General features: G+C 64.8%; 60 protein-coding genes and 2 pseudogenes (1 of these 62 only partly in view). 17 read left to right on the forward strand and 45 right to left on the reverse strand.

Going from position 1 to position 54639, the window contains the following annotated elements; translation table 11 throughout:
• Positions 1 to 946 (forward strand): annotated as a pseudogene (locus A0U87_RS10395) (DNA polymerase Y family protein); the annotation flags it as partial.
• A pseudogene (locus tag A0U87_RS10400) lies at positions 943 to 4532 on the forward strand (error-prone DNA polymerase). The pseudogenes A0U87_RS10395 and A0U87_RS10400, both read left to right, overlap by 4 nt.
• A gap of 196 nt (positions 4533 to 4728) precedes the next feature.
• On the opposite strand, the gene A0U87_RS10405 reads toward A0U87_RS10400, so the two are convergent.
• Positions 4729 to 5688, reverse strand: a complete 960-nt coding sequence (locus A0U87_RS10405) for a 2-hydroxyacid dehydrogenase (protein WP_010337326.1) — start codon at positions 5686 to 5688, stop codon at positions 4729 to 4731.
• A 75-nt stretch (positions 5689 to 5763) separates the two neighbouring features.
• Between A0U87_RS10405 and A0U87_RS10410 the strand changes: the two genes are divergently transcribed.
• Positions 5764 to 6894 (forward strand): homoserine O-acetyltransferase, encoded by a 1131-nt coding sequence (locus A0U87_RS10410; protein WP_137405514.1) that lies wholly within the window; start codon positions 5764 to 5766, stop codon positions 6892 to 6894.
• A complete protein-coding gene (gene metW, locus A0U87_RS10415) occupies positions 6891 to 7484 on the forward strand; it encodes a methionine biosynthesis protein MetW (protein WP_010337324.1) in 594 nt (197 codons plus the stop codon). Before A0U87_RS10410 ends, metW begins: the two co-directional genes overlap by 4 nt.
• A gap of 7 nt (positions 7485 to 7491) precedes the next feature.
• On the opposite strand, the gene A0U87_RS10420 is transcribed toward metW, so the two are convergent.
• Positions 7492 to 8103, reverse strand: coding sequence for a DJ-1/PfpI family protein (locus tag A0U87_RS10420; protein ID WP_010337323.1), 612 nt, complete (start codon positions 8101 to 8103; stop codon positions 7492 to 7494).
• 165 nt (positions 8104 to 8268) lie between these two features.
• Here A0U87_RS10420 and A0U87_RS10425 point away from each other — a divergent pair, with 165 nt between their 5' ends.
• On the forward strand, positions 8269 to 9879 hold the full coding sequence (locus A0U87_RS10425) for a GMC family oxidoreductase N-terminal domain-containing protein (RefSeq protein WP_048938078.1): 1611 nt from the start codon (positions 8269 to 8271) through the stop codon (positions 9877 to 9879).
• A 43-nt stretch (positions 9880 to 9922) separates the two neighbouring features.
• Here A0U87_RS10425 and A0U87_RS10430 read toward each other — a convergent pair whose 3' ends face one another.
• Both A0U87_RS10430 and bla read right to left on the reverse strand, forming a co-directional pair.
• Complete coding sequence (locus A0U87_RS10430) at positions 9923 to 10744, reverse strand: SDR family oxidoreductase (RefSeq protein ID WP_048938079.1); 822 nt, start codon at positions 10742 to 10744, stop codon at positions 9923 to 9925.
• Positions 10745 to 10804: 60 nt separating this feature from the next.
• The gene (bla, locus tag A0U87_RS10435) at positions 10805 to 11731 is read right to left on the reverse strand and encodes a subclass B3 metallo-beta-lactamase (RefSeq protein WP_010337320.1); all 927 of its coding nucleotides are present in this window, start codon (positions 11729 to 11731) and stop codon (positions 10805 to 10807) included.
• A gap of 107 nt (positions 11732 to 11838) precedes the next feature.
• On the opposite strand from bla, the gene A0U87_RS10440 reads away from it, so the two are divergent.
• Positions 11839 to 12711 carry a LysR family transcriptional regulator gene (locus tag A0U87_RS10440; protein ID WP_010337319.1) on the forward strand — a complete coding sequence of 291 codons (873 nt, stop codon included), beginning with the start codon at positions 11839 to 11841 and terminating at the stop codon, positions 12709 to 12711.
• A 100-nt stretch (positions 12712 to 12811) separates the two neighbouring features.
• On the opposite strand, the gene greB is transcribed toward A0U87_RS10440, so the two are convergent.
• A complete protein-coding gene (gene greB / locus A0U87_RS10445) occupies positions 12812 to 13297 on the reverse strand; it encodes a transcription elongation factor GreB (RefSeq protein WP_010337318.1) in 486 nt (161 codons plus the stop codon).
• 45 nt (positions 13298 to 13342) lie between these two features.
• Positions 13343 to 15415 carry a lytic transglycosylase domain-containing protein gene (locus A0U87_RS10450; protein WP_010337317.1) on the reverse strand — a complete coding sequence of 691 codons (2073 nt, stop codon included), beginning with the start codon at positions 15413 to 15415 and terminating at the stop codon, positions 13343 to 13345.
• Positions 15416 to 15514: 99 nt separating this feature from the next.
• Here A0U87_RS10450 and dapA point away from each other — a divergent pair, with 99 nt between their 5' ends.
• The 6 genes from dapA (at position 15515) to recA (ending at position 21609) form a co-directional block, all read left to right on the forward strand.
• Positions 15515 to 16393: a 4-hydroxy-tetrahydrodipicolinate synthase gene (gene dapA, locus A0U87_RS10455; RefSeq protein ID WP_010337316.1), complete on the forward strand. Its 879-nt coding sequence runs from the start codon at positions 15515 to 15517 to the stop codon at positions 16391 to 16393.
• A gap of 44 nt (positions 16394 to 16437) precedes the next feature.
• Entirely contained in the window at positions 16438 to 16920 is a 483-nt protein-coding gene (smpB, locus tag A0U87_RS10460) for an SsrA-binding protein SmpB (protein WP_010337314.1), read from the forward strand.
• A gap of 3 nt (positions 16921 to 16923) precedes the next feature.
• A complete protein-coding gene (locus A0U87_RS10465; protein ID WP_010337313.1) occupies positions 16924 to 17517 on the forward strand; it encodes a DUF2062 domain-containing protein in 594 nt (197 codons plus the stop codon).
• An 83-nt stretch (positions 17518 to 17600) separates the two neighbouring features.
• Positions 17601 to 19985 (forward strand): ATP-binding protein, encoded by a 2385-nt coding sequence (locus tag A0U87_RS10470; RefSeq protein ID WP_048938081.1) that lies wholly within the window; start codon positions 17601 to 17603, stop codon positions 19983 to 19985.
• Positions 19986 to 20069: 84 nt separating this feature from the next.
• Positions 20070 to 20426, forward strand: a complete 357-nt coding sequence (locus tag A0U87_RS10475) for a response regulator (RefSeq protein WP_137405515.1) — start codon at positions 20070 to 20072, stop codon at positions 20424 to 20426.
• Between the two features lie 112 nt (positions 20427 to 20538).
• The gene (gene recA / locus A0U87_RS10480; protein WP_004208679.1) at positions 20539 to 21609 is read left to right on the forward strand and encodes a recombinase RecA; all 1071 of its coding nucleotides are present in this window, start codon (positions 20539 to 20541) and stop codon (positions 21607 to 21609) included.
• 177 nt (positions 21610 to 21786) lie between these two features.
• Here the strand turns inward: recA and A0U87_RS10485 are convergent, their stop codons facing one another.
• The 5 genes from A0U87_RS10485 to aspS all read right to left on the reverse strand — a co-directional run bounded on the left by A0U87_RS10485 (position 21787) and on the right by aspS (position 27301).
• Positions 21787 to 21972: a hypothetical protein gene (locus A0U87_RS10485; protein ID WP_004208680.1), complete on the reverse strand. Its 186-nt coding sequence runs from the start codon at positions 21970 to 21972 to the stop codon at positions 21787 to 21789.
• Between the two features lie 88 nt (positions 21973 to 22060).
• Positions 22061 to 23389, reverse strand: coding sequence for a methyl-accepting chemotaxis protein (locus tag A0U87_RS10490; protein WP_010337309.1), 1329 nt, complete (start codon positions 23387 to 23389; stop codon positions 22061 to 22063).
• 81 nt (positions 23390 to 23470) lie between these two features.
• Entirely contained in the window at positions 23471 to 24256 is a 786-nt protein-coding gene (locus A0U87_RS10495; protein ID WP_010337308.1) for a polyphosphate kinase 2, read from the reverse strand.
• 65 nt (positions 24257 to 24321) lie between these two features.
• On the reverse strand, positions 24322 to 25398 hold the full coding sequence (locus A0U87_RS10500) for a DUF5694 domain-containing protein (protein ID WP_010337307.1): 1077 nt from the start codon (positions 25396 to 25398) through the stop codon (positions 24322 to 24324).
• 118 nt (positions 25399 to 25516) lie between these two features.
• Positions 25517 to 27301: an aspartate--tRNA ligase gene (gene aspS, locus A0U87_RS10505; RefSeq protein WP_010337306.1), complete on the reverse strand. Its 1785-nt coding sequence runs from the start codon at positions 27299 to 27301 to the stop codon at positions 25517 to 25519.
• 128 nt (positions 27302 to 27429) lie between these two features.
• Here aspS and rnd point away from each other — a divergent pair, with 128 nt between their 5' ends.
• Together rnd and A0U87_RS10515 are read left to right on the forward strand one after the other, a co-directional pair.
• A complete protein-coding gene (gene rnd, locus A0U87_RS10510; RefSeq protein WP_010337305.1) occupies positions 27430 to 28596 on the forward strand; it encodes a ribonuclease D in 1167 nt (388 codons plus the stop codon).
• A 17-nt stretch (positions 28597 to 28613) separates the two neighbouring features.
• The gene (locus A0U87_RS10515; RefSeq protein WP_029547677.1) at positions 28614 to 28913 is read left to right on the forward strand and encodes an I78 family peptidase inhibitor; all 300 of its coding nucleotides are present in this window, start codon (positions 28614 to 28616) and stop codon (positions 28911 to 28913) included.
• A gap of 13 nt (positions 28914 to 28926) precedes the next feature.
• Here the strand turns inward: A0U87_RS10515 and A0U87_RS10520 are convergent, their stop codons facing one another.
• The 6 genes from A0U87_RS10520 to A0U87_RS10545 all read right to left on the reverse strand — a co-directional run bounded on the left by A0U87_RS10520 (position 28927) and on the right by A0U87_RS10545 (position 32973).
• Positions 28927 to 29862 (reverse strand): PAS domain-containing protein, encoded by a 936-nt coding sequence (locus tag A0U87_RS10520; protein WP_010337303.1) that lies wholly within the window; start codon positions 29860 to 29862, stop codon positions 28927 to 28929.
• A 172-nt stretch (positions 29863 to 30034) separates the two neighbouring features.
• A complete protein-coding gene (locus A0U87_RS10525) occupies positions 30035 to 30448 on the reverse strand; it encodes a hypothetical protein (RefSeq protein WP_004208689.1) in 414 nt (137 codons plus the stop codon).
• A gap of 25 nt (positions 30449 to 30473) precedes the next feature.
• The gene (locus tag A0U87_RS10530; protein ID WP_004208690.1) at positions 30474 to 30857 is read right to left on the reverse strand and encodes a hypothetical protein; all 384 of its coding nucleotides are present in this window, start codon (positions 30855 to 30857) and stop codon (positions 30474 to 30476) included.
• Positions 30858 to 30921: 64 nt separating this feature from the next.
• The gene (locus tag A0U87_RS10535) at positions 30922 to 31431 is read right to left on the reverse strand and encodes a helix-turn-helix transcriptional regulator (protein WP_010337302.1); all 510 of its coding nucleotides are present in this window, start codon (positions 31429 to 31431) and stop codon (positions 30922 to 30924) included.
• A 246-nt stretch (positions 31432 to 31677) separates the two neighbouring features.
• A complete protein-coding gene (locus A0U87_RS10540; RefSeq protein WP_010337301.1) occupies positions 31678 to 32361 on the reverse strand; it encodes a hypothetical protein in 684 nt (227 codons plus the stop codon).
• Positions 32362 to 32586: 225 nt separating this feature from the next.
• On the reverse strand, positions 32587 to 32973 hold the full coding sequence (locus A0U87_RS10545) for a PH domain-containing protein (protein ID WP_029547676.1): 387 nt from the start codon (positions 32971 to 32973) through the stop codon (positions 32587 to 32589).
• Positions 32974 to 33120: 147 nt separating this feature from the next.
• Here A0U87_RS10545 and A0U87_RS10550 point away from each other — a divergent pair, with 147 nt between their 5' ends.
• Both A0U87_RS10550 and A0U87_RS10555 read left to right on the forward strand, forming a co-directional pair.
• Positions 33121 to 33678 carry a hypothetical protein gene (locus tag A0U87_RS10550; RefSeq protein WP_010337299.1) on the forward strand — a complete coding sequence of 186 codons (558 nt, stop codon included), beginning with the start codon at positions 33121 to 33123 and terminating at the stop codon, positions 33676 to 33678.
• A 134-nt stretch (positions 33679 to 33812) separates the two neighbouring features.
• Entirely contained in the window at positions 33813 to 34856 is a 1044-nt protein-coding gene (locus tag A0U87_RS10555) for an acyltransferase (RefSeq protein WP_010337298.1), read from the forward strand.
• Between the two features lie 33 nt (positions 34857 to 34889).
• Here the strand turns inward: A0U87_RS10555 and A0U87_RS10560 are convergent, their stop codons facing one another.
• Positions 34890 to 35663, reverse strand: a complete 774-nt coding sequence (locus A0U87_RS10560; RefSeq protein ID WP_137405518.1) for a CsgG/HfaB family protein — start codon at positions 35661 to 35663, stop codon at positions 34890 to 34892.
• Between the two features lie 195 nt (positions 35664 to 35858).
• On the opposite strand from A0U87_RS10560, the gene lepA reads away from it, so the two are divergent.
• Entirely contained in the window at positions 35859 to 37664 is a 1806-nt protein-coding gene (lepA, locus tag A0U87_RS10565; protein ID WP_010337296.1) for a translation elongation factor 4, read from the forward strand.
• Between the two features lie 72 nt (positions 37665 to 37736).
• Here the strand turns inward: lepA and A0U87_RS10570 are convergent, their stop codons facing one another.
• The 27 genes from A0U87_RS10570 to rpsG form a co-directional block, all read right to left on the reverse strand.
• Positions 37737 to 38288: an ATPase gene (locus tag A0U87_RS10570; RefSeq protein WP_048938083.1), complete on the reverse strand. Its 552-nt coding sequence runs from the start codon at positions 38286 to 38288 to the stop codon at positions 37737 to 37739.
• 38 nt (positions 38289 to 38326) lie between these two features.
• Complete coding sequence (locus A0U87_RS10575; RefSeq protein WP_004208699.1) at positions 38327 to 38983, reverse strand: adenylate kinase; 657 nt, start codon at positions 38981 to 38983, stop codon at positions 38327 to 38329.
• A 46-nt stretch (positions 38984 to 39029) separates the two neighbouring features.
• On the reverse strand, positions 39030 to 40376 hold the full coding sequence (secY, locus tag A0U87_RS10580) for a preprotein translocase subunit SecY (RefSeq protein WP_137405516.1): 1347 nt from the start codon (positions 40374 to 40376) through the stop codon (positions 39030 to 39032).
• Positions 40377 to 40571: 195 nt separating this feature from the next.
• Positions 40572 to 41102: a 50S ribosomal protein L15 gene (gene rplO / locus A0U87_RS10585; protein WP_004208702.1), complete on the reverse strand. Its 531-nt coding sequence runs from the start codon at positions 41100 to 41102 to the stop codon at positions 40572 to 40574.
• Between the two features lie 136 nt (positions 41103 to 41238).
• Entirely contained in the window at positions 41239 to 41418 is a 180-nt protein-coding gene (rpmD, locus tag A0U87_RS10590; RefSeq protein ID WP_010337294.1) for a 50S ribosomal protein L30, read from the reverse strand.
• 5 nt (positions 41419 to 41423) lie between these two features.
• Positions 41424 to 42134, reverse strand: a complete 711-nt coding sequence (gene rpsE / locus A0U87_RS10595; protein WP_004208704.1) for a 30S ribosomal protein S5 — start codon at positions 42132 to 42134, stop codon at positions 41424 to 41426.
• Positions 42135 to 42136: 2 nt separating this feature from the next.
• Positions 42137 to 42502 (reverse strand): 50S ribosomal protein L18, encoded by a 366-nt coding sequence (gene rplR, locus A0U87_RS10600; RefSeq protein WP_004208705.1) that lies wholly within the window; start codon positions 42500 to 42502, stop codon positions 42137 to 42139.
• Position 42503: 1 nt separating this feature from the next.
• Positions 42504 to 43037, reverse strand: coding sequence for a 50S ribosomal protein L6 (rplF, locus tag A0U87_RS10605; RefSeq protein WP_004208706.1), 534 nt, complete (start codon positions 43035 to 43037; stop codon positions 42504 to 42506).
• The gene (gene rpsH / locus A0U87_RS10610; protein ID WP_004208707.1) at positions 43037 to 43432 is read right to left on the reverse strand and encodes a 30S ribosomal protein S8; all 396 of its coding nucleotides are present in this window, start codon (positions 43430 to 43432) and stop codon (positions 43037 to 43039) included. The genes rplF and rpsH overlap by 1 nt, the downstream gene beginning before the upstream one ends.
• 12 nt (positions 43433 to 43444) lie before the next feature.
• Positions 43445 to 43750, reverse strand: coding sequence for a 30S ribosomal protein S14 (rpsN, locus tag A0U87_RS10615; protein ID WP_004208708.1), 306 nt, complete (start codon positions 43748 to 43750; stop codon positions 43445 to 43447).
• A 50-nt stretch (positions 43751 to 43800) separates the two neighbouring features.
• Positions 43801 to 44373 carry a 50S ribosomal protein L5 gene (rplE, locus tag A0U87_RS10620; protein ID WP_010337292.1) on the reverse strand — a complete coding sequence of 191 codons (573 nt, stop codon included), beginning with the start codon at positions 44371 to 44373 and terminating at the stop codon, positions 43801 to 43803.
• Positions 44373 to 44684: a 50S ribosomal protein L24 gene (gene rplX / locus A0U87_RS10625; protein ID WP_004208710.1), complete on the reverse strand. Its 312-nt coding sequence runs from the start codon at positions 44682 to 44684 to the stop codon at positions 44373 to 44375. Before rplX ends, rplE begins: the two co-directional genes overlap by 1 nt.
• Positions 44684 to 45052 carry a 50S ribosomal protein L14 gene (gene rplN, locus A0U87_RS10630; RefSeq protein WP_004208712.1) on the reverse strand — a complete coding sequence of 123 codons (369 nt, stop codon included), beginning with the start codon at positions 45050 to 45052 and terminating at the stop codon, positions 44684 to 44686. Before rplN ends, rplX begins: the two co-directional genes overlap by 1 nt.
• A 168-nt stretch (positions 45053 to 45220) precedes the next feature.
• Positions 45221 to 45484: a 30S ribosomal protein S17 gene (rpsQ, locus tag A0U87_RS10635; RefSeq protein ID WP_004208713.1), complete on the reverse strand. Its 264-nt coding sequence runs from the start codon at positions 45482 to 45484 to the stop codon at positions 45221 to 45223.
• A 12-nt stretch (positions 45485 to 45496) separates the two neighbouring features.
• Positions 45497 to 45700, reverse strand: a complete 204-nt coding sequence (rpmC, locus tag A0U87_RS10640) for a 50S ribosomal protein L29 (protein WP_004208714.1) — start codon at positions 45698 to 45700, stop codon at positions 45497 to 45499.
• A gap of 3 nt (positions 45701 to 45703) precedes the next feature.
• The gene (gene rplP, locus A0U87_RS10645) at positions 45704 to 46135 is read right to left on the reverse strand and encodes a 50S ribosomal protein L16 (RefSeq protein WP_004208715.1); all 432 of its coding nucleotides are present in this window, start codon (positions 46133 to 46135) and stop codon (positions 45704 to 45706) included.
• A gap of 21 nt (positions 46136 to 46156) precedes the next feature.
• On the reverse strand, positions 46157 to 46852 hold the full coding sequence (gene rpsC / locus A0U87_RS10650; protein ID WP_004208716.1) for a 30S ribosomal protein S3: 696 nt from the start codon (positions 46850 to 46852) through the stop codon (positions 46157 to 46159).
• A 4-nt stretch (positions 46853 to 46856) separates the two neighbouring features.
• Complete coding sequence (gene rplV, locus A0U87_RS10655; RefSeq protein ID WP_004208717.1) at positions 46857 to 47243, reverse strand: 50S ribosomal protein L22; 387 nt, start codon at positions 47241 to 47243, stop codon at positions 46857 to 46859.
• Entirely contained in the window at positions 47243 to 47521 is a 279-nt protein-coding gene (rpsS, locus tag A0U87_RS10660) for a 30S ribosomal protein S19 (RefSeq protein WP_004208718.1), read from the reverse strand. Before rpsS ends, rplV begins: the two co-directional genes overlap by 1 nt.
• A 5-nt stretch (positions 47522 to 47526) precedes the next feature.
• Complete coding sequence (rplB, locus tag A0U87_RS10665) at positions 47527 to 48363, reverse strand: 50S ribosomal protein L2 (RefSeq protein ID WP_004208720.1); 837 nt, start codon at positions 48361 to 48363, stop codon at positions 47527 to 47529.
• A 10-nt stretch (positions 48364 to 48373) separates the two neighbouring features.
• Positions 48374 to 48688, reverse strand: a complete 315-nt coding sequence (locus A0U87_RS10670) for a 50S ribosomal protein L23 (RefSeq protein WP_004208721.1) — start codon at positions 48686 to 48688, stop codon at positions 48374 to 48376.
• Positions 48681 to 49304, reverse strand: a complete 624-nt coding sequence (rplD, locus tag A0U87_RS10675; protein ID WP_004208722.1) for a 50S ribosomal protein L4 — start codon at positions 49302 to 49304, stop codon at positions 48681 to 48683. Before rplD ends, A0U87_RS10670 begins: the two co-directional genes overlap by 8 nt.
• Positions 49305 to 49307: 3 nt before the next feature.
• Positions 49308 to 50060 carry a 50S ribosomal protein L3 gene (rplC, locus tag A0U87_RS10680; RefSeq protein ID WP_004208723.1) on the reverse strand — a complete coding sequence of 251 codons (753 nt, stop codon included), beginning with the start codon at positions 50058 to 50060 and terminating at the stop codon, positions 49308 to 49310.
• A gap of 287 nt (positions 50061 to 50347) precedes the next feature.
• The gene (gene rpsJ / locus A0U87_RS10685; RefSeq protein ID WP_004208724.1) at positions 50348 to 50656 is read right to left on the reverse strand and encodes a 30S ribosomal protein S10; all 309 of its coding nucleotides are present in this window, start codon (positions 50654 to 50656) and stop codon (positions 50348 to 50350) included.
• A gap of 207 nt (positions 50657 to 50863) precedes the next feature.
• Entirely contained in the window at positions 50864 to 52054 is a 1191-nt protein-coding gene (tuf, locus tag A0U87_RS10690) for an elongation factor Tu (protein ID WP_004208725.1), read from the reverse strand.
• A gap of 137 nt (positions 52055 to 52191) precedes the next feature.
• Positions 52192 to 54264: an elongation factor G gene (gene fusA, locus A0U87_RS10695; RefSeq protein ID WP_004208726.1), complete on the reverse strand. Its 2073-nt coding sequence runs from the start codon at positions 54262 to 54264 to the stop codon at positions 52192 to 52194.
• Between the two features lie 157 nt (positions 54265 to 54421).
• Positions 54422 to 54639: the end of a 30S ribosomal protein S7 gene (gene rpsG / locus A0U87_RS10700; protein WP_004208727.1), read on the reverse strand. It continues 253 nt past the right edge of the window; 218 of the gene's 471 nt are visible here — the last part of the coding sequence; its start codon lies beyond the right edge, outside the window; its stop codon occupies positions 54422 to 54424.

The following is a 54639-nucleotide window of genomic DNA, read 5'->3' on the forward strand; positions in this document are numbered from 1 at the left end:
CGCCGCGCTCGCCGCCCGATTCGGCGAGGAGGCTGTGGACGCGCTCCACGCGCTGCTGGGCCTGGGCCACCGCCCGCTTGCCCCGCGCCGCCCGCGCCCCGCGATCCGGGTCGAACGGCGCTTTGCCGAACCGATGGGCAGCAGCGCCCATGCGATCAAGATCGTGGCGGAGATGGCGGCGGAAGCCGGCGAACAACTGGCCGAGCGCGGCCAGGGCGGCCGCCGGTTCGAGGCGGTCTTCTTCCGCAGCGACGGCCTCGCCTTCCCGATCCGGGTCGAAACCAGCCTGCCGATCCGCGATGCGCCGGCGATCATGCGCCTGTTCCAGGAACGGATCGACAGCCTGTCCGACCCGCTCGATCCCGGCTTCGGCTTCGACATGCTGCGCCTCACCGTGCCGCGCGCCGACCCGATGGCGCCGACCCAGCTGGCGCTCGAAGGGGGCGAGGCGCGCAAGAGCGAGGGCGTGGAGGCGCTGGTCGATCGCCTGTCGATCCGCGCCGGGCGTGCGCGTATCCAGCGGCTGGAACCACGCGACAGCCATATTCCCGAACAGGCACAGCTGGCGCTGCCGGCGGTCGAGCATCGCGCACCCGAAGGCTGGGCGCCGGTCGGCGAGCCCGGCGACCCGCCGATGCGCCCGCTCCATCTGTTCGATCCGCCGCAACCGATCGATGTGATCGCGGAAGTCCCCGACGGCCCGCCTCACCGCTTCCGCTGGCGCCGCACCCTGCATGAAGTCACCCGGTTCGAGGGGCCGGAACGGATCGCGCCGCAATGGTGGCAGGCCAAAGACGGCGCGATCGAGGGCGAAAGCACCGGCCGCACCCGCGACTATTATCGGGTCGAGGATGCGCGCGGCCGCCGCTACTGGATCTTCCGTCACGGCCTTTATGGCGCGGAGACGGTCCATCCCGGCTGGTATATTCACGGCCTGTTCGCATGAGCGGCCGGCGCCCGCCGCCCGATCCCGCCAAACCCCGATCGATCGACCGGCGCGAATTGAACGCGATCGAGGCAGCCCGAGAAAAAACGAAACCCGCCCCGCCGCGCCCGGCACCGGCCGAGCCCCCCTTCGCCGAACTGGTCGCCGCCACCAATTTCTCCTTCCTGCGCGGCGCCTCCCACGCCAGCGACATGGTGGAACGCGCCATGGCATTGGGCCTCACCGGCATCGGCATTGCCGACCGCAACAGCGTCGCCGGCGTGGTCCGCGCCCATGTCGCCCTCAAAAAGGCCCCGGAAAAGGCGCGCGCCGCCCTGATGACGGCCAGGGAAGAGGCCGGTCTGCCGCTCATGCTTAGCCCGGAAGAGGAACAGGGCTGCGAGAGCGACCTGCGCCTGGTGGTCGGCGCCCGGCTGGTGTTCGTCGACGGCACGCCCGACATCATCGCCTATCCGCGTACCCGGCGCGGCTGGGGCGAACTCACCAAATTGCTGACGGTCGGCAATCTCCGCTCGATCAAGGGCGACTGCATCCTGCGCTATGAGGATCTGACCGGTCATCTCGACGAATTGCAACTGATCGTCCTGCCCTATGCCAGCGCGACCGAGCAGCAGGCGCACCGCCACCCGGTCGATTATGATTTTGCCGATCGTCCGCCCGGCGAAGCGATCCGCCAGAAGCATCTGAGCCTGGTGCCGCCGCCGCGCCCGACCGAACTGGAAGCCCTGTTGCTGCGCCTCCATCGCCTAGCCCCTGGTCGCATCTGGCTGGGCGCCGCGCTGCGCCGCGACGGGCGCGATGCGCGACGGCTGGCCGGCTTCACCGATCTGGCGGCGCGGACCGGCGTGCCGCTGCTGGCGACGATGGACGCCCTTTATGCCAGCCCCGAACAGCGGCCGCTGCAGGATGTGCTGAGCTGCATTCGCGAGGGCACGACCATCGCCAGGGCGGGCAGGAAACTGGAGGCCAATGCCGAGCGCCATATCCATGCCCCGGCCGAGATCGCCCATCTGTTCCGCACCTGTCCGCAGGCGGTAGCCGAAACGATCCGCTTCCTCTCCACCATCCGCTTCACCCTGGACCAGCTGCGCTACGAATATCCGCACGAGCCGGTGCCGGAGGGCTGGAGCGCGCAGCAATGGCTGGAGGAACTGACCGTCAGCGCCGCCCATGCCCGCTATGGCCCGGTCATCCCCCACAAGGTGCGCACGCTGATGGACGAGGAGTTCAAGCTGATCGGCGAGCGCAACTATGCCTATTATTTCCTGACCGTACACGACATCGTCGCCTTCGCGCGCAGCAAGGGCATATTGTGCCAGGGGCGCGGATCGGCGGCCAATTCGATGGTCTGCTTCCTGCTGGGCGTGACCTCGGTCGACCCGCAACAGCATGACCTGCTCTTTTCCCGCTTCGTGTCGGAGGAGCGGGACGAGCCACCCGACATCGACGTCGATTTCGAACATGAGCGGCGCGAGGAGGTGATGCAATATATCTATGAGCGCTATATATCTATGAGCGCTATGGCCGCCATCGCGCGGGCATCGCCGCGACCGTGATCCATTATCGTTCGCGCAGCGCCGTGCGCGAGGTCGCCAAGGTGCTGGGCCTCAGCGAAGATGTCGCGACCCGCCTCTCCAGCACCGTCTGGGGCAGCTATTCGGGCGATGTCGGCGACCAGCGCATCGTCGAGGCCGGCTTCGCGCTCGACAATCCCCAGATCATGCAGTTGCGTGCGCTGATCGGCCAGTTGCTGGACGCCCCCTTTCCCCGTCACCTGTCGCAGCATGTCGGCGGCTTCGTGCTGACCCAGAACCGGCTCGACGAGACGGTGCCGCTCCATCATGCGGCGATGGCCGACCGCAGCTTCATCGAATGGGACAAGGATGACATCGACGCGCTCGGCCTGATGAAGGTCGACATATTGGCGCTCGGCATGCTGACCTGCATCCGCAAGGCGTTCGACCTGATGCGCGACCAGGGGTTGGGCGACCATCGCCTGACGGTCGACCTCCATTCCAGCGATCCGGCCGTCTATGACATGCTCTGCAAGGGCGAGAGCATCGGCGTGTTCCAGGTCGAAAGCCGGGCGCAGATCAACATGCTGCCGCGCCTCAGGCCGCGCACCCTCTATGACCTGACCGTCCAGGTGGCGATCGTGCGGCCCGGCCCGATCGAGGGCGACATGGTCCATCCCTATCTGCGACGCCGCTGCGGCGAGGAAAAGGTGACCTATCCTTCACCCAGCCCGCAACATGGCCCGGCGGATGAACTCAAGATCCTGCTCGGCAAGACCTATGGCGTCCCCCTGTTCCAGGAACAGGCGATGAAGCTCGCCATTACGGCCGCCAAATTTAAACCTTCCGAAGCCAATCAGCTCCGCCGCGCGATGGCGACCTTCCGCAATGTCGGCACCATCCATCATTTCCGCGAGAAGATGATCAACGGCATGACCGCGCGCGGTTATGAGGCGGAGTTTGCTGCGCGCTGCTTCAAGCAGATCGAAGGGTTCGGCAGCTATGGCTTTCCCGAAAGCCATGCGCTGTCCTTCGCCCGGCTGGTCTATGTCTCGGCCTGGATCAAATGCCACCAGCCCGCCATCTTCGCCTGCGCCCTGCTCAATTCCCAGCCGATGGGCTTCTATGCCCCGGCCCAGCTGGTCCGCGACGCGCGCGAGCATGGCGTCGCCATCCATGATGTCGACGTCAATATGAGCGGCTGGGACAATGGCCTGGAACCGCTGTTGCGCAGCCGCCGCGCGGACAAGGGCGAAGGCACCGGTCGGGCGCTGGCGCTGCGCCTTGGCCTGCGCCAGGTCGACGGCTTTCGCGAACAATGGGCGGCGCAGATGATGGACGCGCGGGCACAGGGCGGCCTCTTCACCAGCATCGAGGATATGGCCCGGCGCGCCGGCCTGCCCGCGCGGGCGCTGCGGCTGCTGGCCGATGCCGATGCCTGCCGCTCGCTGGGACAGGACCGGCGCACCGCTTTATGGGAGGCGCGGCGCACCCCGTCGGACGAACTGCCGCTGTTCGCCGCCGCCCGCCGGCACGACCGCGCCGCGCGCGAACTGGGGGAGGAGGCCGATGCGATGCTGCCCGCCATGCCGCTCGCCGAACAGGTGATGGACGATTATGCGGTGACCCGCCTCTCGCTCAAGGGCCATCCGATGCAGTTCCTGCGTCCGGTGTTCGCCGCCGAAGGCGTGCTGAGCTGCGCCCAGACCAGCGCGGCGAAGAATGGCGCGCGCGTCCGCACCGCCGGCGTGGTGCTGGTGCGCCAGCGGCCGGGCAAGGGCAATGCCGTCTTCATCACCATCGAGGATGAGACCGGCATCACCAATATCCTGCTCTGGGCGCGCCTGTTCGAGCTGCAGCGCCGCCCGGTCATGGCCAGCCGTCTGATGCTGGTCGAGGGCGAGGTGCAGCGCAGCAAGGAGGGCGTCGTCCATCTGATGGCCAGCCGCATCCATGACCGCACCGCTGACCTCAACCGATTGTCGCAATCCGAACCGCCGATACAGGCCGCCCCCGCCGCCCGTCACCCCCGCGACGTGCGCATTCTACCCAAATCGCGCGACTTCCATTGAGATTGCAAGGACGGCTAGCGGCCAGAAGCTAACGTTTCTCATTCCTCCCCAAGCTTGCTTGGGGAGGTGGCAGCGCGAAGCGCTGACGGAGGGGAAATGGCGCAACCTCATCTACTTGCCCCTCCACCGCCTTCGGCGGTCCCCCTCCCCAAGCAAGCTTGGAGAGGATTTTCGGACAGTCCGCGACCCACCCATACTACACCACCGGCGTCAGCAGCGCTTCCCCGGCGAACCAGGCGTCCAGATTGGCGACCACCAGGTCGGCCATCGCCTTGCGGGTGTGGACGGTGGCGCTGCCCTGATGGGGTTGCAGCACGACATGGTCCATCGCGAACAGCGCTTCGGGCACATGCGGTTCGTGCGCGAACACGTCCAGCCCTGCGCCGGCGATGCGCCGGTCGGCCAGCCGCTCGACCATCGCAACCTCGTCGATCACGCCGCCCCGGCTGATATTGACGATCACGCCATCCGGCCCGAGCGCGTCCAGCATCGTGCCGTCGACCAGCTTGGCCGCTTCCGGCCCGCCCGACGTAGCGACGATGATCACGTCGCTCTGGCGCGCAAAGTCGATCGCGTCGGCGACATAGCGATAGGCGGTGTCGGCCGCCGGCTTGCGGTTGTGATAGAGGATCTCGCCCGCCACCGGCTCCAGCCGTCTGGCAATGGCCCGGCCGATCCGGCCCAGCCCCAATATACCGATGGTCGCGCCGGTCACCCGGCCCGCCAGCGCCGGCTTCTCGCCCCGCGCCCAGCCGCCCGACCGCACCAGCCGGTCATTGGCGGCGATGTTGCGCACCGTCGCATAGAGAAGGCCGACGGCCAGGTCCGCGACATCGTCGGTCAGCACATCGGGCGTGTTGGTGACGCGGATGCCCTTTGCGCGAGCATGGTCGACATCGACCTTGTCATAGCCGACCGAGAATAGCCCGATCATCTCCAGCTTCGGCAGCGCGTCCATGATGGCGGCGGGCGCCCCGACCGATCCGAAGCTGACCAGCGCGCGCGCCTCCAGCACCTCGGCCGGCAGCGCGGACATATCCGCGTCCGCCGCCACATTATGGACGGTGAAGCGCTGCTCCAGCTGGTCGGTCAAATAGGGATAGAGCGGGCCATAGGCGACGATGGTCGGGCGGGTCTGATCGGTCATGCCCTCCATCTAGGCACGGCGCAGGCCGATCGCCACCCCGCCCCGCCAATTGACAGCCTCTTTCCCTCGTCTTAGCCCGATGTCATGGCCAGCGTTTCCCCTGACACACGTTTCGGCCTGCGCCGCCAGGCCCGCCTTCCCGGCCCGCTGCCGCTGTCGAGCGGCGCCAGCCTGTCCCCGGTCGACATCGCCTATGAGACCTATGGGCAGATGAACGCGGACAAATCCAACGTCATCCTGATCTGCCACGCGCTGACCGGCGACCAATATGTCGCATCGGACCATCCCGTCACCGGCAAGCCCGGCTGGTGGTGGCGCATGGTGGGCGAAGGCCGGCCGGTCGACCCGGCGCGCCATTTCATCATCTGCTCCAACGTCATCGGCAGCTGCATGGGATCGTCCGGCCCCGCCAGCATCGATCCGGCGCTGGGCGATCCTTACGCCATGCGCTTCCCGGTGCTGACCATCGCCGACATGGTGCGGGCGCAGGCGATGCTGCTCGACCATCTGGGCGTCGACCGGCTGGCGGCGGTCATCGGCGGATCGATGGGCGGCATGCAGGCGCTGACCTGGCCCACCCTCTTCCCCGACCGGGTCGAACGCTGCGTCGTCATCGCCTCGACCGCGCGGCACAGCGCCCAGAATATCGCCTTTCACGAGGTCGGGCGCCAGGCGATCATGGCCGATCCGCTCTGGCGCGGCGGCGACTATTATGCCGATGGCAAGGTGCCGAGCGCGGGCCTCGCCGTGGCGCGCATGGCGGCGCATATCACCTATCTTTCCGAAGCAGGCCTGACCGAGAAATTCGGCCGCCGGTTGCAGGGGCGTGACGCCAAGACCTTCGGCTTCGACGCGGACTTCCAGGTGGAGAGCTATCTGCGCCATCAGGGCTTGAGCTTCGTCGAACGGTTCGACGCCAATAGCTATCTCTACATCACCCGCGCCATGGACTATCATGACATTGCCGAGGATCATGGCGGGTCGCTGGCGCGGGCGTTCACGGCGACGCGGGCGCGCTTCTGCCTCGTCAGCTTCGACACCGACTGGCTCTATCCCACCGCCGAATCCCGCGCGATCGTCCATGCGCTCAACGCCTCGGGCGCGCAGGCCAGCTTCGTCGAACTGTCCAGCCCCTTCGGCCATGACGCCTTCCTGCTCGAAAGCCCGGAACTGAACCGCGTGGTCGACGGCTTCCTGCGCGGTGGCCGGGCATGAGCGATCTCCTCCGCCCCGATCTCGCGCTGATCGCCCGCACCGTGCGGCCGGGCACGCGGGTGCTGGATGTCGGCTGCGGCGACGGCGCGCTGATGGCGGCGCTGCGCGACACCAGCCAGGTCGATGCCCGCGGGCTGGAGATTGACGGCTCCAATGTCGCCGCCGCGGTCGGCCGCGGCCTGTCGGTGGTGCAGGGCGACGCCGACACCGACCTTGCCTATTATCCCGACGCCAGCTTCGACTATGCGATCCTCAGCCAGACGTTGCAGACGACCCGGCGCCCCGACCTGGTGGTGGAGGAATTGCTGCGCATCGGCCGGCAGGCCTTCGTCTCCTTCCCCAATTTCGCCCATTGGCGCGGCCGCCTGTCGCTGCTGTGGGGCGGTCGCATGCCGGTGACGCGGCTATTGCCCGACACTTGGTATGACACGCTCAACATCCATCATGTGACGGTGGATGATTTCCGCGCGCTGGTAAAGGATCGCGGCTGGACCATCGATGGCCAGTGGTTCCTGAAAGGGGACAAGGAAACCACCCATGCGAACGCCAATCTGTTCGCCGAACATGCGGTGTTCCTGCTGCGCAGATAGCCGATCGTCAGGCCGGCACCGCTTCCACGAAAGGCGCGATCACCGCCCGTGCCCGCGCGACATAGTCGGCCTTCTCGCCCACCGGCGCGACATAATGGAGCGCCGCTTCCGCATCCACCATCGATCCGCCCCGCGCGATCATCCACGCGGCGAGATAGGGCGCCGACAGGCATCCGCCGGCCGTCGCGACATTGCCATGGGCAATGAAGGGCGCATCGATCACCCGCACCCCCGCCTCCACCACCCAGGGCTTGGTGGTCAGGTCGGTGCAGGCCGGCAGATCGCCGACCAGGCCTAGCTTCGCCAGCAGCAGCGTGCCCGAACATTGCGCCCCGATCAGCTGGCGCGCCGGGTCGAGCGTGATCCGCCCCAGCATCGCCGCATCGGTCGCAATCTCGCGCGTGCGGATGCCGCTGCCGATCAGCACCGCGTCCGCTTGCGCCGCAAAGTCCAGCGGCCGCTGTCGCTGCACCCTCACCCCGTTCATCGACGTCACCGTCTCGTCGGGCGCGGTGATATAGGCGGCCCAGCCCTGCGGCTTCATCCGGTTGAGGATGGCGGCGGCGATGAAACTGTCCAGTTCGTTGAAACCCTCGAACGTCAGTATCGCAATCTGCATTGGTCATCCTCCTGCGCCGTCACCCGCCTGCCATAGCCCCTTGCCCGGCCACGCCCATGGCCAGTTTGCAGGCCATGGCCCGGCCAGATATCGCCACCGCGCCCGCCCTTCCCCTTTACGCCGCCGCCCCCGCCGGGCCATGCTTCGCGCACAAGAGGAGAGGCAATGGACCGGGATAATGGCCGCTGGGATTATATCATCCTGGGCGCGGGCAGCGCGGGATGCGTGCTGGCCAACCGGCTGAGCGCCGATCCGCGCAATAGCGTGCTGCTGCTGGAGGCCGGCGGCAAGGACGACTGGCTGTGGATAAAAATCCCGGTCGGCTATCTCTATTGCATGGGCAATCCGCGCACCGACTGGTGCCTGAAGACCGAGGCGGAGGCCGGCCTTGGCGCCCGCGCCATCGCCTATCCGCGCGGCCGGGTGATCGGCGGCAGCAGTTCGATCAACGGCATGATCTACATGCGTGGTCAGGCCGCCGATTATGATGGCTGGCGCCAGGCCGGCAATATCGGCTGGGGCTGGGACGATATCCTGCCCTATTTCGTGCGGGCGGAGGATCATCAGGACGGAGCCAGCGCCACCCATGGCGCGGGCGGCGAGATACGGGTCGAGCGGCAAAGGCTGCGCTGGGATCTGCTCGACCGCTTCCGCCAGGCCGCCAGCCAATATGGCGTGCCCGAAACCGCCGACTTCAACGGCGGCGACAATCTGGGCTCGGGCTATTTTCAGGTGACGCAGCGGCGCGGCCGGCGCTGGAGCGCGGCCGACGCCTTCCTGCGTCCGGCCATGAACCGCCCCAATCTGCGCATCGTCACCGGCGCGACGATCGACCGGGTGACGATTGCGCAGGGCCGCGCCACCGGCGTCCGCTTCCTGCTGGATGGCGACGCCTGCACCGCGCAGGCCGATGGCGAAGTCATCCTGTCGGCCGGCTCGATCGGCAGCCCCGCCATCCTCCAGCGATCGGGCATCGGTGACGGCGCCCGGCTGGCGGCACTCGGCATCGACGTGCTGGCCGACCGGCCGGGCGTCGGCGAAAATCTGCAGGATCATCTCCAGATACGCTGCGCCTATCGGGTGACCGGCATCGCCACCCTCAACGGCCGCGCCGGATCATGGCTGGGCAAGGCGTGGATGGGCCTGCACTATCTGGCCAGCCGCTCCGGGCCACTGTCGATGGCGCCCAGCCAGCTTGGCATGTTCGTCAAATCCGACCCGCGCCATGCCACCGCCAATCTCGAATATCATGTCCAGCCCTTGAGCCTGGCCGCGTTCGGTGGCGCGCTCGACGCCTTTCCCGCCTTCACCGCCAGCGTCTGCAACCTGCGCCCGCACAGCCGCGGCAATGTGTGGATCCATTCCGCCGATCCGCTCGCCCCGCCTGCCATCCGCCCCAATTATCTGTCGGCGGCCGAAGACCGCCAGGTCGCGGTCGAGGCGGTGCGCGTCACCCGCGCGATCGTCGGCCAGCCGGCCCTCGCCCCCTATGCGCCGCAGGAGTTCCGGCCCGGCCCGGAGCGGCAGGATGACGCCGCCCTGCTCGAAGGAATCGGCGCGATCGCCAGCAGCATCTTCCATCCGGTCGGCACCGCCGCCATGGGCAGCGGACCGCGCGCGGTGGTCGACCCGCAATTGCGCGTCCATGGCATTGCCGGGCTGCGCGTCATCGACGCATCGGTGATGCCGACGATCACGTCGGGCAACACCAATGCGCCGACCATGATGATCGCGGAAAAGGGGGCGGAGATGATCCTCGCCGCCGCCCGTTCCTGAACTATCGGGCCTGAGCTTTCGGGCCTGAGCTTTCGCGCCTCAGTCAGCGCCCGGTCGCCGACGCCCCCGTGCGATAGCCCGGCTGGGCCGGTTCGCCGAACGCCGCCAGGATCGTATCGAACCGGCGGGCCAAGTCGTCGCGATATTCGGGATGGGTGATGATATAGGGCTGGTCCTGCTCGACCGCACGCACCACCGCCCGGCCCAGCCAGATCGGCTCCATCATGTTGGCGCGAATCTGCGCCAGCCGCGCCGGGTCCATCGCGCCCGGCCCGACCGTATCGGATTCCGACATGCGGCTGCGGGTCAGGCCGGGAAACAGGGTGGAGACGCCGACGCCATGGGGCGCCAGTTCCTGCCGCAGCGAATCCGACAGGCCCAGCACGCCGAACTTGCTCGCCCAATAGGCGGCGAACAGGCCGAAGGGGTTGAGCCCGTTCATCGACGATGTGTTGACGATATGCCCCGCGCCCCGATCGACCATCGCTCGCGCGAAACAGGCGATGCCATTATAGACGCCGGTCAGGTTGACCGCGACCAGCCGGTCGAAATCGGCCGGGTCCATGTCGATCAGCGGCGCAAAGCCCGACGCGATCCCGGCATTGTTGCAGAGGATATCCACAGGCCCGAAGCGCGCTTCCGCCGCTGCCCTGGCCTGCGCCCAGCTGTCGCGACTCGTGACGTCGATCGGCAGCGCCATCGCGTCCGTCCCCGCCGGCAGCTTCGCCGCCTCCGCCTCGGCAAAATCCGCATCGATATCGGCCAGGATGATGCGCCCGCCCTGCTCGGCAAAGGCCTGCGCCATCCCCCCGCCGATACCGCCGCCGCCCCCGGTGATGAATATCGTCCTGCCCGCGATCTGCATCCTGCTCTCCTTTATATTTACAACAATAGTGTCGCAAATTAAGGCCGGCAGGGAAAGGGGCTATTGGCCCCGGCTGTAACTGCGCGTTTCCCCTTCCGCCGCCAGCTTCTTGTCCAGCATCCCGGCGGCGCGGTCGGCATAGCGGTGGCAGGCGGTCGGATCGATGAAGGCATTGGGCACGCGCTTCGCCCGCAGGCGCGCCAGCTTGGCCGGGTCGGCCGGATCGGGATGGGCGGTGATCAACAGGTCGCAATCCATTGCCCCCACCTTGGCAAAGGTCGCGCGGAAGGCGTCGACCACCGGCCGGTGCGCCGGATCGGAAAATGCATAGCCATCGGCCGCGATCGGATTGAGGCTGGAGCCGAAGACCATGGTCGCGCATTGCCGCCCCTCGCAGCTTTTCCAGCGCCAGCTCATGCTGCCCATCGTATGGCCCGGCGTCGCGACGGCGGTGATGACCGTGTCGCCCAGCCGGATCTCCTCGCCATCCTTGACCGTGCGCAGCCGGCGGACGGCGGGGAAACGCTCCAGCCAGGCCGCCTGCGGATCGGCAGGATCGATGCCGCCGGTGCGCAGCACGGCCGCTGCCGGCGCGCTCGCCACCACCGTCGCGCCGCTGTCGCGGGCCAGCGCGGCCAGCCCGCCGGCATGGTCGAAATGCGGTTCGGTGCTCAGGATCAGCTTCACGTCGCGGATCGAAAAGCCCAGCGCCCTGATGTTCGCCTCCACGTCGCGCACCGCCTGCGGCACCGCGCCGTCGATCAGGATCAGCCCGGCACTCGTCCTGATGAGCGCGACATTGAGGCCGCCGAACCCGACCAGATAGGTCTGGCCATGCAGCCGGATCGGCGCCTGCGGCGCCAGCCAGCGCTTGGACGAGGCAAGCGCGATCGGCCGCAGCAACGGATCATCCGCCGCCTTCGTCCAGGCCGGGCCACCCAGAAACATCGCAGCCATGCTGATACCTACGCCCATCCAGTTGCGCATCGTCCTACCCCTATATGCTTGGTGATGGGCAGAGATTGCGGGAGATACCGGCTAGCGACAAAGCATCAATTCTCGACACAGTCATTAGCTGATCTTATGCCTGGACCATGGATCGCGCCCAATTGCCGCTCAATGCCCTGCGCGCCTTCGAGGCGGCCGCCCGGCATCTCAGCTTCACCCGCGCCGGCCTCGAACTCTGCGTCAGCCAGGGCGCGGTCAGCCAGCAGGTCGCGCAGCTTGAGGCGCGGATCGGCGCGCCGCTGTTCCGCCGCCTGCCGCGCGGCCTCGCTCTGACCGATGAGGGGCTGGCGCTGCTCCCGGTGCTGGCCGATGCGTTCGACCGGGTCGGCGGCACGCTGGAGCGGATCGAGGGCGGGCGGCTGCATGAAGTGCTGACGCTGGGCGTGGTTGGCACCTTTGCCGGCGGCTGGCTGCTGCCGCGCCTTGCCGATTTCGCCCGCGCCTGCCCCCATGTCGATCTGCGGCTGATGACCAACAATAACCGGGTCGACCTGGCCGGCGAAGGGCTGGACCTGGCGATCCGCTTTGGCGAGGGTGCCTGGCACGGCACCCATGCCCAGCCGATCCTGCGCGCGCCGCTCGCCCCGCTCTGCACGCCCGCCCTCGCCGCTCGCTTGATCGATTCCACCGCGCTCGCGCGCGAGCCGCTACTGCGCTCCTATCGTGCCGACGAATGGCCGCGCTGGTTCGCCGCCGCCGGTGCGCCCTGCCCGCCGCTGCGCGGGCCGATGTTCGACACCTCGCTGCTGATGGTGGAGGCGGCGCGCGCCGGCCTTGGCGTCGCCCTCGCCCCGGTCGCGATGTTCGCCGCCGATCTGCAGGCCGGGCGGCTGGTCCAGCCTTTTCCTGAGAGCGTCGATGTCGGCGGCTATTGGCTCACCCGCCTGCTGTCCCGCCCCGACAGCCCCGCCATGGCCGCCTTCCGCGCCTGGCTGGCGGATGCTGTCCTACAGGGCTGATCGCCCCTATAATGGGGGTGGCCCGCGCAAGGATATTATAGGGGTTGGAAATTCTATATCGAAATGTGCGGGAAATATGGGAAGTTAAGCGATCGAAATCCTATTGCGGATAGCTGATCGCCATCACCTCATATTCCTTTTCCCCGGCGGGCAGATGCACCCGGCGCAGGTCGCCGATGGCCGCCCCGCGCAGCGCACGGGCGATCGGTGATCCCCAGCCGATCCGGCCGGCATCCACATCGGTCTCGTCATTGCCGACGATCGTCACGGTGCGATGATTGTCATCCTCGTCGGCGATGGTGACGGTCGCGCCGAAATAGACCCGCCCCTTATCGGGCTGCTGGCGCGGGTCGACGACCTTGGCGTCCTTCATCTTCTTCGACAGGCGCTTCAATTGCCCGTCGATCTCGCGCATCCGCTTGCGGCCATAAAGATAGTCGCCATTTTCGCTGCGGTCGCCATTGCCCGCGGCCCAGCTCACCACCTCGACGATGCGCGGCCGCTCGACACCCAGCAGATGGTCATATTCGGCGCGCAGCTTCGCAAAGCCCTCGGGGCTGATATAATTGGGATAGGGACCGCTCATGCCGCCCCTTATCCACAGCCTTGGCCGACGCGCAAACCGGAAAGATCAGCCCGGCGTCTGCTTGCCCAGATAGCGGCTCAGCACCGCATTGCTGCCCTTGAACTTGGCCCGCTCCGGATTCATCGCTTCATAGACGACGGCATTTTCCAGCACCCGCTGCACATAGTTGCGCGTCTCGAAGATCGGAATCTGCTCGATCCAGCGCAGCATGTCGGCGCCCGGCAGGCGCGGGTCGCCATTGGCCTTGACCCAGCGATTCACATTGCCCGGCCCGGCATTATAGGCAGCGACCGCCAGCGGATAGCTGCCGCCATAATAGTCCAGCATGCGCTGGAAATAGCCCGACCCCAGCATGATGTTGTAGCTGGGATCATTGAGCGAACCGGCATCATAGCTCAGGCCCAGCTTGCCCGCCTGCTCGCGCGCCGTGCCCGGCATCAGCTGCATCAGGCCGCGCGCGCCGGCATGGCTGACGATCTGCTTGTCGAACTGGCTTTCCTGCCGCGCGATCGCATGGACCATGGTCCAGTTATATTGCGCCGTCGGCGGCACCGGCACGCGCGGGAAAGCGCTGGCGCCATAGCCGGTCAGGCCGTTGGACACGGCGCGACGTCCGACCATCACGCCCATGTCGGGGCGGCCCAGATTCTGCGCCAGCTCTGCGGCCAAGAAATGATCGCCATCGCTGTCCGCACCATTGGCAATGGCGCGCACGAACTTGCTCTGGTCTTCCCAATAGCCCATCTGGCCCAGCGCCCTGGCGGCGCGCACCACCGAACGGTTGTTGAACTCGCTGCGCTCGGCGGCCGAGATCGCCACCGCCCGTTCGGGCGGCGGCGGCACCGGCCGGCCCAGCCGTTCCAGCGCCAGCTGGCCATAATATTGATCGGGGAATTGTGCCGACTGGTTGAAATAGCTGTTGGCGCTGGCGGCATCGCCCGCCTGCAGCGCCGCGCGCCCGGCCCAATAATAGCCCTTGGCCTGGACCTGGGGCGACTTGCCGCCGGTCGCATAGCGGCGGAACATCGCCACCGCATCGGTCGGCCGGTTGAGATTGTAGAAGGCGGTCGTGCCCGCCAGCCAGGCAAGGCTGGTATAATCGTCGCGCTCGCCGATCGGCCGGGTCGACACATCCGTGCCCGGCGCATAGGCGTCGTCCAGCTGGCTTGCGATGCCATAGGCAAAGCTCCACTGGCTGTCGTTCGCCGACGACCGCGCCTGGGTCAGCAGCGTCTCATACCATTTTTCGGCATTGCCGGGGCGGAAGGTCAGCGGCTGGCGATTGGCCAGATATTGGCGCCCGGCGATCCAGTTGCCGCTGTTGAGCAGCCAGGTCGCCTTGTCGGCAATGAAGCCCGCATCGCTCGCGCCGCCGGCCGGCTCGGCCGTCTGCATCTTGATCGCGGCGTCCGGCGACTTCTGGCGAAAGGCGATACGCGCATCATAGATCGCCCGCCGCGCCGGGCTGACATAGGCCAGCATTCGCATCGCGCCGATCGTATCATTGCTCCACAACAGCACATCGGCGCGCTGGTCATGGTCGGCCACGGTAAAGCCCGATCCGAACAGCGACAAAAGCCTCGCCTCGTCGGTCGGGCTCAGCGTGCCGGTGATCCAGGCGGTGCGCGCGGCCACCCGCGCCTCATCCATCCGCCCGGCCTGCATCAGCGCCACGGCATTGCGGGCATGGCCGGTCGCGGTGCGCGCCGGGAAGCGGGCGAAGAAGGCGATCACCTGGCGCGGATCAAAGCTGTCGGGATTGATCCCGGTCTCGGCCAGCCGCCGCATCCGGTCCTCGCCCGGCCAGCCGGGATTGGCCATGATGAAGCTGGCATAGGTGGAAAAGCCGAGGCCATCGCTCTGCTGCAAGGCGCGCCACTGGCTGATCGTGCCGGCGATCGAGGGATCGGACGGCATGCCGACGCGGCTCGCCGCCTGGTTCCAGGCGCTGGGCTGAGTCGAGCCCGGCTGGCCCGGCAAAGGCTGCACCATCGCCTGGGCATAGACGGTGGGGGTTTCGGTCTGGGCGCCGGCACCGGCGGTTGCGAGCAATAAAGCAATGACAGGCATGCGGATCAGGTAACTTTCGACAGTTCCGGGCTTCGGCATGCTGGACATAATCGCTATTGCATCCTTATCAGGCCCTGAATGACGCGCTATAGCGCGCCGCTTGCCCGATCATGCCCCGGTCGCCCGGAGAATTGAAGGAGTTTAATGATGTTTTCCGGGTCGATTCCAGCCCTGGTGACCACTTTCCGCGACGGAGCGGTGGACGAGGCCGCCTTCCGCGCCCTGGTCGACTGGCAGATCGAGGAAGGGTCGAGCGCGCTGGTCCCCTGCGGCACCACCGGCGAAAGCGCGACCATGACGGTCGAAGAGCATAATCGCGTCATCGCCATCTGCGTCGACCAGGCGGCCGGCCGCGTGCCGGTGATCGCCGGCTGCGGATCGAACGACACCCGCATCGCGCTGGAGCATATGTATGCGGCGCAGGCCGCCGGCGCCGACGCGGCGCTGGTCGTCGCGCCCTATTACAACAAGCCGAATCAGGAAGGCGTCTACCAGCATTTCGCCTATCTTGCGCAGCGCTGCGACCTGCCGATCGTCCTCTACAACGTCCCCACCCGCACCATCACCGACATCGGCGTGCCGGTGATGCACCGGCTGAGCCAGGAATATCAGTCGATCGTCGGGGTGAAGGACGCCACCGGGAATCTGGGGCGGGTCACCGCGCAGCGCCTCGCCTGCGGCCCGGACTTCTGCCAGCTTTCGGGGAATGACGAAACCGCACTCGGCTTCAACGCGATGGGCGGCCGGGGCTGTATTTCGGTCACCGCCAATGTCGCCCCGCGCCTGGTCGCCGATTTCCAGGCGGCCTGCGCCGCGCAGGATTGGGATGGTGCCCTGGCGCTGCAGGATCGTCTCTATCCCCTGCATGATGCCCTGTTCAGCGATTCTTCACCCGGCCCTGTCAAATATGCGCTTACCCGCGTGCGGCCCGACATGCCCGGCGAGCTTCGGCTGCCGATTACCTGGCCGTCGGAATCGAGCCGCGCCGCGGTCGATCGCGCGCTAGAGATCGCCGGTCTGGTTTGACGCGCCGGCGTCCCTATATGATGAATTGAGTTAAGCAGCAGACTATGGCCCGCCCCCGCCCCGCAACCTTCGACAAGAAGAAGATCGTCGCCGAGAACCGGCGCGCCCGTTTCGATTATTTCATCGAGGACGTGTTCGAGGCCGGCATCGCGCTGCAGGGCACCGAGGTGAAGGCCTTGCGCGGCGGCGAGGGCAATATCGCCGAAAGCTATGCCGAGGTGAAGGGCAACCAGGTCTTCCTGGTGAACAGCAACATCCCCGAATATAGCCATGGCAACCGCGAAAATCACGAGCCCAAGCGGGTGCGCAAGCTGCTGCTGCACGAGCGCGAGATCGAGAAGATGCACAGCGCGGTGTCGCGCAAGGGCATGACGCTGGTGCCGCTGATGGTCTATTTCAACAGCCAGGGCCGGGCCAAGGTCGAACTGGCGCTGGCCAAAGGCAAGCAGAATCACGACAAGCGCGACACGATCAAGGAACGCGACTGGAAGCGCGATCAGCAGCGCATCATGAAGGCGCATAGCTGATCCATGGACAATCGCTTCTCCCGCTGGTGGCACGCCAACGCGCCGACCCGTGAATCGCTGGAGAAGAGCCGCGTCCTTGCCCCCGTCGCCCATCGCGTGCTGGAACCTTCGCTGTGGCGCTTCACCCGTCGGTCGGTGCCGCGCGGCGTCGCGCTCGGCCTGTTCGTCGGCATCTTCCTGCTGATCCCCGGCGTCCAGATCGCCGGCGCCGCGATCTTCGCCCTGCCCTTCCGCGCCAATATTCCGGTGGCGGCGGCAATGACCTTCCTGTCCAACCCGGCCACCACGCCGCTGATCCTGATGGCGTCGGTGTGGCTCGGCAACTGGATGCTCGGCCGCAGCGCCGACACCTCGGGCTTCATGGCGCTGGTCGATGGCCATGCCTCGATCGGCCAATGGTGCGCCTGGCTCTTTTCCGAAGCCGCCCCGGCCATGCTGCTCGGCCTGTTCCTCATCTCGCTCGCCAGCGCGGTGCTCGGCTATGTCGGCGCCGACTGGTTCTGGCGCCGACGCATGGGGCGCAAGTGGCAGGCGCGCAAATTGAGGATTGGCAAGCGCACCGAAAGCAGCGCATTGGAAGAGATCGCCCGGATCTGATCCGTGGCGTCATGGTTCCATTGTAAGGGCTTAAGGGGACGGCGCCGATGGTCGCGCGGGTAAATAGGGATGATGAGGCGTGGATGGGGCAGGCCCCGTCGCGCAGCTTCGTGCCCCTGCTCGCGCTCGCCGCGGCCGCCTCCGCCGCGATCGTCCTCTATGCCATTGGCGACTGGGCGCTGGCCGCCGGCTTTGCCGCCACGGTCATCACCATCGCCGCGCTGCTCGCCTGGTATCGCCGCCTCTACCCCCCGCCGCTGTCCGCCAGTGATGCCGTGCCCGACTGGACCGTGGCGCGCGCCGCCGCCGACGCCTCCAGCATGGCGATCGCCGTCACCGACCGCGCCGGCCGGCTGGTCTGCGCGAGCGACCTGTTCGGCGAATGGTTCCCCGGCTACCCCTCGCCCCCGGCCGTCAATGCCGATGCCTCGCTGATCGAGAGCTTGACCGCCGCCGCCCGCGCCGCTTGGCGCGATGGCGAGGCCAAGGTGGAGGCGATCGCCCATGCGACCCTGCGCCTCGACGTCGACATCACCCGCACCGGTCGCTCCGAAGATTATCTGCTCTGGCGCTTCACCCCGATGCGCCAGCCCAGCGCGCTCGACGATGTCCATCGCGTGCTGACGGGCGAAGCCGGACGGCAACTGGGCGAAGCCGGCATCATGGCGGTGATGATCGGCGGCGAGGGCCGCATCCGCGCCGCCAACGGTGCCTTCCTGCTGCGCGCCGCCGGACGGATCGACGCCAACATCACCGGCCGCGATTTCGCCGCCCATATGCGGGTCGATGACAAGGGCCGGCTGTTCCTGGCGCGCGAGGAAAGCGGCGGCCTGCCGCTGCGCCTGCTCCAGGTGCCGCTGCGCCGTGCGTCGCAGCCGGGCGGCGTCCAGAATGGCGCGCAGGACGGCCCGATGCTGCTGCTGCTGATCGACGAGCCGGCCGGCGGCGGCGGCACCTCCGCCCTTTCCTATATCGAAACCCTGCTCTCGCTGCTGCCCTTCGGCCTCGCCATGGCCGACCGCGACGGCCGGGTGCTGTTCGTCAACAAGGCGTTCGCCCGCGCCGCCGGCATCAAGGATGCCGAAACGCCCAGCTATCCCGGCGACCTTGTCGTGCGCGAGGATCAGGCGGCGGTGGCCGATGCAGTACGCCGCTTTGCCGTCGGCCCGCAAATGTCGGGCGACATCGCCGTGCGCATGCGCGAACAGCCCGAGGAACCGATCGCGCTCAGCCTTGCCGGCGTGCGCGGCCTGGGCGAGGCCGCCGTGCTGCTCAGCCTCAAGGATAATAGCGAGGAATCGAAGCTCAAGCGTCAGGTCGCGCAGGCGACCAAGATGCAGGCGATCGGCCAGCTGGCCGGCGGCGTCGCCCATGACTTCAACAATATCCTGACCGCCATCATCGGCCATTGCGACCTGATGCTGATGCGCCATACGCCGGGCGACAGCGACTATGACGACATCACCCAGATCAAGTCGAACAGCAATCGCGCGGCGGGCCTCACCCGCCAGCTCCTCGCCTTCTCGCGCCAGCAGACGCTGCGCCCCCAGATATTGCAGCTGCCCGACATCGTCGCCGACGTCTCCAACCTGCTGAAGCGGCTGCTCGGCGAGAATGTGAAGCTCGACGTCAGCCATGGCCGCAACCTCGGCGCAGTGCGTGCCGACCCCGGCCAGCTGGAACAGGTCATCATCAACCTGGCGGTCAATGCCCGCGATGCCATGCCCGAAGGCGGCACGCTCAATATCCAGACCTATGGCGTGCCGGCGAACCGCGTGCGCGAGATGCGGCAGCAAATTCTGCCGATCAGCGACTATACCGCGTTGCGCGTGTCCGACACGGGGCTGGGCATCCCGCCCGACATCTTGTCCAAGATCTTCGAGCCCTTCTTCACCACCAAGGAACTGGGCAAGGGCACGGGCCTTGGCCTTTCCACCGTCTATGGCATCGTCAAGCAGTCGGGCGGCTATATCTTCGCCGAATCCGAGCTGGGCCGGGGCGCCAGCTTCGTCATCTATCTGCCGGTCTATGCCGGCGGCGACATCGAGCAGGCCAAGCCCAAGACGCCGATCAAGCGCAGCGAAACCTGGGGCACCGGCACGGTTCTGCTGGTCGAGGATGAGGATATGGTCCGCGCCGTGGCCGAACGCGCCCTCACCCGCCAGGGCTACAAGGTGCTGACCGCCAGCGACGGCGAACAGGGGTTGGAAGTGCTGGGCGGCGGCGAGAAGATCGACCTGCTGATCTCCGACGTGGTGATGCCCAATATGGATGGCCCGGCCATGGTGGCGCAGGCGCGACGCAGTTTCCCCGACCTCCCCGTGCTGTTCATGTCCGGCTATGCCGAGGAGCAACTGCGCAAGTCGATCGACATCGCCAATGTCGCCTTCCTGCCCAAGCCCTTTTCCGTCAATCAGTTGGCCGAAGCGGCGCGCGACGCGCTGGCGATGCGACCGGCGGCGGAATGAACTTGGCCGCCGGCAAACGATTATGCTGGGCATCGCCTGCCCCTTTGGCTAGCGATGGGAAGCAAGCACAAGGGACAAGGGCGCATGGCTGACGGCAAGTCCATCCTCATCGTCGAGGATGAAGCGATGATCGGCATGATGCTGGAAGATTATCTCGACGCGCTCGGTTATCGCCTCCACGCGACCGCCGCGTCGGTGGACGAGGCGTGCGCCCTGGCGCGCGAGGGCGGGTTCGACGCCGCCCTGCTCGACTGCAATCTCCAGGGTGAAAAAAGCTGGCCGGTCGCCGACATATTGGCGCAGCAGTCGATCCCCTTCCTGTTCGCCACCGGCGGCATGGCGGATGATCTGCCGCAGGGCCATGCCGATCGCCCGACGCTCGCCAAGCCCTTCACCATCGGTACCGTGGAACGCGCGCTGGAGAAGATTCTCGCCGACTGAATAGGCAGGATAGGAAATTTCCGTTCCCCTCTTGTTCCACAGGAACAAACAGGATACATCATTGGCAGGCGCCGAGTGACTCGACGCGATCCGCTTGACAGGGGATAGGCCGATGACCGCTATGCTCTCACTCATCGATTCCAAGAAGACAGGCACAATGGACAGACAGAAAGCATTGGAGGCGGCGCTCGCCCAGATTGATCGCGCCTTCGGCAAGGGCAGCGCGATGAAGCTCGGCAGCCGCGAGAAGATCGAGATTGAATCGATCTCGACCGGCTCGCTCGGCCTCGACATCGCGCTCGGCATCGGCGGCCTGCCCAAGGGCCGCATCATCGAGATTTATGGCCCGGAAAGCTCGGGCAAGACCACGCTGACGCTGCATGCGATCGCCGAAGCCCAGAAGGCCGGCGGCACCGCTGCCTTCGTCGACGCGGAACATGCGCTCGACCCCATCTATGCCAAGAAGCTGGGCGTCGACATTGACGAACTGATCGTGTCGCAGCCCGACACCGGCGAACAGGCGCTGGAAATCGTCGACACGCTGGTCCGCTCCAACGCCATCGACATCCTCGTCGTCGACTCGGTCGCCGCGCTGGTGCCGCGTGCCGAGATCGAGGGCGAGATGGGCGACAGCCATGTCGGCCTGCAGGCGCGTCTCATGAGCCAGGCGCTGCGCAAGCTGACCGGGTCGATCGCCCGCTCCAAGTGCATGGTGATCTTCATCAACCAGGTGCGCATGAAGATCGGCGTGATGTACGGCAATCCGGAAACCACCACCGGCGGCAACGCGCTCAAATTCTACGCCTCGGTCCGTCTCGACATCCGTCGCACCGGCCAGATCAAGGATCGCGACGATATCGTCGGCAACGCGACCCGCGTGAAGGTGGTGAAGAACAAGGTCGCCCCGCCCTTCAAGCAGGTCGAGTTCGACATCATGTATGGCGAGGGCATTTCCAAGATCGGCGAGATGCTCGACATCGGCGTCAAGGCCGGGCTGGTCGAGAAGTCGGGCTCCTGGTTCTCCTATGACTCGGTCCGCATCGGCCAAGGTCGCGAAAACGCCAAGACCTTCCTCAAGGAAAATCCCGAAATGGCAGACCGCCTGGAAAAGGCGATCCGCGGCAAGACCGAGGAAGTCGCCGAAGGGATGATGGCCGGACCCGAAGCGGGGGATGACGACTAAGCAGGACGACCGCGCCCGACCGGATCAACCGGGCGCTTGATCCTGCCTTTCGTCCACCTCTGGCTTCACGCTCTGAAAAGGCCCGTCGCGCGATGGCGCGGCGGGCCTTTTACCTGCCGGGCGCGCGACAGGGCTGTCGCCATGCAGGCGCAACGGAGGGGAAGAGGGAAAAGACCGCTATTCGTGCGGCCGCAGGGCGCGGTTGAGCGAATCCAGCACCTCGGCGATCGGTTCGGTCACGGTGACGCTGCGGCCTTCGCCAAAGCGGATGCGGGTGCCGTCGGTCACGGATGAGACGAAGGTCACCTGGGTAGGGTTGACCGCGGTTTCGGTGCGATCGACGCCGACGAACATGACAAGCATGATCTTCTCTCCCATTTTCGGCCCGTGCCGGACCCATTGGGTGCAAGACTAGCTGCTTTTTGCGCCGTTACCAGAGGCTTTGTGCGGTTCAGCCTGCCTGGATCGCCTGTAGGAACCGGCTCGCCCGATCATCCAGCCGGTGCGCGACCGTCGCCAGTTGCCCCGCCGCAACGCCGATATCATGGGCGCCCGCCGCCGCCGCGCTTGCATTGTCGCTGATCTGGCGCGCACTCTGGCGGATATGGTCGCTCGACGATCCGGCTTCCGACAGGCTGGCGGCGATCGACCGGCTGAAGGCGCCATGGCGCGCCACCGCCGAAAAGACCGATGCCGACACCTCATTCGCGGTCGCCATCGCCGCGTCCATGTGCAGATGGCCCTGCGCCACCGTCTCCACCGCCAGCCGGACATGGCCGATGCGCTGGCCGATCTCGGCCGCCGCCTCGCGCGTCTGGCTCGCCAGCGTCTTCACCTCGCGCGCCACCACGGCAAAGCCCTGCCCCGCCTCGCCGGCCCGTGCCGCCTCGATGCTGGCATTGAGCGCCAGCATGCTGGTCGCCCGCGCAATATCGTCGATCAGGGTGATGACCGCGCCGATCCCGTCCGCCTCGACGCGCAGCGCCGCCGTCTGCTCGGCCCCGACCTGCGTCTGCGCCACCGCCGCGCGGATCGCCTCGCCCGCCGCGCGCACCTGGCTTTCCATCGCCTGGAACAGCCCGCCCAGTTCCTGCCCGCCGCTGGCGATGCCGTGCAGGCTGTCGGCAGTCTGCTCCGCCGCGACCGCCATGCCGGCCGCCGCCTCGCCATTGCCCGACGCCCGCTCCACCGCCTGTTCAGCGCGCGCCGACAGCATGTCGGCCATGCCGACCAGATCCGCGATCAGCGCCTCGACATCCGCGCGAAATGCGCCGCTCTCGCGCGTCACATGTTCCAGCCGCCGGGTGCGGGCCAGCGCATCGCGCGTATCCCGCTCCGCCGCCAGCCGCAGCAGCAGCAGGCCGCCGACCACGCCGGCATAATGGCCGCCCTGCGTCACGATCAGCCCCTCGCAATCACTCCCCTGCGCCGCATAAAGGTCGATCAGCCGTTCGACGCTGGCGCTCTGTTCGACCGTCGCGCACGGCCGCACATGTTCGTCCAGCCGCCCGCCGAAACTGGGATTGCGCAGCAGCGCATGGCCGAAGGGGTTGAACAGGATGCGCCGCATGTCGCGCTCATAAATGGCCCCCACCGGCCGATCGGCGGCGTCCACTACCGGCAGCAGCCGCAGCGCCGCATCGTCCTGGAAGCGGTCGACGGCCTGGCTGAGCGGCTGGCCCAGCCGGACCGCAGTGCAGCCCTGCGCAAAGGGCAAGGCGGTGCCGGCGGCAACATGCGGCTCCGGGTCGGGCCGATCGAGCATCTGGGGCGCGTACATGGCGCCCGGCCTAGAAGAAAAGGGTAAATGACCGCTTAGTATTTGATGACGCTTTTGTTACAGATCGTTGTTTTTACGGAATTATTTGGCCGGCTTATAGCCAAATGCCTCGCGTGCCAGCTTGACCACCTCGGGATCGGCCGCCGGGAAATCCATCGGCACCAGTTTCTCCAGCCGCTCCGCGACATAGGTCAGCGCCGCGATTCGTCCGGCCTTGCGGTTATTATTGTCGATCACCTTCCAGGGCGCCTGCTTGGTGTCGGTCTTCTCGAACATGTCGTGCATCGCATCCCAATATTCGGCCCGCCTGGCCCGGTTGCGATAATCGTCGGCGCCGGTCTTCCACCGTTTCCACGGCGTATCCAGCCGCTGCGCCAGTTGCTCATCCTGCGTCTCCTGGGTGATGTGGACGAACAGCTTGATGATGTTGGTGCCGGTATCGACCTGCTGCGCCTCGAACGCATTGATATCCTTGTAGCCGCGCTTCCATTCCGCCTTGGTGGCATATTTCTCCACCCGCTCGACCAGCACCCGGCCATACCAGCTGCGGTCGAACAGGCCGATATTCTGGCTGGCGGGCAGCCGGGTCCAGAAGCGCCAGAGGAAATGATGGTCCAGTTCCTCGCGCGTCGGCGCGGCAATCGGGTGGACCTGATAGTAACGCGGGTCCCAGTCCGCGGTCATCCGCTTGATGATGCCGCCCTTGCCCGCGCCATCCCAGCCTTCCAGCATGATGACGGTCCGGCGGCGATGCAGGATATGGGCGACCTGAATCTTCGACAGGCGACGCTGCAGCGCCAGCAGCGCCGCATCATAATCGCCTTTATACTTCGCCCCGGTTTCATAGTCCGACAGATTGATCGTCATGCGCCGCTCTCCTGCAAGGGGACGGCTGATTAGATCGAACCGCGCCGCCAAGAGCAAGCGCGGCCTCAGTGCAGTATGGCGTCGGTATCGACCAGCCGCACATCGTGCATCATGTCGAGATAGGCCTGGAGATAGAATTTGTGCGAGGCGCCGACGATCACCAGCATGCGCTGGCCCGGCGCGGCGGCGAACACGTCGCGAATATTGGCCGCCATGCGCAGGTTGCGCACCTCCCAATAGCCGGCATAGCCGCGCCCGAAACGCTCGGGCGAAGGCTCCTTGAGCGCCGCGCCGAAATCGCTGTCATAGATGGTCTGCGCCTGATCCGGCGCATTATAGGCGCGATAGAGCGCCAGCACGCCGGCCCCCGTCCGGATGCCGGGCTGCAGCGCCGCATCGGCCGCCTTGCGCCGCGCCGTCGCTTCATTGTCCCACGCCTTCATGATCGCCGCGCCCGCTGCCTTCTCCTCCTCGGCATTGCGATAGGGCCGGTCGGCGCTGTGGTCGTCCATCGGTTCCAGCCGCTCCAGCCCCAGCCTGGCAGCCAGCGGCGCGGCAATCAGGAACTCCTCGTTGCGACGCTGGCGCAGCGTTTCCAGCCGCGCCACCAATATGGCGTCCAGCCCATCCCCCACATGACGGTCCGCGCCGTCCAGCCGCAGCCATTGCACCAGCGCCGATCCCTGATCCGCCGCCGCCAGGAACAAGGCCGCCAGATGGCGCCGGTCCGATGCCGTCGGTCGCTCCGGCCAGGCGGTCAGACGCCGCTCGACCTCGGCCGTGGCAGCCGGAACGTCCAGCCCGGTCGCCTGGCGCGCCGGCGTCGCGTCCCAGCAATAGGTTTCCACCGTCTCGGCATAGCGGAACGGCGCGCGGCGCAACGCATCGCACTGCAGACCAGATAGGGTTTCGACCGCGATCGATTGCGGCTTCCACGCCGCCAGTCGGTCGATCAACGGCCCCAGCGCCTGCGCATCGAAATCCTTTGGCCAGCCCGACAGATGGGGCGTGCCCAGCACCATCACCTCATTGGGCGGCCCGGCAACCGCCTTCAAAGCGCGCGGATCGAAACCGGGACCAGTCGCCTGCACAGACACCGCCGCAAGCCCCGCCGCCACTATCGCCATGATCGTCCGCATCATCCGCCACGCTCCCTTGCCGCCACGTGTGTTATCATAACAATACAGCAAGGCAAGACGGCAAAGAAAAAGGCCCCCGCCAGATGGCGGGAGCCCTGTTCTTCCCAGCCGATGGAAAGGCTTATGCCTTCGCCTGCGGCTCCACGACACGAACATGCAGTTCGCGCAGCTGCTTGAACTCGGCGGCGCTGGGCGCCCCCATCAGCAGGTCTTCGGCGCGCTGGTTCATCGGGAACAGCGTGATCTCGCGCAGATTCTGTGCGCCGCACAGCAGCATCACGATGCGGTCGACACCGGCGGCCATGCCACCATGGGGCGGCGCACCGTACTGGAACGCGCGATAGAGACCACCGAACCGCTCTTCCACGTCCGCCTGGCTGAGGCCCACCAGTTCGAACGCCTTGACCATCGCCTCGGGCGACTGGTTACGGATCGAACCCGACGCGATCTCATAGCCGTTGCAGACCATGTCATACTGATAGGCCTTGAGGCTCAGCGGATCCTGATTGTTGAGCGCGTCCAGCCCGCCCTGCGGCATCGAGAAGGGATTGTGGGCGAAGTCGACCTTCTTCTCGTCCTCGTCATATTCATAGAAGGGGAAGTCGACGATCCAGCACAGGTCGAACCGGTCCTTGTCGATCAGGTCGAGCGTCTCGCCGACGCGGATGCGCGCCAGGCCCGCCAGCTTCGCCGCCTGGCCTTCCTTGCCGGCGGCGAAGAACACGCCGTCGTTCGGGCCAAGGCCCAGCGCCGCGATCAGCTTGGCGGTCGCTTCCTCGCCATGATTCTTGGCGATCGGGCCGCCGGGGACGCCATCCTTGATGTTGATATAGCCAAGGCCCGAATAGCCTTCGCCGCGCGCCCAGTTGTTCATGTCGTCGAAGAATTTGCGGCTGCCCGCGCCCGCGCCCGGCGCCGGGATCGCGCGGATGACATTGCCGCTTTCGACCAGGCTGGCGAAGATGCCGAAGCCCGAGCCGTGGAAATGCTCGGTCACGTCCTGGATGATGATCGGGTTGCGCAGGTCCGGCTTGTCGCTGCCATACTTGAGCATGGCTTCGGCATGCGGGATGCGCGGGAAGCTGCCGGCCGGGGTGACCGGCTTGCCCTGGGCAAATTCCTCGAACACCGATGCGATGACCGGCTCCATCGTGTTCCAGACATCTTCCTGGGTGACGAAGCTCATTTCCAGGTCGAGCTGGTAGAATTCGCCCGGCAGGCGATCGGCGCGCGGATCTTCGTCGCGGAAACAGGGGGCGATCTGGAAATAGCGGTCGAAACCGGCGACCATCAGCAGCTGCTTATATTGCTGGGGCGCCTGCGGCAGAGCGTAGAACTTGCCCGCATGGATGCGGCTGGGCACCAGGAAGTCGCGCGCACCTTCGGGCGAGGACGCGGTCAGGATCGGCGTCGAATATTCGGTGAAGCCGGCATCTTCCATGCGGCGACGCATGTCGCGGATGATCTTGGTGCGGGTGACTATATTGGCGTGCAGCGTTTCGCGGCGCAGGTCCAGGAAGCGATAGCGCAGGCGGATATCCTCGGGATATTCCTGCTCGCCCGCCACCGGCAGCGGCAGTTCAGCCGCGGTCGACAGCACGGTGACCTTGTCGGCCACGACTTCGATCGTGCCGGTCGCCATCTTCGGGTTGGTCGCTTCCGGGCCGCGCGCGACGACGGTGCCGTCGATCGTCACGACCGATTCCGCACGCAGGCCGTCCAGGATGCGCAGCGGCTCGCTGTCCGCCTTGGCGACGATCTGGGTCAGGCCATAATGGTCGCGCAGATCGATGAAGAGAACGCCGCCATGATCGCGCTTGCGATGCACCCAGCCGGACAGGCGCACATTCGCGCCGACATCGGCTTCACGAAGGGCGCCGCAATTGTGGGTGCGATAGGCGTGCATGGCGTTTCGATCTTTCAAATTCGTTTTACGGAAATGACAAATTGTTGCGGCCCGGCTATGGGCTTGCCTTGTCGACTATCGACCAGCCCGCAGGACGCGGGCCAGCCCATAATAAGATCGAAGACCATATGCAAATTCATCCGCTGATTACCGACAGCAAGACGCTTTCCGATTTCTGCGCCCGCATGGCCAAATCCCCCTATGTCGCGGTGGATACCGAGTTCATGCGCGAGAATAGCTACTGGCCCGAACTCTGCCTGGTCCAGGTCGCCGACTCCAGCGAGGCCGCGGCGATCGACCCCAAGGCGCCGGGGATCGACCTTACGCCCCTGCTCGACCTGCTGGTCAATAATGAGGACGTGCTCAAGGTCTTCCATGCCGGCGGCCAGGACATCGAGATCGTCCATAATCTGACCGGCAAGACGCCGCATCCGATGTTCGACACCCAGATCGCCGCCATGGCGCTCGGCCTTGGCGAACAGATCGGCTATGGCAACCTCGTCGACGCCTGGCTCGGCGTGCAACTCGACAAGGGCGCACGGTTCACCGACTGGGCGCGCCGCCCGCTCGACAAGCGCCAGATCGACTATGCGATCGGCGATGTCACCTATCTGATCGAAATCTTCCCCAAGATGCTGGAAGAACTGCGCAAGACCGGGCGCGGCGACTGGCTCGACCAGGAAATGGAGCGGATCAGTGATCCCTCCAATTACGAGAATGATCCGTCCGAAGCCTGGAAGCGCGTCCGCATCGCCAGCCGCAAGGCCGATGTCCTGGGTCGCCTCAAGGCGCTGGCCGCCTGGCGCGAGAAGGAAGCCCAGGACAAGAATCTGCCGCGCGGCCGCATCGTCAAGGACGAGACGCTGGCCGACATCGCCAGCCACCCGCCGCGCGCGCAGGAGGATCTGGGCAAGGTGCGCGGCCTGTCCGCCACCTGGAAGAGCAACGACATTGGCGGCCGGCTGATGGCGGCGCTGGGCGCGCACAAGCCGCTCGGCAAGGACGAGATGCCCGAACGCGATCCCAAGCGTCCGGGCCTGGGCAAGGATGGCGCACTGGTCGCCGACCTGTTGAAGCTGTTGCTCAAGATCCGCTCGCGCGACATCAATGTCGCCCCGCGCCTGCTCGCCCGCACCGACGATATCGAGGCGCTGGCCGCTGGCGTGCGCGACGATCTCGCGATCCTGGAAGGCTGGCGCTATGACCAGTTCGGCCGGGATGCGGTGGACCTGGTCGAAGGGCGCCTGGCCTTTGCCGTCAAGAATGGCCGGCTGAAAATGACGCGGACCGAATGAGGAGACGGACGATGCGGATGACGATGATGGCGATGATATTCCTGCCCCTGACCGCCTGTGCCGGGACCAATGGTGAAGGCCCCGACTCCGCATCGCCGCCTGCCATGGCGCAGGGGCCGTGCAGCCATGACGGGCTCGACCGCTTCACCGGCCAGAAGGCGACGGCCGATTTGGGCGCGGAATTGCTCAAGGCATCGGGCGCGAAGACGCTGCGCTGGGGCGGCCCCAATATGGCCATGACCATGGACTTCCGCCCTGACCGGCTGACCGTCAGCTATGACGATCAGATGGTCGTCACCAGCGCCCGCTGCGGCTGACCCGCGCGCGCCCTCATTCGGCGGCGCGCGGCAACTCCACTACCGTGCTCCCATCGAGCGCGGTGATCAGCACCACCGCCCCCTCGGCGCCATAGGCGCCGTGCAGGGCGACGATAGAGGCCTTCACGGCCACCGCCTCGCCGCGATTGCTCAGCAGCATGGTCTGCACGCATTGCGCGCCCTGCCCCTGCATCGCCCGCTCCAGCGCCTGGCGGAATGCTGCGCGGCCATGGGTCAGCACCAGATCGGTCAGTTGCACGCCCATCACCCGCTCGCGCGGCAGGCTCAGCATGTCGGTGAAGGGCACATCGACCGCGTCGATCGTGCCGCGCACCGACAGGCGGACATAGCCGACATCGCCATGGGCGGTCATCGCCTCGATGATCGCGGCCTTGGCATCGGCCAGCCGATGGCGGCGCACATCCTCGGTAATGTCGCGGAACATGATGACGGTTGACCTTCCAAGGGGAAAACTCTGCAGCCGCAGCCAGGCGCCGTCGGCAAAGGGGGAGGGAATATCGGCTGCGCTCGGCTCGCCGCCGCTCACGGTGCGGCGCACATGCACCTCCATCAGACTGCCGCTGATGGACGGCAGGACGACGTCCAGCTTGGGGCCGACCATCTGCCCCACCGGCTTGCGACAGATGGCGCTGGCGACCCGGTTGACGAAGTCGACGCGCATGTCCTGGTCGCAGATGATCACCGCCTGATCGACCCAGTCGGCCAGCGCGAACAATTTCTCCTCGGCGCTTTCCTGACCGGCGCTGCCCGACTGGGCTTTCAGCGCCCGGAATTCGTTGACGCCCAGCAGCACATGAGTCGCCCGGCCATGATGGGTGATGTAAAGCGGCGTGCGTGTCGCCATGTCGCGACATTCGGAAAAGCCGCGGACCAGGTCGGCCGCGGTGACGACCGGACTTTCGGCCGGATAACCACCCTCTCCCTCCATTCCATCACTCCCTACTGGGTTCAGATGGCGCGTAACGCGCTGGGTCATGTCCCTTGATGCCATAATTATCGGCCCTCCATCAATCGGACAAAAACAGAAGCAACATGCCTTCCTCGGGACGGGACGGCTTCAAGAGGGAATGACGGGCATTTCCGCATCCTGTTTCCTTTGCTCAGGCCGGAAACGCGTGTTTCCGGTCCATCTGCGTGCCCATGGCCATCACGACCAGCACCGGCACCGCCCAGATTGTCGACATGGCGTAGAAGAATTTGGTGAGGTAGGCGGGTGACACGATCACCGCGACCTGAACCGCCGCCACATTCAGCTGGAAGGCGGCGACGATGATCGGCCAGCGCCGGCTGCTCAGCATCGAAATGATGATCTTGAACAGCAGCGAGGCGCATTCGATCGCCAGGATCGTGCGGATCAGCACCGCCTCCGGCCGGATGGTCAGGACCGCCGTCTGGGCCAGGATGAACCCTGCCCAGACGCCGACGATGCTCCAGCGCCCGGTCGCGCCGCCATAGCGCACCACGAAGATCGAGGTGGCGATCAGCGCGATCGTATAAGCGAGGAAGATCTGCACGATCCTGCCTTCCGGTCCGGTCGCGTCAGGCGACCAGGCGCAGGGCGTCGGCCTGCTTTTCTTCCAGCGCGCTCCACGGGCTGTAGCAGCCGTCGGCGCGTTCGGCCTGATTGGTCTTCATGCGGATCTTGGTCGCTTCCAGATGGGCGCCCAGCAGCTGCTCGCGACTCTGCATCATCGTGTCGATGCAGCCATGGAAGCGCTTGAACAGCTTCTGTCCCTGTTCGGGGGCCAGGCCGATGGTGCGGGCGGTGTCGATCATGTCGGCGCTCATCCGCAGCGTATGGGCCAGAACATCGTCCAGCTTCACATAGGCATCGCGGACCTGGCCGCTCAGGTTGAAGAAGGTGTCGTCCGACATGTGCATTTCGCTCTTGGCGGCGCGCTCGGCGCGGCGGGCATTGGACATGGCAAGGCTCCCTTTTTAGGCCAGCGCTCGCTGGCCCATCAGATGGTTGGATTGTTGGAGACCGTCAGCCGAACAGATGATTGAGCCAATATCCCATCGTGATCAGCGCGGCCAGGGAACCCCCTGCCCATAACGCGACCCGGAAGATGGTCGTCAGGATCTGCCATCGATTCAGCCCATGCGGTTCCCCTCCCATGGTTGCCAGAATCCGGTTACCCAATTGGCGCAAACGACCCTTTTCCTGCCGCTCTGCACCAGCCGGGATGTCGCCGGTCCGGGTCGGCCTGCTTGGTGCCGACGCCTCCTTCTCACCCGCCATCGCCGGTTCAACAAGCGGCTCCGGCTTTAATTCAAATTGCTTGAATTGCGCGTTTTTCTCGGCCTCTACCAATATCCGGGCGGCTTCGCGCCGATCCTTGGCGCCCAGCGCCACGGTCGCGCGATAGACATATTGGTCGACCGTGCCGGGGGTCAGCGATGTGCGCTGCGCGATCTGCTTGGAGGTATAGCCCTGTGCCACCAGCCGCAGGCATGCCCGCTGATTATCGTCCAGACTGGCAACCGCATTCGACATTCCAACCCCTCTGATCGCCCACAGGGAATCATGCCCCGGAACGGATGTAAACTTCTTCTATGATCAATTTTTTATGATGCCGGCCAAGCCATTGATTTATATCAGATACACTTCATCCATATCGGTGAGACGAAAAAGGCGACGCCTGTGGGCATCGCCTGTTTCCGTTACGGAATCCAGTCATGACATGACTCGATCCGCAATAGCTGCAATCGGGAGCCCGGATAGCGCCCCGAAAGGCGCCGTCTACAGTTCCAGGCCGATCAGCGTACCGCTGCCGATCCGGTCGACATAGCGCTTGCCATCGACCTCCAGCCAGTCCGGCGTCACTTCCAGCCGGCGCCCGTTGATCGTGGTCCGCAGATGCTCGACCGCAAGCCGGTTGCGCGCAACGATACGCAAAACGCACAATCCGTCGCCCCGCGCCGCCATCATCGAATAGCGGTCGCCACGCAACAGGAAATGCCAGCTGCCGTCATGCGGCTTCCATTCATTGCCATCGATCACCTGCATCGGCGTGCCGTCGGCCGCGCCCAGCCTGACGCTGATCCGCGTCGCCCCCATGGATCGGCGCGGCGGCGCGAAGATCAGGATCGGCTCGCCGTCCAGGGTGATGGGAATCGGCGTATCGCGCAGCATCCGCGATCCACCGACGATCAATTGCGGCAATTCGTTGGAGAAGGGCAGGCGATCGCGCGCGAAGTGGCGCTGGCGCACCACCGGATTGGCATGGAAGCTGTGGACCTGATTCGCGGTCAGCCGCCCTTCCTCCACCAGCCCGTGACAGGTCGGGCAGAGCAGCGTCGCCCCCGGCCCGTCTGGCAGCCCCAGATAACGATAGATGGTCACCCCGCAGCGCACGCAGGCAAAGCCGCAGGACTGCCGAATCTCGGCCCGCTGATCGGCCGTCAGTTCCGGCAACAGCGGCATTACGCGCAAACCCACCATCAAGGCGCCCCCTTTTTCCCGCCGTCCGCCTGATGCGGATCGACGTTGCTTGTTCCTGGCGTCCTCGTGCGGGTGGAAAGCTCTGCCGGCCCCTGGGCTCCTATTGGTTAAAATAAATGCGCCCAAGTCAAGGGCCTAGACATTATGTTCGACAAGAAAATGGCGGATTTCGTGCGCTTTCCGTGCGCACCGCCCCTGCTCGACCGCTCAGCGCTGGGGCAGCAGGTCCAGGTTGCGGGCCGCCGCAATCGCCCGAATCCGGCCCGGTCGCGGCATGTTGCGGATCGCGATTTCCGCTACGTCACCGGCGCTGAACAGCTCGACATTGCCGACATTGAACAGCCGCTGGCCGAAGGTCTGCGTGATGCGCACGCTGCGGATGCTGGACAGCGCGATCTCGGTCCGCTGCTTGGCCAGCAAGCCACGCTCCAGCAGCACTTCGCGCTCGCTCAGCGCCAGCCGCTCGCCCTTGTGCATCACCCACCACACGCCGATCGCCAATATGCCGACCACCGAAACCAGCAGCAGCAGGAACAGGAAGGGATGCGCCCGGACCATCGCCGGATGCTCGTCATATAGCCATGCTTCGCTCACGCCGTCTCCCTCGTCTGGCTCCAGCGGTTTTTCACCATGGCCCCGGCGCGGCGTCAAGGCGCCGTCCGCCGCCCCCTGTGCGAGCGTCATGGTTAACCAAAAATTTCCCAATATTTACTAGCGATGGCCTCCGATTGGGGATGAATCATGGCCTATAGCCTGCATGATATTGGTGACGAAGACCGGGACCGTTCCGGCCATTGGCTGAATGACAAGCAGGATCAGCGCCGCGCCATCGTGCCGCTTCGCCTCATCCTCATCGCCCTGTTGATGGGGGCGCTGCTGCTGGTCCTGATGCGCCATGTGCTGCCCGCGTCGACGACGGCTTCAGCACCATCCATCGACGCCCCCGCCACCATATCCACCCGTTTTGCCGCTTGTGACGATCTGGACGGCCAGGCCTGTGTCCTCGCCACCGACGCCTATGCCTATCAGGGCCGTCGCTACCATCTCGCCGACATCAGCGCGCCGCGACTCGAAGGCGCTGCCTGCCCGCAGGAAGCCGCCCTTGCCCGCGCCGGCCGCACCGCGTTGCAGGGCATGCTGAACGGCGGCAGCTTCGAAGCCCATGCCGATCCCGCCGACAGTGATCCGACCGCCCGCATCCTGCTGCGCGACGGTGTCTCGCTGGGCCAACTCCTCATCCTCAAACGCTATGCCCGCCCCTGGTCGACCAAGCCAATCGACTGGTGCGCGGCCGGCTAAGACCGCGATCCCGCACGGGGGCAAAGGCGGGACGTTCCAGATTGGGACCGACAGCGCCCGTATCCGCCATTTGCGCATTGCGCGTTAACCAAGAAAATATCCCATTCGTTGCTCCATCATTGCTATGAAGCATCATGGTTGAAACGAAGCCGAAACGGACAAGGCTGACGGAGCTGGACGCGTTGCGCGGCATCGGCGCCTTGTGCGTGCTGGTCTTCCATTATTCGACCCGTTTCCATGAGCTGTTCCCGCAGGCCAGCCATGTGCCCTTCAGCTTTCCCGGCGGCAATTACCGCGTGCTGCTGTTCTTCACCATTTCCGGCTTTGCAATCTTCTTCACGCTGGACCGGATCGGCACGGTCGCCGACTTCATCGTCAACCGCTTCGCCCGCCTCTACCCCGCCTATCTGGTGGCGATGCTGGTGACGCTGTCGATCGAATATCTGGCGCAGGCGACCCAGTTGCTGGTCGGCCCCTTTGCGATTCTCGCCAATCTGACGATGCTCCAGGGCTTTGCCTTCATTCCCGAAGTGGACGGCGCCTATTGGACGCTGACGGTGGAGATCGCCTTCTATTTCTGCATGGTCTCGATCTGGAAATGGATCGGCCTGCGGCATCTGGAACCGACGCTGGTGGTCTGGCTGATCCTGCGCTGGGTCATGCAGCTCTGGCCCGACATCGTGCCCGAACGGGTCGTGATGCTGCTGGTGCTGCGCTATACGCCCTTCTTCATCATCGGCATGCTGGCCTACCGCATATGGGCTGGGCAACGCAGCTGGCAGCAGCAGGCCCCCTATGCCGCGCTCGCCCTGCTGTCGATCGCGACCATGGAAACATGGGACGTGACCATTGTCGGCCTGGTGCTGATGGCGACCTTCGCAGCGCTGATCCGCAATCATCTGCGCTTCCTGGCGATCCGGCCGCTCGTCTGGATGGGCGGGATCAGCTACAGTTTCTACCTGATCCACCAGCATGTCGGCTTCGTCGTCATGCTGGAAATCGCCAGGGCCGGCTACAGTCCCTGGATCGGCTTTGCCGCCGCCTTCCTGGTCGCGCTGACGCTCGGCACGCTCATCAACCGCCTGGTCGAGCGACCAGCAGGAGAGATCATCCTGCGCTGGTGGAAGAAGCGGCGACGGGCGCCCGGCCCGCTCGCGGAAATCGCGCCGAGCGGATGAGGGCGCTGCCGCAGCGGCAGCGCCCCCTTGTCATCAGGGCTGCGCGACCGGCGCGGCAGCGGCCGCATTTTCGGGCAGGCCGCCCAGTTGCGTCACCAGTTTCGTATAGGCGTCGAGATAGGCGAGCACGATCACCTGACCGATCTCGGTATTCTGATAGCCACCGCCAGCGGCGCCGGCAAAACCGCCCCACCAGCTCGACCCGCCGCTGGCGTTGAAGCTCAGGTCCGACTTGCGGGCATAGCCTTCGGTCAGTGCCTCTTCCTCGGTGGTGCGGGCATTGACGACCGAGAGGGTGACATTGGCCTCGCTCTTCTTGACGTTGATGCCGCCAGCGATCCGGCCCCAGGTGCTGCCACCCATGAAGCCGCCGAGCACGCCGCCCAGCGAATTGCCGCCGCTGTTGCGGTTTGAGGAGACGATGTCCGGCTCCAGGAAATAATCCGCCGCCTTCACCTGGCCACGGCCCAGATTGCTGTTCGCCTGCAATTCGCCGTTGTCGGCCATGGCGCGTTCCATGTTGCGGCTTGCCATCGACCGGCCACGATTGACCAGGCCGAAGCAGCCCGACTGCTGCACGAAGATCTTCAGGATCGCCTCGGGGCTGCCCAGATTGAGTTCGCGCCACCACTGATTGTCGGGCTCGACGATCGCAACGGTGCCAAGGCGCTTGGTACAGCGCGGGATTTCCGCCTGCTTTCGCGACTGTTCCTGACGGGCCGACGAACCCTTTTCGGCGGCCATCGCCATCGGCGCGGCCGAACCAAGGCAGACCGCAGCCGCAGTCAGCATCTTCAATACACGCATTTTCAAAAACCCCGTTTCCTGTCTGGTCGAGAGAAATTGGTGCGCCCCGGATATTTTTCTGGAACGTAACACAGCCGCAAGGGGCTTCCAAGCAAAGGGGGTTAATGACGATGCTTGTCATCGCACCGCAATTTCACGTGCCATGCACAGCGTGATCCTGCTGACAGCGCCCGCAACTGCTGCTATCGGGCGCCGATGACCGACCTGTCCCATATCCGAAACTTTTCGATCATTGCGCATATCGACCATGGCAAGTCGACGCTGGCCGATCGCCTGATCCAGCGCACCGGCGGCCTGACCGACCGGGAGATGAGCGCGCAAGTCCTTGATAACATGGACATCGAAAAGGAGCGCGGGATCACCATCAAGGCGCAGACCGTGCGCCTGGACTATACCGCCAAAAATGGCGAGACCTATGAGCTCAATCTTATGGACACGCCGGGCCATGTCGACTTCGCCTATGAAGTGTCGCGGTCGCTGGCCGCGTGCGAGGGCGCGCTGCTGGTCGTCGACGCCGCGCAGGGCGTGGAAGCGCAGACGCTAGCCAACGTCTATCAGTCGATCGAGCATGATCATGAGATTGTGCCGGTGCTGAACAAGATCGACCTGCCCGCCGCCGAGCCGGAAAAGGTGCGCGCGGAAATCGAGGAGGTGATCGGCCTCGACGCGTCGGAAGCGGTGCTGGCGAGCGCCAAGTCGGGCATCGGCATCGACGATATCCTGGAAGCCATCGTCACCAAGATCCCGCCCCCCAAGGGCGACCGCAACGCCCCGCTGGAGGCGATGCTGGTCGACAGCTGGTACGACCCCTATCTGGGCGTCGTCATCCTGGTGCGCGTGGTCAACGGCGTCATCAAGAAGGGGCAGGCGATCAAGTTCATGATCGGCGGCACCGAGCATCTGATCGACCGCGTCGGCTGCATGCGCCCCAAGATCGAGGCGCTGCCCGAACTCGCCGCCGGCGAGATCGGCTTCATCACCGCCCAGATCAAGGAAATCGCCCAGACCCGCGTCGGCGACACGATCACCACGGTGAAGAATGGCGCCGCCAAGCCGCTGCCGGGCTTCAAGGAAGTGCAGCCGGTGGTATTCTGTGGCCTGTTCCCGGTCGACGCCAATGATTTCGAGAAGTTGCGCGAGTCGATCTCGAAGCTGCGCCTCAACGACGCCAGCTTCTCGTTCGAGATGGAAACTTCGGCCGCGCTCGGCTTCGGCTTCCGCTGCGGTTTCCTCGGCCTGCTGCATCTGGAAATCATCCAGGAGCGTCTGAGCCGCGAATATGATCTGGATCTGATCACCACGGCGCCGTCGGTCGTCTATGACATGCATATGAAGGATGGTCGCACCCTTCACCTGCACAATCCGGCCGACATGCCCGATCCCAATCATATCGAGATGATCGAGGAGCCCTGGATCGAGGCGGTGATCTACTGCCCCGACGAATATCTGGGCTCGATCCTGAAGCTGTGCCAGGACCGTCGCGGTATCCAGAAGAACCTCACCTATGTCGGCGGCCGCGCTCAGGTGACCTATGAACTGCCGCTCAACGAAGTGGTGTTCGACTTCTATGACCGCCTGAAGAGCATCAGCCGTGGCTATGCCTCGTTCGACTATCACCAGATCGGCACGCGCGAGGGCGACCTCGTCAAGATGAGCATCCTGGTCAACAACGAGCCGGTCGATGCGCTGTCGATGATCGTCCACCGCTCCGCCGCCGAAGCGCGCGGCCGCCACATGTGCGAGCGCCTCAAGGATCTGATCCCCCGCCACCTGTTCAAGATCCCGATCCAGGCGGCGATCGGCGGCAAGGTGATCGCGCGCGAGACGATCGCGGCGATGCGCAAGGACGTCACGGCGAAATGCTATGGCGGCGACATCACCCGCAAGAAGAAGCTGCTGGAGAAGCAGAAGGAAGGCAAGAAGCGGATGCGCGAATATGGCAGCGTCCAGATTCCGCAGGAAGCCTTCATCGCCGCGCTGCGCATGGGCGACGAGAATTAAGCATCATCCATCGGGGTGGAGGCCATCGGGCTTCCACCCCGATTTGCTATTGCCTGCCGGCGCGGTCGCGCGTCAGCCCTTGCTGTCGGCCGCCCGCTTATAGCCGTCGAGTTGCTCCACCAGCACCTTGTCGACGATCGGCGCGATCGGCGCCAGGCCAGCGCGCATATAACCGCCCACCGAATAGGTCAGCGTCACACGGCTGCCGCCCGGCGCGGCCGCAATGGCGAAGTCCAGCACGCCGGTCACGGCTTCGCTCTGCAGCGGCCCCAGAGCCCCGCTCAGCCGCAATCGCTGGCCCGGTGCCGCATAGATGACCCGCGCATGTTCGATGCCGCCTGAGGCGCCGTTTCCGCTCTTGTCGCGAAGGGTCTCGCAGAAGCAACCCCCGGCCTTCGCCTGCAGCACCATGTTGCGCGCATCGCCGCTATAGGTGTGGGCGCTGTTCCACCAGCGCCCCGGCTCTGCCAGCAGCGCATAGGCCGCGTCGGGCGCCAGCGCCACGTCCACGCTCGCCTGCACGACAAAGCCGGCATCGCTGCTGGCAACCACCCCACCCTGTCCGGGCGCGGCCGCCAGCGCCATGCCGGCGCCTGTCAGTATCGATTTGATTGGATAGGCCATGTCCCCTCCCCGCCTTGTCGCCGGGGAGGGAGAATAGCTCAGGCCGGAACGCCGTCCAAGATGGCGACGATCGCGCCGCTGACGTCGTTCATGTCGGCCATGCCGTCGACGCGGCTGACGATGCCGCGCGCTTCGTAGATCGGCAGGATCGGTGCGGTCTTGGCGCGATACTCGGCCATGCGGGTACGCACCGTTTCCTCATTGTCGTCGGGACGACGCTTGAACTCATGCCCGCCGCACTTGTCGCACGTACCCTCGACCTTGGGCTGCTTGAAGACATCATGATAGCCTTCGCCGCAGGTCGCGCAGGTGAAGCGACCGGTAATGCGCTCGACCAGCGCATCCTCGTCCACTTCCAGCTCGATCACATGATCGAGCGTGCGGCCGCGATCGGCCAGGATGGTGTCGAGCGAATGGGCTTGGGCCTCGGTCCGCGGATACCCGTCGAAGATCACGCCGGTATCGGCCGCCAGCGCATCAAGCGCTTCGCCGATGATGCCCGAGACGACCTCGTCCGGCACCAGCGAACCCGATTCCATCAGCGCCTTGGCCTGAAGGCCGACCGGAGTCCCCGCCTTGACCGCAGCCCGCAGCATGTCGCCGGTCGACAGCTGAACCATGCCACGGCTGTCGACGAGCCGCGTGGCCTGGGTGCCCTTGCCGGCACCCGGAGGACCAAGCAGAATGATATTCATTGCGCGCATTCTCCCCTTGTACTTGCGCTTGCCTGTCTGCGCCCCCTTAGCGCAGACGGCCCTTCAGCTTCGCCTTCTTGATCAGATCCCCATATTGATGGGCAAGCAGATGGCTCTGGATCTGGGTCACGGTATCGACCGTAACATTGACGACGATCAGCAGGCTAGTCCCACCAAGGTAGAAGGGAATTCCCGCCCGGGCGATGGCAAATTCCGGCACCAGACAGATGAAGGCCAGGTAGGCGGCACCGATCACGGTGATCCGGGTCAGGACATAATCGAGATAATTCTCGGTATTCTTGCCCGGACGGATGCCCGGAATGAAGCCGCCATTGCGCTTCAGATTGTCGGCCGTCTCTTCAGGGTTGAACACCACGGCGGTGTAGAAGAAGCAGAAGAAGACGATGCCCAGGCCATAGAGGCCCATGTAGAAGGGGCTGCCGTGCGACAGATACTGGTTGATCGTCAGCACGATGCTGCTCCAGCGGCTGTCATCGTCCGCCTTCACGCCCATGAACTGCGAGATGGTCAGCGGCAGCAGCAGCAGCGAGCTGGCGAAGATCGGCGGGATCACGCCTGCGGTGTTGACCTTCAGCGGCAGGTGGCTGCGATCGGCCTGCATCAGGCCCTGGCGCGTCTGGCGCTTGGGATACTGGATCAGCACCCGGCGCTGCGCCCGTTCCATGAAGCAGATGAAGGCAATCAGACCAAAGCCCAGCACGACGACCAGGAAGATGACCAGGCCCGAGATCGAGCCTTCGCTGCCCGACTTGAACAGGTTGCTCAGCGTCACCGGCAGCTGCGCGACGATACCGGCCATGATGATCAGCGAGGTGCCGTTGCCGATGCCGCGCGAGGTGATCTGCTCACCCAGCCACAGCAGGAACATGGTGCCGCCGATCAGCGAGATGATCGCCGAGACGGCGAACAGCATGCCGGGGTCCACGACCACGCCCTGCGCCTGCCAGTTGGCGGCGGCGGCGTAGCCCTGCACGGCGGTCAGGCCGACGGTGCCATAGCGGGTATATTGGTTCAGCTTCTTGCGGCCGCTCTCGCCTTCCTTCTTGATCGCCGCGAGCTGCGGCGAGAGGGAGGCGGCCAGCTGCACCACGATCGACGCGGTGATATAGGGCATGATGCCGAGCGTGATGAGGCTCGCGCGCGACAATGCACCACCCGAGAAGGTGTTGAAGATGTCGAGGATGCCACCGGCCGACTTCTGCGACCAGGCCGCGAGCGCGGTGGGATCGATACCCGGCAGCGGCACGAAGCTGAGGAAGCGGAAGACGATCAGCGCGCCGAGGGTGAACCACAGGCGCTTCTTGAGGTCGGTCGCCTGGCTGAACTTCGCGAGGCTGAGATTGGATGCGAGCTGGTCGGCTCTCGATGCCATTGTGGCTGCCCTTCAAATCATTCTTGCCGGAGCCATCGGGCTCCGTGGCGGAATCGCTACCCCCTTAGCGGGGCGGGAAGACCATGTCGAACGGGAGTTGCCGCCGTTGCGACGAACATATGCTCCCCCCGATACACATAGCCCCGCCAACCCATATCGGGCAGCGGGGCCGTGCTTGCAAGTCTCGGGCGAGACTTAGGCCTTGGCGGCCTTCTTGGCGGCAAGGGCGGTGCCCTTCTTCGCCTTGGCCTTCTCGGCTGCCGGGACGACTTCGATCACGTCCAGCTTGCCACCGGCCTTGGCGACCGCTTCGACGGCGCTCTTCGAGGCACCGGCGACCAGGAAGCTGACCTTGGCGGTCAGTTCGCCCTTGGCGAGAACGCGGACGCCATCCTTGCCACCACGGGCCAGATTGGCTGCCTTGAGCGCAGCATGGTCGATGACGGCAGCGGCGTCCAGCTTGCCGGCGTCGATCGCGGCCTGCACTTCACCCAGGTTCACGATCGCATAATCGTTGGCGAAGATGTTGTTGAAGCCGCGCTTCGGGATGCGCATGTGGAGCGGCATCTGGCCACCCTCGAAGCCGTTGATGCTGACGCCCGAGCGTGCCTTGGCACCCTTCTGGCCGCGACCGGCGGTCTTGCCCTTGCCCGAGCCGATACCGCGGCCGACGCGCATACGACCCTTGCGGGCACCGGCATTGTCGTTGATTTCGTTCAGTTTCATGTTCGCACTCGCTTTCGCTTTTGTCGCGCTGATCCCGTGCGGGATCATCTAAAGGAAGCGCCCGTTAGCGCTTCCGCTGAAAAAACGAAAGAGGGGTTTCCCCCTCTTTCGCTTCATTTCGTCAGATCGAAAGGGCTTAGCCCTCGACCACTTCCACCATGTGGGGGAGCTTCTTGATGGCACCGCGGACTTCCGCCGTGTCTTCCAGCTCGACCACGCGATGCATCTTGCCAAGGCCCAGGCCGATCAGAATCTTCTTCTGGCTTTCGGGGCGACGGATCGGCGAACCGATCTGCTTGATCTTGATCTTCGCCATGTCAGTTACTCCGCAATCGCTTCGGCGTCAGCCTGCGCGACTTCGGCCGAGGCACCACCGCGACGCAGAAGGTCAGCGACCTTCTTGCCACGACGCTGCGCCACCGACTTGGGGCTGGTCTGCTCGCCCAGCGCCGCGAAGGTCGCACGGATCATGTTGTAGGGGTTCGAGGTGCCGTTCGACTTGGTCACGACGTCAGCGACGCCGAGGCTTTCGAACACGGCGCGCATCGGACCGCCGGCGATGATGCCGGTACCGGCCGGAGCCGAACGGACAGTCACCTTGCCAGCACCGAAGTGGCCGAGGCCATCATGGTGCAGGGTGCGGCCTTCCTTCAGCGGAACGCGAACCATGGCCTTCTTGGCCGAAGCGGTCGCCTTGCTGATGGCTTCAGGCACTTCGCGCGCCTTGCCATGACCGAAACCGGCGCGGCCCTTGCCGTCGCCGACGACGACCAGAGCAGCGAAACCGAAGCGCTTACCGCCCTTGACGGTCTTCGAGACGCGGTTGATGTGAACCAGCTTCTCGATCAGCTCTTCGCCCTGTTCCTCGTCACGGTTGCCGCCACGGCGGTCGTCGCGACGGCCACGGCCGCCACGCTCGCCACGGTTGCGGTCACCGCCACGGCCACGGCCACGGCCGGGACCACGACCTTCGGTCTGAGCCTCGGCACCCTCGACGGGCGCGACGACTTCGTTGGTGTTTTCGTCAGCCATGATCAGAACTCCAGCCCGCCTTCACGGGCGGCATCGGCCAGCGCCTTGACGCGGCCATGGAACAGGAAGCCACCGCGGTCGAACACGACCTTGGTGACGCCGGCCGCCGTAGCAGCGGCAGCGACGCGCTTGCCGACATCGGCAGCGGCTTCGGAAGAGGCGCCGGTCTTGCCCAGAGCCTTCGAGCCAACATCCTTGTCCAGGGTCGAAGCGGCGGCGACGGTGGTACCGGCGACGTCGTCGATGATCTGGGCGTAGATGTGACGGCCCGAACGATGGACGCTGAGGCGCGGGCGGGTGCCCGAAACAGCCTTGAGCGCGGTGCGAACGCGGCGACGACGCCGCGCGAAGAGGGAAAGCTTAGCCATCTTACTTCTTCTTCCCTTCCTTGCGGAAGATGAATTCGCCGGCGTACTTGATACCCTTGCCCTTATAGGGTTCGGGCTTGCGCCAGCGGCGGATCTCGGCGGCGACCTGGCCTACCTGCTGCTTGTCGATGCCGCTGATCTCGACCGTGGTGTTATCCGGGGTCTTGATCTCGATGCCTTCCGGAATCTCGAAATCGACGTCGTGGCTGTAGCCGAGCTGCAACTTCAGGGTCTTGCCCTGCGAGTTCGCACGGTAGCCGACACCGGTGATCAGCAGCTTCTTCGAGAAGCCCTGGGTCACGCCGGTGATCAGGTTCTGGATCAGGGTACGCTGCATGCCCCAGAAAGCGCGGGCGCGCTTGCCGTTGTTGGCGGGCTTTACAGCGATGCTGCCTTCTTCGACGGTGTAAGTCACTTCGTCGGCCAGCGGCATGGCGAGGGTGCCCTTGGGGCCCTTCACCGACAGCTGACCGTCAGCGATCGACGCGGTCACGCCCGCAGGCACGGTGACCGGCTTCTTGCCAGTGCGGCTCATCAGAACACCTCCGCCAGCACTTCGCCGCCGACATTCTGTTCACGCGCTTCGGCGTCGGACAGAACGCCCTTGGGCGTCGAGACAATGGTGATGCCCAGGCCGTTGCGGATCACCGGCAGTTCCTTGGAACCGGAATAGACGCGGCGACCAGGCTTGGACACGCGGGCAACATGCTTGATCGCAGGCTGGCCCTCGAAATACTTCAGCTCGATGCGCAGGCCGGGGTGATTGCCGAGGGTTTCCTCGGAATAACCACGGATATAGCCTTCGCGCTGCAGCACGTCGAGCACGCGGGCACGGAGCTTGCTGGCGGGGGACACAACGCTGTCCTTCTTCGCCTGCTGCCCGTTACGGATGCGGGTGAGCATATCACCCAGGGGATCGGTCAATGCCATCTCAAATGATCCTTACCAGCTCGACTTGGTGACGCCGGGGATCAGGCCCTTGTTGGCCAGATCACGCAGCTGCACGCGGCAGAGACGGAATTTGCGGTAGTAAGCGCGCGGGCGGCCCGTCAGTTCGCAGCGGTTGCGAATGCGGGTCGGGTTGCCGTTGCGGGGGACTTCCGCCATCTTCAGACGCGCAATCAGACGCTCGGTGTCGTCGAGAGCGGTATCGGCTGCGATCGCCTTGAGCTTCGCATAGCGGCCGGCATACTTCTTCACCAGCTTCTTGCGGCGCTCGTTCTTGTTGATCGAACTCAGTTTCGCCATGACTTAAGTTCTCTTCCTTAGCTTAAGCGTTGGGAGAGAAGCGGGGCCTGTTAGGCCGCCTGCTTCTCTTCAATCGGGAAGGGGAAGCCGAAGAGGCGCAGCAGTTCGCGCGCTTCGTCGTCAGTCTTCGCCGTGGTGGTCACGATGATGTCCATGCCACGCACCTTGTCGATGCGGTCATAGTTGATCTCGGGGAAGATGATCTGCTCCTTGATGCCGAAGGCATAGTTGCCACGGCCGTCGAAGCTCTTCGGGTTGAGACCACGGAAGTCGCGCACGCGCGGCAGGGCAATGTTGATCAGGCGATCAAGGAATTCATACATGCGCTCGCGGCGCAGCGTGACCTTGGCACCGATCGGCATGCCTTCACGCAGCTTGAACTGCGCGATCGACTTCTTCGCCTTGGTGATGACCGGCTTCTGGCCGGCGATCAGTTCCATTTCCTCGGCGGCCGAAGTGACCTTCTTCTTGTCCTGCGTGGCTTCACCGACGCCCATGTTGAGCACGATCTTTTCGATCTTCGGGATTTCCATCACATTCTTGTAGCCGAACTTCTCGACCATCGCCTTCACGATGGCGTCGTCGTAGATCGACTTCGAGCGCGGAATATACTTGTCGGCCATTACAGCACCTCACCGGACTTGACGGCGACGCGGACCTTCTTGCCGTCGCGGTCCTCGAAACGGACGCGGGTCGGCTTGCCATCCTTGTCGGCGACAGCGACGTTCGAAATGTGCATCGGGGCCGGCTTGCGGTCGATGCCACCCTGCGGGTTCGACTGGTCGGGCTTGCGATGCTTCGCATGCACGTTGATGCCTTCGACCAGGACCTTGTCGTCCTTGGGCATCACCTGGAGGACGGCGCCGGTACGGCCCTTGTCCTTGCCAGCCAGGACGACAACCTTGTCGCCCTTCTTGATCTTAGCAGCGCTCATTACAGCACCTCGGGAGCGAGCGAGATGATCTTCATGTGCTTCTTGGCGCGCAGTTCGCGAACGACCGGGCCAAAGATACGGGTGCCGATCGGCTCCTCGTTCTTGTTGATAAGCACAGCGGCATTGCCGTCGAAGCGAATCACGCTGCCATCAGCGCGACGCACGTCCTTGGCGGTGCGCACGATGACGGCGCGATGCACGTCACCCTTCTTCACCTTACCGCGCGGAGCAGCTTCCTTGACGGAGACGACAATGATGTCGCCCACGCCGGCGAAACGCCGCTTCGAGCCGCCCAGCACCTTGATGCACTGGACGCGCTTGGCGCCGCTGTTGTCCGCGACGTCAAGATTGGATTGCATCTGGATCATGGATCCGGTTCCTTCTTATTTGGCCTACCGGGACTATCCCGGCGGTTCCGAATTTCGTGAGTCGACCCGGTGAATCGAAATGCACGAAGCGCGGGCCTGTACCTCCTCCCGAAGGAAAAGGCCAGCCCCGCGTCCGAACTTTTTCGACTCTAGAGTCGGTGACTGCCCTTAGGCCGCCGATTCCGGCGACTTGTGGGTGTCCACACGCTCGATGACCTTCCAGGTCTTGAGCTTGGAAATCGGAGCGGTCTCTTCGATACGGACCGTTTCGCCTTCCTTGTAGACATTGCCCTCGTCATGGGCATGGTACTTCTTCGACCGGCGGATGATCTTGCCGTAGAGCGCATGCTTAACCTTGCGCTCCACGCGAACCACCACCGTCTTGTCGGTCTTGTCGGAAACCACCGTTCCCGTCAGCACGCGCTTGGGCATCGTGTGTTTCCTTTACTTCGCGGCCGAGCGCGAACGCTCGGTCTGCAGGGTCTTGATCTGCGCGATCGAACGACGGACTTCACGAACGCGGCTGGGCTTTTCCAGCTGGTTGGTGGCCGCCTGGAAACGCAGATTGAACTGCTCGCGCTTCAGGTTGTTCAGCTCGGTCGACAGCTCGTCGTCCGACTTGGTCTTGAGGTCTGCAACGTTGGCCACAGCTTAACCCTCCAGGTGCGAGGTGTCGCCGAGGCGGGCAACGACCTTCGTCTTGATGGGCAGCTTCATCGCGGCGCGCGAGAAGGCCTCTGCTGCGAGCGGACCGGGAACGCCGTCCAGTTCGAACAGGATACGGCCGGGAGCGACGCGAGCCGCCCAATATTCGACCGAACCCTTGCCCTTGCCCTGGCGGACTTCTGCCGGCTTCTTGGTGACCGGAACGTCGGGGAACACGCGGATCCACAGACGACCCTGACGGCGCAGGTGGCGCTGGATCGCGCGGCGAGCCGCTTCGATCTGGCGCGCGGTGATCCGCTCGGGCTCCAGAGCCTTGAGACCATAGGCGCCGAAGTTCAGCGCAGTGCCGCCCTTCGCATCGCCTTTGATCCGACCCTTGAAGGTCTTGCGGAACTTCATCTTCTTCGGTTGCAGCATGACGCTATTACCTTCTTATTCTCAGCGCGCCGGGCGCACGCCGGAGGTCTGAGCCTCCAGCATCAGCCGGTCGGTAGCCATCGGATCATGGCCGAGGATCTCGCCCTTGAAGATCCAGACCTTGATGCCGCAAACGCCATAGGCGGTGTGCGCCGTGGCTTCGGCATAGTCGACGTTCGCACGCAGGGTGTGCAGCGGAACGCGGCCTTCACGATACCATTCGACACGCGCGATCTCCGCGCCGCCCAGACGGCCGCCGCAGGTGATCTTGATGCCTTCGGCGCCCAGACGGAGAGCCGACTGCACCGCACGCTTCATGGCGCGACGGAAGGCAACGCGGCGTTCCAGCTGGTCGGCGATGCCCTGTGCGACGAGCTTCGAATCGATTTCCGGCTTGCGGATTTCGACGATGTTCAGCGACACGTCCGACGAGGTGAAGGCACCCAGCTTCTTGCGAAGCTTTTCGATGTCTGCACCCTTCTTGCCGATGATGACACCGGGACGGGCAGCGTAGATCGACACGCGGCACAGCTTGGCCGGACGCTCGATCACGACCTTCGAGATCGCGGCCTGCGGCAGGTTCTTCATGATGTACTGGCGGATCTTGAGATCTTCCAGCAGCAGGCGACCATAGTCGGCGCCTTCGGCGAACCAGCGGCTGTCCCAGGTACGGTTGATCTGCAGACGCAGACCGATCGGGTTGCTCTTGTGACCCATGTGCTTACGCCTCCGCTTCTTCGCCAGCTTCACGCACGACGATGCGCACGCGGCTGAAGGGCTTGAGGATCCGGGTCGACTTGCCGCGGCCGCGAGCGTGGAAGCGCTTCAGGGTGAAGCTCTTGCCCACCGATGCTTCCGCGACGACCAGGGCGTCGACGTCCAGATTGTGGTTGTTTTCCGCATTGGCGATGGCCGAAGCCAGCACCTTGCGCACGTCGACAGCCATCGCCTTCTTCGAGAAGGCGAGGATGTTGAGCGCGTCCTCGACCTTGCGGCCGCGGATCAGCGTGGCGACCAGGTTCAGCTTCTGGGCCGAACCACGGATCTGCGTGCCGACGGCGAGCGCTTCATTGTCGGCGACGCGACGGGGAGCCTTTTCCTTGCTCATTAGCGCTTGCCCTTCTTGTCGGCAGCGTGACCGGGGAAGAAGCGGGTCGGAGCGAATTCGCCCAGCTTGTGACCCACCATATCCTCGTTCACGAGAACCGGAACATGCTTGCGGCCGTTATAGACGTTGAACGTCAGGCCAACGAACTGCGGCAGGATGGTCGAACGACGCGACCAGGTCTTGATCGGACCCGAGCGGCCATTGCTTTCCTGCGCGACTTCCGCCTTCTTCAGAAGGCTGAGGTCCACGAACGGACCTTTCCAGACGGAACGAGCCATCTCGCTTACCTCTTCTTCTTCGCGTGGCGGCTACGGATGATGAACTTGTCCGTTGCCTTGTTGTGACGGGTGCGCGCACCCTTGGTCGGCTTGCCCCACGGGGTGACCGGGTGACGGCCGCCCGAGGTCCGGCCTTCACCACCACCATGCGGGTGATCGACCGGGTTCTTCGCAACACCGCGCGTCAGAGGACGGATGCCGTTCCAACGGTTGCGGCCAGCCTTGGCAAGGTTGGTGTTGCCATTGTCGGGGTTCGACACGGCGCCAACGGTGCCCATGCAGTCCGAACGGATGTAGCGCTGCTCACCCGACGACAGACGCACCATGACCATGCCACGGTCGCGACCGACCAGCTGGGCATAGGTGCCTGCCGAACGGCAGAGCTGCGCGCCCTTGCCCGGCTTCATCTCGATGTTGTGGATGATCGTGCCGACCGGCATCTGACCCAGTTCCATCGCATTGCCCGGCTTCACGTCGGTCTTCTTGCCCGCGATGACCTTGTCACCGGGAGCCAGACGCTGCGGCGCAATGATGTACGCCTGCGTGCCGTCTGGATAGTTGACCAGCGCAATGAAGGCGGTGCGGTTGGGGTCATATTCCAGACGCTCGACCGTACCTTCAACGTCCCACAGGCGACGCTTGAAGTCGATGATACGATAGCGCTGCTTGTGACCGCCACCGATACCACGCGAAGTGACATGGCCCTTGTTGTTACGACCACCGGTCTTGCGCTTGCCTTCGGTCAGCGCCTTGACGGGCTTGCCCTTGTGCAGGCTCGACTTGTCGACGAGGATCAGGCCGCGCTGGGCCGGGCTCGTCGGATTATAGTGCTTGAGTGCCATCTATCTCGCCTCAAATACCGGTGGTGACGTCGATGGACTGACCTTCGGCCAGCGTGACGATCGCCTTCTTCACGTCGTTGCGCTTGTAGGGCTTGCCCTTCCAGCGCTTGACCTTGCCCTTCTGCACCAGCGTGTTGACCGCCTTGACGGTCACGCCGAACAGCGCCTCGACGGCAGCCTTGATTTCAGGCTTCGATGCGTCGTTGGCGACCTGGAAAACAACGGCGTTGTTTTCCGAGAGAAGGGTCGACTTCTCGGTGATGACCGGCGCGACAACGACGTCGAAGTGACGGTTGTCCACGGTCGCGGCTTCTTTCTTAGCCATTGAAACGGGCCTCCAGCTTTTCGACCGCGGCGCGGGTGAGCACCAGCGAGTCGGCCTTCAGGATGTCGTAGACGTTGGCACCAACGGCCGGCAGCAGGTTGACGCCGACGATGTTGGCCGAAGCCTTGGCGAAGCTGACGTTCACGGCGTCGCCGTCGATGAACAGAACCTTGTTCAGGTTCAGCTTGGCCAAGTTGGCGACCAGCGCCTTGGTCTTGCCTTCGGCAACGTCGAGATTGTCGAGAATGATCAGCGAACCATCCTTGACCTTCGACGACAGCGCCATCTTCAGACCCAGCGCGCGAACCTTCTTGTTCAGCGAGGGGTTGAAGTCGCGCACGCGGGCACCGTGAGCCTTACCACCGCCGATGAAGACGGGAGCGCGGCGATCGCCGTGACGGGCGGTACCGCCGCCCTTCTGGCGACCGAACTTCTTGCCGGTGCGGGCGACATCCGAACGCTCGCGCGTGCCGCGGGCAGTGCCACGACGCTTTTCGAGCTGCCAGGTGACGACGCGGTGCAGAATGTCGGCGCGGGGCTCGAGGCCGAAAACGGCATCGTTGAGCTCCAGCTCACCGGCAGCTGCGGCGTCGAGGGTCTGTACATTGACCTTCATGGTTTAGCCCTCCTGGCCTTCGGTCGCTTCGGGAGCGGCCGCTTCCGCGGGCGTCTCGGCCGGCGCGGCATTGCTGTTTGCAGCCTGCTTTAGGCTGGCGGGATAGGGCGCGTCGGCGTGACGGGGAACCTTCACGGCGTCGCTGACGGTCAGCCAGGTGCCCTTGGCGCCCGGAACCGAACCCTTGACGAACAGCAGACCACGCTCGACGTCCGTGCGGACGATCTCGAGATTCTGCTGGGTCCGCTCACGATCACCCATGTGACCGGCCATCTTCTTGTTCTTGAAGACGCGGCCCGGATCCTGACGGTTACCGGTCGAACCATGCGCACGGTGGCTGATCGACACGCCGTGGGTGGCGCGCATACCGCCGAAGCCCCAGCGCTTCATAGCACCGGCAAAGCCCTTACCCTGGGTGTGACCAGCAACGTCGACCAGCTGGCCAGCGACGAAGTGGTCAGCGGCGATTTCGGCGCCGACGTCGAGGAGCGCATCCTCGGCGACGCGGAATTCGACCAGACGCGCCTTGGGTTCAACTTCCGCCTTGGCGAAGTGACCGCGCTGCGGCTTGGCGACATTCTTGGCCTTGGCAACGCCAGCGCCCAGCTGAAGGGCGACATAACCGTCGCGCTCGACTTCCTTACGTGCGACGACCTGCGTACCCTCAAGGCTGAGGACCGTGACGGGGACGTGACGTCCGTCGTCCTGGAACAGGCGGGTCATCCCGACTTTCTTAGCGATCACGCCAGTGCGCATCACTGATTACTCCCATAGAGGCCCGCCATAGCAGCGGGCGTATCCAACGAAAAAACCGCTCAGCATCTCTGCTTCGCGGCCCAACCCAATGTATAGATCACCCCGTCCGGGTTGGATGCCGATCCCTCTCGGGAAAGGCGACGGGGGACCAGGACCACGCGCCTTAGCCGGTTCACCGGCGGGCCGTGCGGTATCCCTTGTGTCGTTTGAGCTTCCGTCTCTCCAGAGAAGAGGAACAGAATACCCGATACCCCGCCAACCTTGCGGAAGGCGGGGACTTGCCGACCTTAGGCCAGCTTGATTTCGACGTTCACGCCGGCAGCCAGGTCCAGCTTCATCAGCGCGTCGACCGTCTGCGGCGTCGGCTGCACAATGTCAAGCATACGCTTGTAGGTGCGGACTTCGAACTGCTCGCGCGACTTCTTGTCGATGTGCGGACCACGGTTGACCGTGAACTTTTCGATGCGCGTCGGAAGAGGAATCGGACCGCGAATGAGGGCGCCGGTGCGGCGGGCGGTTTCGGCGATGTCGCCGGTCGCCTGATCGAGCACGCGATGATCGAACGCCTTGAGGCGAATGCGGATGTTGCTGTCCATTGTTCCTGTACCGATGCGAAAGAGCCAATAACCAGCGCATTTTCATGAATCAGCCGGAGCAGCCGTTGATTTACAAAAACACGCCAACAAAAAAATATCCGCCCCGTTTTGCCCTTCTAGCTCATTCGAGCCGGAGAAAGGCGATCCGGGGCGGGTAAAAAACTTCAGCGGCGCGAATCGGGCGATTCGCGCCGCTGCGGTCCTATATTACTTCGAGATCGTGCCGACAACCCCTGCGCCGACGGTACGACCGCCTTCACGGATTGCGAAGCGCAGACCCGAGTCCATGGCGATCGGAGCGATCAGCTTGACGCCGAGCTTCACGTTGTCGCCAGGCATGACCATCTCGGTGCCCTCGGGGAGGATCACTTCGCCGGTCACGTCGGTGGTGCGGAAGTAGAACTGCGGACGATAGTTCGCGAAGAACGGGGTGTGACGGCCGCCTTCTTCCTTCGACAGCACGTAGACTTCGGCGTCGAATTCGGTGTGCGGGGTGACCGAGCCGGGCTTGGCCAGAACCTGACCACGCTCAACTTCTTCACGGCCCACGCCACGGATCAGCGCGCCGATGTTGTCGCCGGCCTGGCCCTGGTCCAGCAGCTTGCGGAACATTTCGACGCCGGTGACGGTGGTCTTCTTGGTGGGCTTGATGCCGACGATTTCGACTTCTTCACCAACCTTGACGATGCCGGTTTCAACGCGGCCGGTCACGACGGTACCACGACCCGAGATCGAGAACACGTCTTCGATCGGCATCAGGAAGGGCTTGTCGACCGGACGGTCGGGCTGCGGGATCCAGCTGTCGACGGCAGCCATCAGCTTCAGAACGGCGTCGTGGCCGATTTCCGGGGTCTTGTCCTGCAGGGCAGCGACAGCCGAACCGGCGATGACGGGGATGTTGTCGCCGTCGAAGTCGTACGAGCTCAGCAGCTCGCGGATTTCCAGCTCGACCAGCTCGAGGATTTCGGCGTCGTCGACCAGGTCGACCTTGTTCATGAACACGACCAGCTGGGGAACACCGACCTGCTTGGCGAGCAGGATGTGCTCACGGGTCTGCGGCATCGGGCCGTCAGTGGCCGAAACAACCAGGATCGCGCCGTCCATCTGGGCGGCACCGGTGATCATGTTCTTGACGTAGTCAGCGTGACCCGGACAGTCGACGTGCGCGTAGTGACGGGCTTCGGTCTCATATTCGACGTGGGCGGTCGAGATGGTGATGCCACGCTCGCGCTCTTCGGGAGCCTTGTCGATGTTGTCGTACGAGGTGAAGGTCGCACCGCCGGTTTCGGCGAGAACCTTGGTGATCGCCGCGGTCAGCGAGGTCTTACCATGGTCAACGTGACCGATGGTGCCGATGTTGCAGTGCGGCTTATTCCGCTCAAACTTAGCCTTAGCCATTTTATCCTACCTTCTAATCAAAATCAGCTTGGGTCTGACCGCTCGGCCGCGCCTCGCGAAGGCGCGTCCATAGCAGCATATTCACAGATTACCAGCCCCTATCCGAGCCGATTGCACGGCCCGGACAGGGAAACTCGTCAGGCCATCTTCGCCTTGACTTCGTCCGCAACATTCTGCGGCACTTCGTCATAGTGCGAGAAGATCATCGAGTAGTTCGCGCGGCCCTGGGTGAAGGAACGCAGCGAGTTCACATAGCCGAACATGTTGGCCAGCGGGACCATCGCCTCGACCACCTGCGCGTTGCCGCGCGTATCGGTGCCCTGGATCTGGCCACGACGGCTGTTCATGTCGCCGATGACGTCGCCCAGATATTCTTCCGGGGTCACGACTTCGACCTTCATGACCGGCTCGAGCAGGGTGATGCCCGACTTCTGCGCCGCTTCGCGCATCGCGGCGCGGCCGGTGATTTCGAACGCCAGCGCCGACGAGTCGACGTCATGGTACGCACCGTCATAGAGCAGCACTTCGAAGTCGATGATCGGGAAGCCGATCAGCGAACCGGTGGCAGCGGTTTCGCGCATGCCCTTTTCGATCGCGGGGATATATTCCTTGGGAATGTTACCGCCCTTGATCTCGTCCTTGAAGACGAAGCCCGAACCACGCTCGCCGGGGGTCAACTTGACCTTGATACGGCCGAACTGACCGGTACCGCCCGACTGCTTCTTGTGGGTGTAGTCGACGTCGACGGCCTTCTTGAGATACTCGCGATAGGCCACCTGCGGCGCACCGACATTCGCCTCGACCTTGAACTCGCGCTTCATGCGGTCAACCAGGATTTCGAGGTGAAGTTCGCCCATGCCCTTGATGATGGTCTGGCCCGATTCGTGATCGGTCGAGACGCGGAACGAGGGATCTTCGGCAGCCAGGCGGTTGAGGGCGACGCCCATCTTTTCCTGGTCGGCCTTGGTCTTGGGTTCCACCGACAGTTCGATGACCGGCTCGGGGAATTCCATCCGCTCCAGAATGATCGGCTGGCGCTCGGCGCACAGCGTATCACCGGTGGTGGTTTCCTTCATGCCGGCCAGCGCGACGATGTCGCCGGCATAGGCGGTGTCGATGTCTTCACGGCTGTTCGCATGCATGAGGAGCATACGGCCGATCTTTTCCTTCTTGTCCTTCACCGAGTTCAGGTAGGTGCCCTTGGTCAGGGTGCCCGAATAGATGCGCAGGAAGGTCAGCGAGCCAACGAACGGGTCGTTCATGATCTTGAACGCCAGGCCCGAGAAGGGCGCGTCGTCCGAGGTCGGACGGCTGTCGGGGGTTTCGCCGTCCATCTTGACGCCCTGGACGTCTTCGATGTCGAGCGGGCTCGGCAGATAGTCGACGACGGCGTCGAGCAGCGGCTGAACGCCCTTGTTCTTGAACGCCGAACCGCACAGCACCGGCACGAAGGCGTGACCCAGCGTACCCTTGCGGATCAGCTTCTTGAGGGTCGCGGTGTCGGGCAGATTGCCTTCCAGATAGGCTTCCATCGCGGCATCGTCCTGCTCGACGGCAAGCTCGATCAGCTTTTCGCGATATTCGGCAGCCTTGTCGGCGAGGTCGGCCGGAATTTCTTCATAGTAGAATTCGGCGCCCAGGCTCTCATCCTTCCAGATGATCGCGCGGTTCTCGACCAGGTCGACCAGGCCCTTGAAGTCCGACTCTGCGCCGATGGGCAGATACAGGACGGCCGGGGTCGCGCCCAGACGGTCGATGATCGTCTGCACGCAATAATAGAAGTCGGCACCGGTGCGGTCGAGCTTGTTGATGAAGCACATCCGCGGAACCTTGTACTTGTCCGCCTGGCGCCACACGGTTTCCGACTGCGGCTCAACGCCGGCAACGCCGTCGAACGCGGCAACCGCACCGTCGAGCACGCGCAGCGAGCGTTCGACTTCGATGGTGAAGTCGACGTGGCCGGGGGTGTCGATGATGTTCAGGCGGTGGTCGTTCCAGATGCAGGTCGTTGCAGCCGAGGTGATGGTGATACCACGCTCCTGCTCCTGCTCCATCCAGTCCATGGTCGCGGCGCCGTCATGGACTTCGCCGATCTTGTAGGACTTGCCGGTGTAGTAAAGGATACGCTCGGTCGTGGTGGTCTTGCCGGCGTCGATATGCGCCATGATACCGAAATTGCGATAGCGTTCGAGCGGATGGCTGCGGGCCATGATGCTTCTCCGTTGCCGGCGCGCCGGCGGTTGGGGATTCGTTAATTCTGCGCGTGGCCCCTAAACCAATCCGTTCGCCATGGGTAGCCACCCACGGCGAACGGACCGATTTTGGAAACCAAATAACAAGGCGGGCATATAAGCGCCCGCCCTGCTGTTACCAGCGGTAGTGCGAGAAGGCGCGGTTCGCTTCCGCCATGCGGTGCGTATCTTCGCGCTTCTTGACGGCATTGCCGCGGTTGTTGGCAGCGTCCAGCAGCTCACCCGACAGACGGGCGGCCATGGTGGTTTCGCTGCGGTTGCGCGAAGCCGTGATCAGCCAGCGGATCGCCAGCGCCTGGGCGCGCTCGGGGCGCACTTCGACGGGGACCTGGT

Origin of the sequence: Sphingobium sp. MP9-4 (genome assembly GCF_005281675.1) — a bacterium.
GTDB classification, from domain to species: domain Bacteria; phylum Pseudomonadota; class Alphaproteobacteria; order Sphingomonadales; family Sphingomonadaceae; genus Sphingobium; species Sphingobium yanoikuyae.

What these genes read in the sequence shown, in the direction of transcription:
- A0U87_RS10405 (WP_010337326.1), bottom strand. Translation starts at nt 5,688, where the DNA reads ATGGAGGGCATGACCGATCAGACCCGCCCGACCATCGTCGCCTATGGC.
- A0U87_RS10410 (WP_137405514.1), top strand. Translation starts at nt 5,764, where the DNA reads ATGGCCAGCGTTTCCCCTGACACACGTTTCGGCCTGCGCCGCCAGGCC.
- metW (WP_010337324.1), top strand. Translation starts at nt 6,891, where the DNA reads ATGAGCGATCTCCTCCGCCCCGATCTCGCGCTGATCGCCCGCACCGTG.
- A0U87_RS10420 (WP_010337323.1), bottom strand. Translation starts at nt 8,103, where the DNA reads ATGCAGATTGCGATACTGACGTTCGAGGGTTTCAACGAACTGGACAGT.
- A0U87_RS10425 (WP_048938078.1), top strand. Translation starts at nt 8,269, where the DNA reads ATGGACCGGGATAATGGCCGCTGGGATTATATCATCCTGGGCGCGGGC.
- A0U87_RS10430 (WP_048938079.1), bottom strand. Translation starts at nt 10,744, where the DNA reads ATGCAGATCGCGGGCAGGACGATATTCATCACCGGGGGCGGCGGCGGT.
- bla (WP_010337320.1), bottom strand. Translation starts at nt 11,731, where the DNA reads ATGCGCAACTGGATGGGCGTAGGTATCAGCATGGCTGCGATGTTTCTG.
- A0U87_RS10440 (WP_010337319.1), top strand. Translation starts at nt 11,839, where the DNA reads ATGGATCGCGCCCAATTGCCGCTCAATGCCCTGCGCGCCTTCGAGGCG.
- greB (WP_010337318.1), bottom strand. Translation starts at nt 13,297, where the DNA reads ATGAGCGGTCCCTATCCCAATTATATCAGCCCCGAGGGCTTTGCGAAG.
- A0U87_RS10450 (WP_010337317.1), bottom strand. Translation starts at nt 15,415, where the DNA reads ATGTCCAGCATGCCGAAGCCCGGAACTGTCGAAAGTTACCTGATCCGC.
- dapA (WP_010337316.1), top strand. Translation starts at nt 15,515, where the DNA reads ATGTTTTCCGGGTCGATTCCAGCCCTGGTGACCACTTTCCGCGACGGA.
- smpB (WP_010337314.1), top strand. Translation starts at nt 16,438, where the DNA reads ATGGCCCGCCCCCGCCCCGCAACCTTCGACAAGAAGAAGATCGTCGCC.
- A0U87_RS10465 (WP_010337313.1), top strand. Translation starts at nt 16,924, where the DNA reads ATGGACAATCGCTTCTCCCGCTGGTGGCACGCCAACGCGCCGACCCGT.
- A0U87_RS10470 (WP_048938081.1), top strand. Translation starts at nt 17,601, where the DNA reads ATGGGGCAGGCCCCGTCGCGCAGCTTCGTGCCCCTGCTCGCGCTCGCC.
- A0U87_RS10475 (WP_137405515.1), top strand. Translation starts at nt 20,070, where the DNA reads ATGGCTGACGGCAAGTCCATCCTCATCGTCGAGGATGAAGCGATGATC.
- recA (WP_004208679.1), top strand. Translation starts at nt 20,539, where the DNA reads ATGACCGCTATGCTCTCACTCATCGATTCCAAGAAGACAGGCACAATG.
- A0U87_RS10485 (WP_004208680.1), bottom strand. Translation starts at nt 21,972, where the DNA reads ATGCTTGTCATGTTCGTCGGCGTCGATCGCACCGAAACCGCGGTCAAC.
- A0U87_RS10490 (WP_010337309.1), bottom strand. Translation starts at nt 23,389, where the DNA reads ATGTACGCGCCCCAGATGCTCGATCGGCCCGACCCGGAGCCGCATGTT.
- A0U87_RS10495 (WP_010337308.1), bottom strand. Translation starts at nt 24,256, where the DNA reads ATGACGATCAATCTGTCGGACTATGAAACCGGGGCGAAGTATAAAGGC.
- A0U87_RS10500 (WP_010337307.1), bottom strand. Translation starts at nt 25,398, where the DNA reads ATGATGCGGACGATCATGGCGATAGTGGCGGCGGGGCTTGCGGCGGTG.
- aspS (WP_010337306.1), bottom strand. Translation starts at nt 27,301, where the DNA reads ATGCACGCCTATCGCACCCACAATTGCGGCGCCCTTCGTGAAGCCGAT.
- rnd (WP_010337305.1), top strand. Translation starts at nt 27,430, where the DNA reads ATGCAAATTCATCCGCTGATTACCGACAGCAAGACGCTTTCCGATTTC.
- A0U87_RS10515 (WP_029547677.1), top strand. Translation starts at nt 28,614, where the DNA reads ATGACGATGATGGCGATGATATTCCTGCCCCTGACCGCCTGTGCCGGG.
- A0U87_RS10520 (WP_010337303.1), bottom strand. Translation starts at nt 29,862, where the DNA reads ATGGAGGGAGAGGGTGGTTATCCGGCCGAAAGTCCGGTCGTCACCGCG.
- A0U87_RS10530 (WP_004208690.1), bottom strand. Translation starts at nt 30,857, where the DNA reads ATGTCCAATGCCCGCCGCGCCGAGCGCGCCGCCAAGAGCGAAATGCAC.
- A0U87_RS10535 (WP_010337302.1), bottom strand. Translation starts at nt 31,431, where the DNA reads ATGTCGAATGCGGTTGCCAGTCTGGACGATAATCAGCGGGCATGCCTG.
- A0U87_RS10540 (WP_010337301.1), bottom strand. Translation starts at nt 32,361, where the DNA reads ATGCCGCTGTTGCCGGAACTGACGGCCGATCAGCGGGCCGAGATTCGG.
- A0U87_RS10550 (WP_010337299.1), top strand. Translation starts at nt 33,121, where the DNA reads ATGGCCTATAGCCTGCATGATATTGGTGACGAAGACCGGGACCGTTCC.
- A0U87_RS10555 (WP_010337298.1), top strand. Translation starts at nt 33,813, where the DNA reads ATGGTTGAAACGAAGCCGAAACGGACAAGGCTGACGGAGCTGGACGCG.
- A0U87_RS10560 (WP_137405518.1), bottom strand. Translation starts at nt 35,663, where the DNA reads ATGCGTGTATTGAAGATGCTGACTGCGGCTGCGGTCTGCCTTGGTTCG.
- lepA (WP_010337296.1), top strand. Translation starts at nt 35,859, where the DNA reads ATGACCGACCTGTCCCATATCCGAAACTTTTCGATCATTGCGCATATC.
- A0U87_RS10570 (WP_048938083.1), bottom strand. Translation starts at nt 38,288, where the DNA reads ATGGCCTATCCAATCAAATCGATACTGACAGGCGCCGGCATGGCGCTG.
- A0U87_RS10575 (WP_004208699.1), bottom strand. Translation starts at nt 38,983, where the DNA reads ATGAATATCATTCTGCTTGGTCCTCCGGGTGCCGGCAAGGGCACCCAG.
- secY (WP_137405516.1), bottom strand. Translation starts at nt 40,376, where the DNA reads ATGGCATCGAGAGCCGACCAGCTCGCATCCAATCTCAGCCTCGCGAAG.
- rplO (WP_004208702.1), bottom strand. Translation starts at nt 41,102, where the DNA reads ATGAAACTGAACGAAATCAACGACAATGCCGGTGCCCGCAAGGGTCGT.
- rpmD (WP_010337294.1), bottom strand. Translation starts at nt 41,418, where the DNA reads ATGGCGAAGATCAAGATCAAGCAGATCGGTTCGCCGATCCGTCGCCCC.
- rpsE (WP_004208704.1), bottom strand. Translation starts at nt 42,134, where the DNA reads ATGGCTGACGAAAACACCAACGAAGTCGTCGCGCCCGTCGAGGGTGCC.
- rplR (WP_004208705.1), bottom strand. Translation starts at nt 42,502, where the DNA reads ATGGCTAAGCTTTCCCTCTTCGCGCGGCGTCGTCGCCGCGTTCGCACC.
- rplF (WP_004208706.1), bottom strand. Translation starts at nt 43,037, where the DNA reads ATGAGCCGCACTGGCAAGAAGCCGGTCACCGTGCCTGCGGGCGTGACC.
- rpsH (WP_004208707.1), bottom strand. Translation starts at nt 43,432, where the DNA reads ATGGCATTGACCGATCCCCTGGGTGATATGCTCACCCGCATCCGTAAC.
- rpsN (WP_004208708.1), bottom strand. Translation starts at nt 43,750, where the DNA reads ATGGCGAAACTGAGTTCGATCAACAAGAACGAGCGCCGCAAGAAGCTG.
- rplE (WP_010337292.1), bottom strand. Translation starts at nt 44,373, where the DNA reads ATGGCCGACAAGTATATTCCGCGCTCGAAGTCGATCTACGACGACGCC.
- rplX (WP_004208710.1), bottom strand. Translation starts at nt 44,684, where the DNA reads ATGAGCGCTGCTAAGATCAAGAAGGGCGACAAGGTTGTCGTCCTGGCT.
- rplN (WP_004208712.1), bottom strand. Translation starts at nt 45,052, where the DNA reads ATGATCCAGATGCAATCCAATCTTGACGTCGCGGACAACAGCGGCGCC.
- rpsQ (WP_004208713.1), bottom strand. Translation starts at nt 45,484, where the DNA reads ATGCCCAAGCGCGTGCTGACGGGAACGGTGGTTTCCGACAAGACCGAC.
- rplP (WP_004208715.1), bottom strand. Translation starts at nt 46,135, where the DNA reads ATGCTGCAACCGAAGAAGATGAAGTTCCGCAAGACCTTCAAGGGTCGG.
- rpsC (WP_004208716.1), bottom strand. Translation starts at nt 46,852, where the DNA reads ATGGGTCACAAGAGCAACCCGATCGGTCTGCGTCTGCAGATCAACCGT.
- rplV (WP_004208717.1), bottom strand. Translation starts at nt 47,243, where the DNA reads ATGAGCAAGGAAAAGGCTCCCCGTCGCGTCGCCGACAATGAAGCGCTC.
- rpsS (WP_004208718.1), bottom strand. Translation starts at nt 47,521, where the DNA reads ATGGCTCGTTCCGTCTGGAAAGGTCCGTTCGTGGACCTCAGCCTTCTG.
- rplB (WP_004208720.1), bottom strand. Translation starts at nt 48,363, where the DNA reads ATGGCACTCAAGCACTATAATCCGACGAGCCCGGCCCAGCGCGGCCTG.
- A0U87_RS10670 (WP_004208721.1), bottom strand. Translation starts at nt 48,688, where the DNA reads ATGGCTAAGAAAGAAGCCGCGACCGTGGACAACCGTCACTTCGACGTC.
- rplD (WP_004208722.1), bottom strand. Translation starts at nt 49,304, where the DNA reads ATGAAGGTCAATGTACAGACCCTCGACGCCGCAGCTGCCGGTGAGCTG.
- rplC (WP_004208723.1), bottom strand. Translation starts at nt 50,060, where the DNA reads ATGCGCACTGGCGTGATCGCTAAGAAAGTCGGGATGACCCGCCTGTTC.
- rpsJ (WP_004208724.1), bottom strand. Translation starts at nt 50,656, where the DNA reads ATGGACAGCAACATCCGCATTCGCCTCAAGGCGTTCGATCATCGCGTG.
- tuf (WP_004208725.1), bottom strand. Translation starts at nt 52,054, where the DNA reads ATGGCTAAGGCTAAGTTTGAGCGGAATAAGCCGCACTGCAACATCGGC.
- fusA (WP_004208726.1), bottom strand. Translation starts at nt 54,264, where the DNA reads ATGGCCCGCAGCCATCCGCTCGAACGCTATCGCAATTTCGGTATCATG.